Annotated in this window: 48 protein-coding genes; 30 read left to right on the top strand and 18 right to left on the bottom strand. The window is 44.4% G+C overall.

The genetic code is table 11. The annotated features are described in order from the left end of the window. The first annotated feature begins 75 nt into the window (after positions 1-75). From HKI82_RS09945 to HKI82_RS09920, 6 genes are all read left to right on the top strand, one after another. Positions 76-1,104 carry an amino acid ABC transporter substrate-binding protein gene (locus HKI82_RS09945; RefSeq protein ID WP_102942110.1) on the top strand — a complete coding sequence of 343 codons (1,029 nt, stop codon included), beginning with the start codon at positions 76-78 and terminating at the stop codon, positions 1,102-1,104. A gap of 68 nt (positions 1,105-1,172) precedes the next feature. After that, entirely contained in the window at positions 1,173-2,378 is a 1,206-nt protein-coding gene (locus HKI82_RS09940; RefSeq protein WP_102942109.1) for an amino acid ABC transporter permease, read from the top strand. Between the two features lies 1 nt (position 2,379). Continuing rightward, positions 2,380-3,477 (top strand): amino acid ABC transporter permease, encoded by a 1,098-nt coding sequence (locus HKI82_RS09935; protein ID WP_102942108.1) that lies wholly within the window; start codon positions 2,380-2,382, stop codon positions 3,475-3,477. Between the two features lie 22 nt (positions 3,478-3,499). Beyond that, positions 3,500-4,255 (top strand): amino acid ABC transporter ATP-binding protein, encoded by a 756-nt coding sequence (locus tag HKI82_RS09930; protein WP_102942107.1) that lies wholly within the window; start codon positions 3,500-3,502, stop codon positions 4,253-4,255. Positions 4,256-4,565: 310 nt separating this feature from the next. Further along, positions 4,566-5,234 (top strand): Bax inhibitor-1/YccA family protein, encoded by a 669-nt coding sequence (locus tag HKI82_RS09925; protein WP_102942106.1) that lies wholly within the window; start codon positions 4,566-4,568, stop codon positions 5,232-5,234. Positions 5,235-5,356: 122 nt separating this feature from the next. Continuing rightward, a complete protein-coding gene (locus HKI82_RS09920; protein ID WP_102942105.1) occupies positions 5,357-5,686 on the top strand; it encodes a TusE/DsrC/DsvC family sulfur relay protein in 330 nt (109 codons plus the stop codon). Between the two features lie 58 nt (positions 5,687-5,744). On the opposite strand, the gene yccX is transcribed toward HKI82_RS09920, so the two are convergent. After that, positions 5,745-6,020 carry an acylphosphatase gene (gene yccX / locus HKI82_RS09915; RefSeq protein ID WP_102942104.1) on the bottom strand — a complete coding sequence of 92 codons (276 nt, stop codon included), beginning with the start codon at positions 6,018-6,020 and terminating at the stop codon, positions 5,745-5,747. Positions 6,021-6,242: 222 nt separating this feature from the next. Between yccX and HKI82_RS09910 the strand changes: the two genes are divergently transcribed. Next, positions 6,243-7,436: a class I SAM-dependent methyltransferase gene (locus HKI82_RS09910; protein WP_171137893.1), complete on the top strand. Its 1,194-nt coding sequence runs from the start codon at positions 6,243-6,245 to the stop codon at positions 7,434-7,436. A gap of 61 nt (positions 7,437-7,497) precedes the next feature. Here the strand turns inward: HKI82_RS09910 and HKI82_RS09905 are convergent, their stop codons facing one another. Then, complete coding sequence (locus HKI82_RS09905) at positions 7,498-10,395, bottom strand: ligand-binding sensor domain-containing protein (protein WP_240956692.1); 2,898 nt, start codon at positions 10,393-10,395, stop codon at positions 7,498-7,500. Between the two features lie 688 nt (positions 10,396-11,083). On the opposite strand from HKI82_RS09905, the gene HKI82_RS09900 reads away from it, so the two are divergent. Next, entirely contained in the window at positions 11,084-12,253 is a 1,170-nt protein-coding gene (locus HKI82_RS09900) for a diguanylate cyclase (protein WP_171137892.1), read from the top strand. Between the two features lie 68 nt (positions 12,254-12,321). On the opposite strand, the gene HKI82_RS09895 is transcribed toward HKI82_RS09900, so the two are convergent. Both HKI82_RS09895 and HKI82_RS09890 read right to left on the bottom strand, forming a co-directional pair. After that, entirely contained in the window at positions 12,322-13,161 is an 840-nt protein-coding gene (locus HKI82_RS09895; protein WP_240956691.1) for a DUF5718 family protein, read from the bottom strand. Positions 13,162-13,176: 15 nt separating this feature from the next. Further along, positions 13,177-13,821 (bottom strand): TetR/AcrR family transcriptional regulator, encoded by a 645-nt coding sequence (locus HKI82_RS09890; RefSeq protein WP_171137891.1) that lies wholly within the window; start codon positions 13,819-13,821, stop codon positions 13,177-13,179. 261 nt (positions 13,822-14,082) lie between these two features. Between HKI82_RS09890 and HKI82_RS09885 the strand changes: the two genes are divergently transcribed. From HKI82_RS09885 to nlpI, 13 genes are all read left to right on the top strand, one after another. Further along, the gene (locus tag HKI82_RS09885; RefSeq protein WP_171137890.1) at positions 14,083-15,612 is read left to right on the top strand and encodes an ABC transporter ATP-binding protein; all 1,530 of its coding nucleotides are present in this window, start codon (positions 14,083-14,085) and stop codon (positions 15,610-15,612) included. After that, entirely contained in the window at positions 15,605-16,711 is a 1,107-nt protein-coding gene (locus HKI82_RS09880) for an ABC transporter permease (protein WP_171137889.1), read from the top strand. The genes HKI82_RS09885 and HKI82_RS09880 overlap by 8 nt, the downstream gene beginning before the upstream one ends. Beyond that, a complete protein-coding gene (locus HKI82_RS09875) occupies positions 16,711-17,640 on the top strand; it encodes an ABC transporter permease (protein ID WP_102942098.1) in 930 nt (309 codons plus the stop codon). The genes HKI82_RS09880 and HKI82_RS09875 overlap by 1 nt, the downstream gene beginning before the upstream one ends. Before the next feature lie 415 nt (positions 17,641-18,055). Further along, positions 18,056-19,132 (top strand): BMP family ABC transporter substrate-binding protein, encoded by a 1,077-nt coding sequence (locus HKI82_RS09870; protein WP_171137888.1) that lies wholly within the window; start codon positions 18,056-18,058, stop codon positions 19,130-19,132. Positions 19,133-19,292: 160 nt separating this feature from the next. Next, positions 19,293-20,702, top strand: coding sequence for a xanthine dehydrogenase small subunit (gene xdhA / locus HKI82_RS09865; RefSeq protein ID WP_171137887.1), 1,410 nt, complete (start codon positions 19,293-19,295; stop codon positions 20,700-20,702). After that, on the top strand, positions 20,695-23,079 hold the full coding sequence (xdhB, locus tag HKI82_RS09860) for a xanthine dehydrogenase molybdopterin binding subunit (RefSeq protein ID WP_171137886.1): 2,385 nt from the start codon (positions 20,695-20,697) through the stop codon (positions 23,077-23,079). The genes xdhA and xdhB overlap by 8 nt, the downstream gene beginning before the upstream one ends. Beyond that, positions 23,063-24,004, top strand: coding sequence for a xanthine dehydrogenase accessory protein XdhC (gene xdhC, locus HKI82_RS09855; protein WP_171137885.1), 942 nt, complete (start codon positions 23,063-23,065; stop codon positions 24,002-24,004). Before xdhB ends, xdhC begins: the two co-directional genes overlap by 17 nt. Then, positions 24,001-24,492, top strand: a complete 492-nt coding sequence (uraD, locus tag HKI82_RS09850; protein ID WP_171137884.1) for a 2-oxo-4-hydroxy-4-carboxy-5-ureidoimidazoline decarboxylase — start codon at positions 24,001-24,003, stop codon at positions 24,490-24,492. Before xdhC ends, uraD begins: the two co-directional genes overlap by 4 nt. Then, a complete protein-coding gene (gene uraH / locus HKI82_RS09845; protein WP_042482607.1) occupies positions 24,489-24,812 on the top strand; it encodes a hydroxyisourate hydrolase in 324 nt (107 codons plus the stop codon). Before uraD ends, uraH begins: the two co-directional genes overlap by 4 nt. Position 24,813: 1 nt before the next feature. After that, the gene (guaD, locus tag HKI82_RS09840; RefSeq protein ID WP_171137883.1) at positions 24,814-26,181 is read left to right on the top strand and encodes a guanine deaminase; all 1,368 of its coding nucleotides are present in this window, start codon (positions 24,814-24,816) and stop codon (positions 26,179-26,181) included. Next, a complete protein-coding gene (locus tag HKI82_RS09835) occupies positions 26,127-27,389 on the top strand; it encodes a urate hydroxylase PuuD (protein ID WP_171137882.1) in 1,263 nt (420 codons plus the stop codon). Before guaD ends, HKI82_RS09835 begins: the two co-directional genes overlap by 55 nt. A gap of 187 nt (positions 27,390-27,576) precedes the next feature. Then, the gene (locus HKI82_RS09830; protein WP_240956690.1) at positions 27,577-29,610 is read left to right on the top strand and encodes a methyl-accepting chemotaxis protein; all 2,034 of its coding nucleotides are present in this window, start codon (positions 27,577-27,579) and stop codon (positions 29,608-29,610) included. 398 nt (positions 29,611-30,008) lie between these two features. Further along, entirely contained in the window at positions 30,009-30,944 is a 936-nt protein-coding gene (gene nlpI, locus HKI82_RS09825; RefSeq protein WP_171137881.1) for a lipoprotein NlpI, read from the top strand. Positions 30,945-31,127: 183 nt separating this feature from the next. Here the strand turns inward: nlpI and HKI82_RS09820 are convergent, their stop codons facing one another. Beyond that, on the bottom strand, positions 31,128-31,472 hold the full coding sequence (locus HKI82_RS09820; RefSeq protein ID WP_102942088.1) for a DUF3316 domain-containing protein: 345 nt from the start codon (positions 31,470-31,472) through the stop codon (positions 31,128-31,130). 824 nt (positions 31,473-32,296) lie between these two features. On the opposite strand from HKI82_RS09820, the gene HKI82_RS09815 reads away from it, so the two are divergent. Beyond that, a complete protein-coding gene (locus tag HKI82_RS09815; protein ID WP_171137880.1) occupies positions 32,297-33,229 on the top strand; it encodes an alpha/beta hydrolase in 933 nt (310 codons plus the stop codon). Between the two features lie 180 nt (positions 33,230-33,409). On the opposite strand, the gene HKI82_RS09810 is transcribed toward HKI82_RS09815, so the two are convergent. From HKI82_RS09810 to HKI82_RS09785, 6 genes are all read right to left on the bottom strand, one after another. Then, the gene (locus HKI82_RS09810) at positions 33,410-34,621 is read right to left on the bottom strand and encodes an acetyl-CoA C-acetyltransferase (protein WP_171137879.1); all 1,212 of its coding nucleotides are present in this window, start codon (positions 34,619-34,621) and stop codon (positions 33,410-33,412) included. 16 nt (positions 34,622-34,637) lie between these two features. Continuing rightward, positions 34,638-35,372: a 3-oxoacyl-ACP reductase FabG gene (gene fabG / locus HKI82_RS09805; RefSeq protein WP_171137878.1), complete on the bottom strand. Its 735-nt coding sequence runs from the start codon at positions 35,370-35,372 to the stop codon at positions 34,638-34,640. Positions 35,373-35,435: 63 nt separating this feature from the next. After that, positions 35,436-37,019 (bottom strand): acyl CoA:acetate/3-ketoacid CoA transferase, encoded by a 1,584-nt coding sequence (locus HKI82_RS09800; protein ID WP_171137877.1) that lies wholly within the window; start codon positions 37,017-37,019, stop codon positions 35,436-35,438. 106 nt (positions 37,020-37,125) lie between these two features. Beyond that, a complete protein-coding gene (locus HKI82_RS09795; RefSeq protein WP_171137876.1) occupies positions 37,126-38,070 on the bottom strand; it encodes a LysR family transcriptional regulator in 945 nt (314 codons plus the stop codon). After that, positions 38,070-38,699: a response regulator gene (locus tag HKI82_RS09790; RefSeq protein ID WP_102942082.1), complete on the bottom strand. Its 630-nt coding sequence runs from the start codon at positions 38,697-38,699 to the stop codon at positions 38,070-38,072. The genes HKI82_RS09795 and HKI82_RS09790 overlap by 1 nt, the downstream gene beginning before the upstream one ends. After that, the gene (locus HKI82_RS09785) at positions 38,696-40,081 is read right to left on the bottom strand and encodes a cache domain-containing protein (protein WP_102942081.1); all 1,386 of its coding nucleotides are present in this window, start codon (positions 40,079-40,081) and stop codon (positions 38,696-38,698) included. The genes HKI82_RS09790 and HKI82_RS09785 overlap by 4 nt, the downstream gene beginning before the upstream one ends. Positions 40,082-40,285: 204 nt before the next feature. On the opposite strand from HKI82_RS09785, the gene HKI82_RS09780 reads away from it, so the two are divergent. The 3 genes from HKI82_RS09780 to HKI82_RS09770 all read left to right on the top strand — a co-directional run bounded on the left by HKI82_RS09780 (position 40,286) and on the right by HKI82_RS09770 (position 43,338). Beyond that, positions 40,286-41,356, top strand: a complete 1,071-nt coding sequence (locus tag HKI82_RS09780; protein WP_171137875.1) for a TRAP transporter substrate-binding protein — start codon at positions 40,286-40,288, stop codon at positions 41,354-41,356. A 67-nt stretch (positions 41,357-41,423) separates the two neighbouring features. Then, on the top strand, positions 41,424-41,966 hold the full coding sequence (locus HKI82_RS09775; RefSeq protein ID WP_171137874.1) for a TRAP transporter small permease subunit: 543 nt from the start codon (positions 41,424-41,426) through the stop codon (positions 41,964-41,966). After that, on the top strand, positions 41,953-43,338 hold the full coding sequence (locus HKI82_RS09770; RefSeq protein WP_171137873.1) for a TRAP transporter large permease: 1,386 nt from the start codon (positions 41,953-41,955) through the stop codon (positions 43,336-43,338). The genes HKI82_RS09775 and HKI82_RS09770 overlap by 14 nt, the downstream gene beginning before the upstream one ends. Before the next feature lie 85 nt (positions 43,339-43,423). Here HKI82_RS09770 and HKI82_RS09765 read toward each other — a convergent pair whose 3' ends face one another. After that, positions 43,424-44,422 carry a branched-chain amino acid aminotransferase gene (locus tag HKI82_RS09765; protein ID WP_102942077.1) on the bottom strand — a complete coding sequence of 333 codons (999 nt, stop codon included), beginning with the start codon at positions 44,420-44,422 and terminating at the stop codon, positions 43,424-43,426. Positions 44,423-44,739: 317 nt separating this feature from the next. Between HKI82_RS09765 and sbmA the strand changes: the two genes are divergently transcribed. Beyond that, positions 44,740-46,011, top strand: coding sequence for a peptide antibiotic transporter SbmA (gene sbmA / locus HKI82_RS09760; RefSeq protein ID WP_171137872.1), 1,272 nt, complete (start codon positions 44,740-44,742; stop codon positions 46,009-46,011). Positions 46,012-46,080: 69 nt separating this feature from the next. On the opposite strand, the gene HKI82_RS09755 is transcribed toward sbmA, so the two are convergent. The 5 genes from HKI82_RS09755 to HKI82_RS09735 are packed head-to-tail and all read right to left on the bottom strand — an operon-like array spanning position 46,081 to position 52,352. Continuing rightward, complete coding sequence (locus tag HKI82_RS09755) at positions 46,081-47,322, bottom strand: allantoate amidohydrolase (RefSeq protein WP_171137871.1); 1,242 nt, start codon at positions 47,320-47,322, stop codon at positions 46,081-46,083. A gap of 10 nt (positions 47,323-47,332) precedes the next feature. Then, positions 47,333-48,583 (bottom strand): pyridoxal-phosphate-dependent aminotransferase family protein, encoded by a 1,251-nt coding sequence (locus HKI82_RS09750; protein ID WP_171137870.1) that lies wholly within the window; start codon positions 48,581-48,583, stop codon positions 47,333-47,335. Position 48,584: 1 nt separating this feature from the next. Next, positions 48,585-50,150, bottom strand: a complete 1,566-nt coding sequence (locus HKI82_RS09745; RefSeq protein ID WP_171137869.1) for a gamma-glutamyltransferase family protein — start codon at positions 50,148-50,150, stop codon at positions 48,585-48,587. After that, positions 50,147-51,331: an amidase gene (locus HKI82_RS09740; RefSeq protein ID WP_171137868.1), complete on the bottom strand. Its 1,185-nt coding sequence runs from the start codon at positions 51,329-51,331 to the stop codon at positions 50,147-50,149. Before HKI82_RS09740 ends, HKI82_RS09745 begins: the two co-directional genes overlap by 4 nt. A gap of 25 nt (positions 51,332-51,356) precedes the next feature. After that, complete coding sequence (locus tag HKI82_RS09735) at positions 51,357-52,352, bottom strand: bile acid:sodium symporter family protein (protein WP_171137867.1); 996 nt, start codon at positions 52,350-52,352, stop codon at positions 51,357-51,359. A gap of 299 nt (positions 52,353-52,651) precedes the next feature. Between HKI82_RS09735 and HKI82_RS09730 the strand changes: the two genes are divergently transcribed. Together HKI82_RS09730 and puuE are read left to right on the top strand one after the other, a co-directional pair. Further along, entirely contained in the window at positions 52,652-53,314 is a 663-nt protein-coding gene (locus HKI82_RS09730) for a GntR family transcriptional regulator (RefSeq protein WP_171137866.1), read from the top strand. A gap of 41 nt (positions 53,315-53,355) precedes the next feature. Then, positions 53,356-54,285: an allantoinase PuuE gene (gene puuE / locus HKI82_RS09725; RefSeq protein ID WP_102967968.1), complete on the top strand. Its 930-nt coding sequence runs from the start codon at positions 53,356-53,358 to the stop codon at positions 54,283-54,285. Between the two features lie 80 nt (positions 54,286-54,365). On the opposite strand, the gene HKI82_RS09720 is transcribed toward puuE, so the two are convergent. After that, positions 54,366-54,911 (bottom strand): DUF3299 domain-containing protein, encoded by a 546-nt coding sequence (locus tag HKI82_RS09720; protein WP_171137865.1) that lies wholly within the window; start codon positions 54,909-54,911, stop codon positions 54,366-54,368. A 201-nt stretch (positions 54,912-55,112) separates the two neighbouring features. Here HKI82_RS09720 and HKI82_RS09715 point away from each other — a divergent pair, with 201 nt between their 5' ends. Then, the gene (locus tag HKI82_RS09715; protein ID WP_255209368.1) at positions 55,113-56,603 is read left to right on the top strand and encodes an alkaline phosphatase family protein; all 1,491 of its coding nucleotides are present in this window, start codon (positions 55,113-55,115) and stop codon (positions 56,601-56,603) included. A gap of 361 nt (positions 56,604-56,964) precedes the next feature. Then, on the top strand, positions 56,965-57,671 hold a 707-nt coding region (gene kduD, locus HKI82_RS09710), incomplete at its 3' end, for a 2-dehydro-3-deoxy-D-gluconate 5-dehydrogenase KduD (RefSeq protein ID WP_171137864.1).

The raw sequence follows: 57,671 nt of genomic DNA, 5'->3' as shown, positions 1-57,671 counted from the left end.
CTATAAAACACAACATATATAAAGCTTGTATCAGGTGTCACCTGGTCAAACATGGATCATACAGGAAGGATACAAATGGCGAATAAACTCACACTTCTTGCCACAGTTGTAGCGGCATCTTCTGCCTTTGCAGCGACTTCAGCTTCAGCAGCAGAAAGTACTTTAGATAAAGTTATGGCTGCTGGTGTTTTGTCATGTGGTGTAAGTACAGGTCTACCTGGCTTTTCTAACCCTAACTCAAAAGGCGAATGGGAAGGGATTGACGTAGAATACTGTCAAGCAGTTGCTGCTGCAGTTCTTGGCGACAAAACTAAAGTTAAATACGTACCGCTTACTGCTAAAGAACGTTTCACAGCTCTACAATCTGGTGAAATTGATGTTTTGTCTCGCAACACAACATGGACGTTACAACGTGATACAGCACTTGGTTTGAACTTCGTTGGTGTGAACTACTACGATGGCCAAGGCTTCATGGTTAAGAAAGACCTAGGCATTTCAAGCGCTAAAGAACTTGACGGTGCTTCAGTATGTGTTCAGTCAGGTACAACAACTGAACTAAACCTAGCTGACTACTTCCGTGCAAGCGGCATGAGCTACAAGCCAGTTGTATTCGATACAGCGGCACAAACATCAAAAGGTTTCGACTCTGGTCGTTGTGACGTTCTAACTACTGACCAATCAGGTCTATACGCACTACGTCTGAACTTAACCGATCCAAATTCAGCAGTCGTACTTCCAGAAATCATCTCTAAAGAGCCTCTAGGCCCAGTTGTTCGTCAAGACGACGACAAATGGTTCAACATTGCTAAATGGACTTTAAACGCGATGATCAACGCTGAAGAGTATGGCATCACGTCTAAAAATGCAGACGAAATGCTGAAGTCTGACAACCCAGAAATCAAACGTATTCTTGGTGTTGACGGTCCAAAAGGTTCAGGTCTAGGCATTCGTGATGACTGGAGCTACCAAGTTGTTAAACAAGTTGGTAACTACGGTGAAAGCTTTGAACGTACAGTAGGTAAAGGCTCTCCACTACAAATTGCACGTGGTGTAAACGCATTATGGAATGCGGGTGGCTTTATGTACGCTCCACCTATCCGTTAATAGATATCTCATTGAAATGGGCGGTCTAGGCCGCCCTTTGTCTAAATGGATAAAGAGGTTATCGCTGTATGAAGCCTACAACTAATTCAGTGCAAATGTCAGAGTCAGCTCCGACTAAAAGCACAAATCTTCTTTATAATCCCACTTTCCGCTCTATCGTTTTTCAGTTCGTAGCACTTGCTGCTCTCGCTTTATTCTTTTATACGATAATAAACAACGCACTGAACAACCTTAGCGCCCGCGGTATCGCAACTGGTTTTGATTTTCTTAGCCAACCTGCTGGTTTTGGGATTGGTTTGAGCTTGATTGAGTATAACGAAACCTTTTCGTACGGTCGTACGTTCGTGGTGGGTTTGCTTAACACAGCTCTTGTTTCATTCTTGGGTATTATCTTTGCAACCGTTATCGGTTTCATTTTGGGTATCGCCCGTCTCTCCTCAAACTGGCTAGTGAGTCGTCTAGCGGCCGTTTATATCGAGACTTTCCGAAATATTCCTCTACTTCTACAGATCTTTTTCTGGTACGTAGCAGTGCTTCAAGCACTACCGTCCGCGAGAGATAGTATGAGTCTGGGCGAAGCTATATTTCTGAACGTTCGAGGTCTTTATTTCCCAGCGCCCGTTTTTGAAGCTGGAAGCGGCATTGTTGTTGCCTGCTTCATCATTGGTGTCATTGCGACAATTAGCGTGGGAATTTGGGCTAAAAATAAACAGCGGTTGACGGGTCAACAAACACCTATGTTCCGTATTGGCCTAGGCTTGAGTGTTGGTTTTCCGCTGGTTGTGTATTTCATTATGGGCATGCCGATTTCTGCGGAATACCCAGTATTGAAAGGATTCAACTTCAAAGGTGGTATCAGTATTATTCCTGAACTCGCGGCATTGCTGTTAGCTCTCAGTATCTATACAGCTTCCTTTATTGCTGAAATTGTTCGTTCTGGTATCAATGCAGTTAGCCATGGTCAAACTGAAGCGGCGATGTCTTTGGGACTTCCTCGTTCTAAAACTTTGAAACTGGTGGTTATTCCTCAAGCATTGCGAATCATCATTCCGCCTCTAACCAGCCAATTCTTGAACTTAACCAAAAACTCATCACTTGCAATGGCGATTGGTTATCCAGACTTAGTTTCTGTGTTTGCTGGTACAACGTTGAACCAGACTGGTCAGGCAATCGAAATCATTGCAATGACCATGGGTGTTTACTTAACACTTAGCTTGCTCACATCACTATTTATGAACATTTACAACCACAAAGTAGCATTGGTGGAGAGATAAGATGAAAGTACATCAATTTCAACCAAGTCTCCCGCCGCCAGAAAATACCACTGGTGTCGTTGGCTGGTTTAAAAAGAACCTGTTTAACAGTCCGGCAAACTCCATAGTTACTGTCATTCTGGCCTATTTCGCCTTTATGGGACTTTGGAACGTTCTCGATTGGGCGTTTATTAACGCTGACTGGGTGGGAACCACTCGTGATGCTTGTAGCCGTGAAGGGGCTTGTTGGGTATTTATCAGTGTACGTTGGCAACAATACATGTACGGTTTCTACCCAGAAGCGGAGCTTTGGCGCCCTCGCCTGTTCTTCATTACCTTGGCCATGTTTGTCGCTGCGATTGCTTACGATAAAACACCGAAAAGAACTTGGATCTGGCTGTTTTTCGTCAACATCTATCCATTCCTAATCGCTGGTTTGTTATACGGTGGTGTGTTTGGTTTAGAAGTCGTAGAGACACACAAATGGGGTGGCTTGTTAGTTACGCTGATCATTGCGCTAGTCGGTATTGTTGTATCTCTGCCAATCGGTGTGGTTCTGGCTTTGGGGCGTCGTTCCAACATGCCAATCATCCGCAGCCTATGTACTGTATACATCGAGGTTTGGCGTGGTGTTCCACTCATCACCGTTCTGTTCATGGCTTCGGTAATGTTACCTCTGTTCTTATCTGAAGGTTCAGAAACAGACAAGCTTATCCGAGCGCTTATCGGTGTGGTGATGTTCAGCTCAGCCTACATGGCAGAAGTTATTCGTGGTGGTTTGCAGGCGATTCCTAAAGGTCAGTATGAAGCGGCTGACGCACTAGGTCTTTCGTACTGGAAGAAAATGGGTTTAATCATTCTTCCTCAAGCACTCAAAATCACTATTCCATCGATCGTAAACACATTTATTGGCCTGTTTAAAGATACCAGTCTGGTTCTGATTATCGGTATGTTTGACGTACTTGGTATTGGTCAATCAGCAAACACCGACCCTGAATGGTTAGGTTTTGCTACAGAAAGTTACGTATTTGTCGCGTTAGTGTTCTGGGTGTTCTGTTTCAGCATGTCGAGATATTCGATTTGGCTAGAAAACAAACTCCATACCGGTCACAAACGATAAACAATAATTCAGGGAACGTATTATGACGCAACAAACTGCAGAAGATTTCATGATTCAAATTAAGAACATGAACAAATGGTATGGTGAGTTTCACGTACTAAAAAACATCAACCTGGATGTTAAAAAAGGCGAAAAAATCGTTATTTGTGGCCCTTCAGGCTCGGGCAAATCAACCATGATTCGTTGTATTAACCACTTGGAAGAACACCAGAAAGGTCAGATTCTAGTGGCAGGTACAGAGCTTACTGAAGACTTAAAGAACATCGAAGCGGTGCGCCGCGAAGTCGGTATGTGTTTCCAGCACTTTAACCTCTTCCCTCACCTAACGGTTTTAGAGAACTGTACGCTTGCTCCTATTTGGGTAAAGAAAATGCCTAAAGACGAAGCTGAAGCGATTGCAATGAAGTATTTGAAGCGCGTTAAGATTCCAGACCAAGCAGACAAATACCCAGGTCAGCTTTCTGGTGGTCAACAACAACGTGTAGCTATTGCTCGTTCTCTTTGTATGAACCCACAAGTGATGTTGTTCGATGAACCAACATCAGCACTTGACCCAGAAATGGTTCGCGAAGTACTAGACGTAATGGTTGAACTTGCTGGTGAAGGTATGACCATGCTTTGTGTAACTCACGAAATGGGTTTTGCAAAAGAGGTCGCTGACCGAGTGATCTTCATGGATGCCGGTGAAATCATTGAGGAAAACAATCCGAAAGATTTCTTTGAAAATCCTCAATCTGATCGCACACAGAACTTCTTAGCGCAGATTCTTCATCACTAATGTTGTATCGGTAAACCGTGTGAATCATGCATAATTTGAAGAGGCGATATCATCGCCTCTTTTTCTTTTGTAACTAATGGTTTATTTCAACAATAACTTACAAAAATATGAATGATTTAGTGTTAGTATTGACCCAGATATAAACTTAGATGAACGGAAATATTGTGTTACAACTTGTCACGCTTATTTAAACCGTTTTTGTTTATTATTTTTAATGTCAGTACAAGGCAGAGGCTTGAAAAACGGAACTATTAGCCTCATTAATGTCTATATAAACAAGAAACACCTTTCAATGAGGAAGAGTAAAAGTATGAACACTCCAATGTATTCTCGTTCTGCAAGTGGATTAAGCACACTTGAGATAAACAAAACGCTGAAGAACACTTATTTCCTACTGTCGATGACGCTAGTGACAAGTGCTATCGCAGCTGTAGTGACAATGGCGATGGGTATCTCACCAATCATGGCGCTTGTAATGCAAGTAGCAGCAATCGGTGTTCTATTCTTCGCTCTACCTAAAGCAATCAACTCATCTATGGGTATTGTTTGGACATTCGTGTTCACAACTCTAATGGGTGGTGCTCTGGGCCCGATGCTTAACTACTACGCAGCAATTCCAAACGGTCCATCTATTATTGCTCAAGCTCTTGGTTTGACAGGTATGGTGTTCCTAGGTCTTTCTGCATATACAGTAAGCACTAAAAAAGACTTCTCATTCATGCGCAACTTCCTAGTTGCTGGCCTAATCATTGTTATCGTTGCAGCAATCATCAACATCTTTGTTGGTTCTACAATGGGTCAACTAGCAATTAGCAGCATGTCAGCACTCGTGTTCTCTGGTTTCATTCTGTTCGATACTAGCCGTATTGTGCGCGGTGAAGAGACTAACTACGTTAGCGCAACAATCTCTATGTACCTGAACATTCTGAACCTGTTCACTAGCCTACTAAGCATCCTAGGCATCATGAATGACGACTAATAAGTCTTCAAACTGATTGATTATAAGAGCCCGAGATTTTCTCGGGCTTTTTTCTTCTTGAGCAAAGCCACGCCCTTCGCTACCCTATGCGCAATTAGTTAAGCAACTCACTGTTAAACGCAATGTTTGAATACAACGGAAACACAATCGAAACCGACGCACAAGGCTATCTGCTTAATTCAACGGAATGGGTTGAAGGCATGATGGACATTTTGGCTGAGCAAGAAGGCATTCAACTAACTGATGCACATATTGAAGTGGTACTTTTTGTTCGCAAGTTCTATGAAGAGTTCAACACATCCCCAGCGATTCGCATGCTGGTAAAAGCGATGGAAAAAGAACACGGCCCTGAAAAAGGCAGCAGTAAGTATCTTTTTAAACTGTTCCCTAAAGGTCCGGCAAAACAGGCAACAAAAATAGCAGGTTTACCAAAACCGGCTAAGTGTCTTTAATCTTTCATTGAGTATCTCTTTCTGTAGGTCTCGCTTATCAGACTAAGCATATATAGGCCTACAGAATTTCAAATCCGCGGTAACTTTTCTCAATCGTACAGGTTGTGCGCACGATTTTATCGACTGACGCCGTTCTTGGCCCCTCTTTTAGCCATTCGTAAAATTCATCAACGTGCTCAACTGGGCCACACGCGATTACCTCTACATCCCCATTGTTCAAATTTTTAGCGTAACCCGTTAATCCAAGCTTTAATCCCTGATGAGAAGTGTGATAGCGAAACCCTACCCCTTGAACTACACCGGAAACAATAAATTTGTCGCACTTTGTCGTCATTCGAAATCATCCCTATTTATCGACTTACTTTAAGGATAGCCAATAGTTAGCTCATTGTTTTATCTAGCACTCACTATTGGATAATGATCTTATTTTCGAAACCAAGTTCATTTGAAATTAGACGCCGCTCACTCGATAACGAACATCATCAAGTCGAGTTGCTTTTCAAGCTCAGTTCCACGACAATACCCGACCTTTTCTATCATTCTTCAGAGTAGAGCAATGACTTCTGCAATCTATTTGGTCAAAGGCCGCGATAAATCATTACGTCGTAAACACCCATGGGTTTTCTCCCGTGGCATTCAACGCATCGAAGGTGAACCAAGTTTAGGTGAAACCGTAGATGTCTATTCAAACGACGGTCAGTGGTTAGCTAAAGCCGCCTACTCTCCGCATTCGCAAATTCGTGCTCGTGTTTGGAGCGTCGAGAAAGAAGAGATTGATAGCGCATTTTTCGTCAAACGAATTCAACAAGCGCAAATGCTTCGTGACGATTTCATCGAGCGTGACGGCCTAACTGGCTATCGCTTAATTGCAGCGGAATCAGATGGCCTACCTGGTATCACTATCGACAAATACGATAACTACCTTGTATGCCAGCTTCTGAGCGCAGGAGCCGAGTACCAGAAAGAAACGTTAGTTGAAGCCCTGAACACCTGTTTCCCTGAATGCCATATTTATGAGCGTTCTGACGTTGCTGTGCGTAAAAAAGAAGGCTTGGAAGAACGTGTTGGTATTCTTCATGGTGAATTACCACCGAAGTCTGTTGTGATCGAAGAAAACGGCATCAAAATTAATGTCGATATCGTTAACGGCCATAAGACGGGTTTCTACCTTGACCAACGTGATAGCCGCTTCCAGTCAATGAAATATGTGAAAGACAAAGAAGTTCTTAACTGCTTCTCTTACACCGGTGGATTTGGCTTATACGCACTGAAAGGTGGAGCAAAACGCGTCATCAATGCCGATGTTTCTCAGCCTGCTCTTGATACAGCCAAATTTAATGCAGAGCTAAACGAATTTGATATCTCGAAAAAACGTGCCGTATTCCTAAACGCAGACGTGTTCAAGTTGCTTCGCGAATATCGCGATCAAGGTACTCTGTTTGATGTGGTTATCATGGATCCACCAAAGTTCGCCGAGTCAAAAGCGCAACTGAACGGTGCATGTCGTGGTTACAAAGACATCAACATGCTAGCGATGCAAATTCTAAAGCCGGGCGGTACTCTGCTGACTTACTCATGCTCAGGTTTAATGGATCAAGCCCTGTTCCAAAAGATCATTGCAGATGCCGCTTTGGATGCTGGTCGTGATGTGAAGTTCGTAGAGCGTTTCGAACAAGCCGCAGACCACCCGACAGATACTGCGTATCCAGAAGGTTTCTATCTTAAAGGGTTTGCTTGTAAGGTTTTCTAATAACGCTAAACAAATAAGACTCCATGTAAAACGGTCGCTAATTGTGACCGTTTCTATTTCTTTAAACGCTTATTCTCTCAACTTTGTTTCGACCATTTCGTTTTGCTTTCAGTAACGCATGATCCGCGAGTTTCAGCAGGTCTTCGTAATCTGAAAGATATTCACTACTTGAAACTCCGATACTCACGGTGATTTTTAACTGCGAAGCCACGTTGTCAAAACTGTGCGCTTCGATTGCCGAACGTAAACGTTCTAAATAGTCGTCTGATTGATGAGTATCACTGACAAACAAGAGGGTAAACTCTTCCCCACCCCATCTGGCCAGCAATGTATCTGACTCAATATGACGTTTCAGAACATCAACCACTTCAACAATGGCGTGATCACCCACTAAATGTGAATATTTGTCATTGATATGTTTAAAGTGGTCGATATCCAGTACAGCCAGTTGCAATATATCGCCGCTTTCTCTCGCCTTATCGAACAGTTCTTTAAGCTTTAAGTCAAATGCTCTTCGGTTAGCTAAGCCTGTTAAGTCATCTTCATGGGACAGTTTTTCAAACATGGTCGCCTGAGACCGCAGCTCATGCGTTTGCAGTTCAACCTGCTGCTTCAGACGAAGCTCACTGCGCTTCAAACTCTGAATACGCCAGAATACGCCGGACCCGATCAGCGCCAGTAACGAAAGAATGATAAAAACGATCACTTCTTTTCGCTGCCAGAAAAGAGGCTCAACATCAAACTCATAAAGCGCTCTGGCTTCAGTCCAGTTACCATAAGGATAACGAGCGCTGACCAAAAACTTGTAATGACCGGGACGTAAATTAGTGAACTCTGCGCTACGAGAATTTCTGCGCTCAGACCACGTGTTATCGAAACCTTCTAACTTAGTACGATATTGTATCCGTTCAGACATAACATAACCCAAACCGACATAGTTAATTGACACTCTGCTCGTTCCGGCTGGCACAATAGGTGTCGCTTCTGGGTTGATAAAATTCGAATCAAAACGCACAGACTGCAACACCAACGGCAGCGGATTGCTACTTAAAGTGTGAAGCCTATTGGGATGGATAGAAGCCACACCTTTCGCTGTCGCGATATAGATTGAACCACTGCTGAGTTTTGCAGAAGCAGGGTTTGAACCACCATTGGCCTGGCTACTGGCCATACCGTCAGTTTCATCAAAGTGCTCGAAAACAATGCTTGATTCATTACCGTCGGCTACTTCATGAGCTCTAGCTGCATTGATCTTCCAGATACCTCTATTGCTCGACAGCCAAAAGTAACCATCGTCATCCTTTTGAATCTGAAAAAACTTATCGATTGGCAATCCTTGAGGACGCCCAACAAGCGCTGTAGATTGGTCAGACAAACGATAGCGGACGATACCCCTGTCTGTCGCAACCCACACATATCCGGGTTCAATATAAAAACCAAAGGCATATTGAGCCTGTTCTAGTTGGTCTAACTCCAAATTTTCGAACTTGTCGTTATCCCAATAGCCAACGCCCACTCCGGTACCAACCCAAGTATGCCCCAACTCATCTTCAGCCAGTGCCATGACATAATCGTCACTCAGGCCATTCTGCTGAGTAAAGTGTTGCATTGCACCGTCAGGTTGTTTCTTCACCACGCCAAACGGAGTTCCGATCCAAAGGTTGTGTTTGCTGTCTTCTAAAATTGCTCTAACTTCGTTAGTCGGCAAACCGTCTTTATCAGTCAGAATCGGCTCAATCGCACCGTTATTCCATTTCATCAGACCATTCTGATAAGTACCAACCCAAGCACCACCATCTGACGCGTTGGCCAAACTCAATACCGATAAGGACACATCACCATTTATTGCAGGTGCTGCATAACTTTGCTTGAGAATACTTAAACCATTGCTTGAACCGACTAATAGCGTATCGTCGGCAATAGGTAAAACAGTACGGACATAATTGCCGACTAAACCTTTATCTTGAGTAATCGACATAAAGGGTGCATTACGAAGGCGAATCAAACCTCCGTTTGTCCCAACCCAGATGCTGTTCTCAATATCCTGATACCAAGAGAGCACACGGTTGTTCGGTAAGCCTTTACTGGCATCCAAAAACTCAAGAGTATTATCCGATAAACGCGCTAAGCCTTTATTGATGGTTCCCAACCAGATGTTTCCAGCAGAATCCTGCTCCACAACTGTGACAACCGTCACATCAATTCTCGGATCAATCAGAGAGAGTTCTTTTCCGTCATAGCGCCAAGCACCACGGTTTGTTCCTAGAAGAAGATCACCGTTATGAGCCAACGAAAGGTAATACACTTTATCAAACTGAGTAGTTTCAATTCTCGTAGAGGAATGCTCAGAAAATTGGTACAAGCCTTTCTCAGTACCAGCAAAAACCTCATTCGCACTGTTTTTGATCAGTCTGTAAGCGCTGATATTTTCTAGTATCCAGACACTCTCTCCATAGGAACCGTCTGCATTTTTTTGCCTGCGTACAACGCCCTGACCTTCTATTGCCAGCCATTGATTGCCAGAGTGATCAATCAGTACATGGTTGACCATGCTCGGAGCCGCTGGCTGAGAATGCCAAGTAAAGCCCGTTCTGAAGCTTAAGCTTCCTCTCGCGCCTCCCACCCATAACGAGTTGTTTTGGTCGGAAACTAAGGCTCGAGTGCCAGAATCAAGCATATGTGTAATAGGGCCACGGTCGAAAAGTCTAAACTCCAAACCGTTATATCTTGCAACACCTTCCCATGTAGCAAACCAAAGATATCCATCCTGAGTTTGAGCAATTGCATTAATACTGTTATGAGGTAAACCGTCTGTAGAGGTCCAAGTATCAACGTAGTAATCAGAGAGTGAGTTGGGCGTCATAAGGCTCGCTTTTGCCCAAGCAAAGACAGGCAAAAACATTGGTAAAACAATGTAGATAACAAAGCGGCTGACAGAAAAATATTGGGAAGAGATCATTTAACGTTTTACTTCCTTGTCTAGTAACGTTAATCACATCACAATTAATAATGATTCACTCACTAAATATCACCATGCTTAATAAAAAATGTCTATGAGAAGATACTGATACAGTTGCGAATCTCACGAATGTACTGGTCAGGAATCAGCCATATACGCATCAATACCGCATTTCCCTCTCTCGAACCTTAATAAAGAGGTCAAAAACGATATCGGTATTTCTACCGAATAGGTTGTGTTACCCAAATTACGAACCCTGATACTTATAAGAAGCTAAGGTAAACCACAAATTATTTACGAGTTACTTCACATATATTTGCTCAAACTGTATATTTCATTCACACCAAAAATATTTTTTGGTCAGTAATTGATGCATTTATATAAATAGAACTATAAATATATTTGTAGCCTAAAAGTTATTTTTGCTACTTGGTCGTTTTCGTTCGACGACGTATGCATAAAAGATAAGTTACTCAGCTGTTCAATACTCTGGATACATAACTACGTGTCATATAACAAGAAAACAGATTTCATTTTTGCCTTAATTTCCATTGCTTTTTTTGCAATTGCCACGCCAATTTCAATAGCGATAAAAAACCATTATGTCGGTTTAGAATCAAAAAAAGTGGAAATGGTTGTTGCTAGCAACATATCTCTGGTGCGCTCCAACTTTGAAGCATCCATTTTTATGGATACTTTTCTCGCAGACAGTTTGGCAACCTTAGTCACCATGGATCCGGAAACTGCGTTTAAGAAGTGGCACATTGTCGCCAACCAGCTTTTGAGTAAATCTCAGTACGTGCGAAATGTAACAGCGTCACCAAACAACATTATTACCTATATCTATCCGCTGGAAGGGAACGAGTCTGCATTAGGGGTTGATTTGTCACGCATTCCGGAACAATACAAAGCCATACAAATAGCAAAGCAAAATCAACACGTTTATATCGATGGCCCAGTCAATCTTGTCCAAGGTGGTCAAGGGCTGATAGCCCGCTATCCCATTTATTCGGATTTCCCATACAACAAAGCCTACTGGGGCACAGTAAGTGTGGTGATTGATTACGATAAGTTGATGACATTTAGCGGCTTATACGACCTTGACAACGCTGAAGTTGCAATTAGAAACGTTACCAATACCCCAAAGTTGTTATATGGCAAGATAGAAACCTTTGATAAGCCAGACATTCAACACTTCATCAACTTACCCTACGGGCGCTGGCAGCTAGTAGCCAAATATAAGCTGAGTGACAGTGCTCATCTTACATTCATCGAACGTGCGATCATCTCAATTGAGATTTTCGCTGTAATGCTTATTTACGCACTGTTTTTCTTAATATATAGAAACTATAAAACCATTCAAAAGGCCGCTATGCAGGATGAGTTAACTCATCTTCCAAACCGACGTTACGTGAATAAGTTACTAAAAAAAATGTCTGTTCGAAGGGAGAGCAACCACTTTTTTACCCTGTTAAGCGTCGATGTTAATGACTTTAAATTAGTGAACGACAATTTTGGACATGACGTTGGGGACAGGTTTTTGCAGTTCATCAGCATGCAGTTGAAGGAAAATGTTCGCACTACAGACACTGTAGCTAGAATCGGCGGTGATGAGTTCCTTATCATTTTGGACAACATCTACCTGCCTGAAAAAGTGCACAAGGTCACTCAATCGATTAAAGACAAAATCGAAAATGAACCTTTCATCCACAACAACAAGCAAATTAACCCAAGTTTGAGTATTGGTTACGCGATCTATAACGATAAAAACATCGATATTGATACGCTAATAACCAAAGCTGACCACGCTATGTATCTCAACAAAAACGCCAATGCGTTTACTAAAACAAGCCTTTAACACACATATAAAACCGGCTTATCTTTTCAGATAAGCCGTTACACCAGTCTACTTCCACGAAGACGTTTTTATTGGCACTCTTGCCACAGCACCACGTGATTACGTTTCAACTGCAGCACTTCTCCACGCTCAACAAACGACTGGATCTCTTCAAGATCAATTCGTGTCGAGTCATATAACACCGCGCAAACTTTGTCTTTTGCACCAAGTTGATGGCTTTCACCGAATGGTGTGTAGCGAGAAGAGCCAAGTGATACCAAAATACGTTCGGGATAACCCGCCTGATCTAATAACTCTTGAATAGAATGCAAAGCACCTTCGTTTTTCTGTGCATTGCTCTGACTGACTAGCCACGCGATCAACTGCTCATAACTGTAGCTGTAATCACCCAATGAAACATCATTACAGCACAGGTTCCACTGTTCATTTCTGCCAAGAAAGCTGCAAAAGCGATACTTATCCAAGTCAGCATTTTTACTGAAGTCTGCAAGTGGAATAACTTTACTTGCAATACCTTTAGACGCGGCGCCCCAGTTCTTCTTCTGAGCCAACTTATCTACCACAGCATTGCGGTGAGTTGCATCATTAAACAAAGTCATCCCTTCCGCTTCAAAGCCAAGAACTGAGGTGCCCAAATATTGTACCTTGGCAATAAGCGCAATTTCAGGTTCCATTTGTACTTTCGCTGAGGGATCGCTAGGTAACATCAGAACGTCAAATGAATACGGATTCACGTTCAGATACGCATCACTAGCACCAGCAACATAAAACGGAAATAGCGCCTGCGGGCTTTGTGTATCAACGCTTCCCTGTAAGCCCTTTTCTTCACCTGTTTGTTGCAGATGTCCTGCAAAATTTCCTGCTATTCCAATACCAAAGATAGGTATTTCAAACATTGGCTGACTCAAGTTTCCCTCACTTCCTTATGACGTTGTTACCGCTAAACCGCGGATAATGATGTTGACCAAAAAATTCTCTGCATCTTCAAATTCGCTTTCTGACATAGATGAACCTTTGATCAACTGAATCTCAGTATCAAAATCTGCATAGAATTGGGTTGAACTCCAAATCATAAACAGCAGATACAATGGCTCGACTGGTCGAATCAATCCTTTGTATACCCATGTCTGAATTACTGATGCTTTACCTGCGGCCCACTCCACGACAGGGAACTGGATTTCGTCCCGAATATTCGGCGCTCCTTGAATGATCTCCTGTGCAAAGATCTTCGACTCCTGCGGATGTGTGCGGCTGTAACGCATCTTGCCAACAATATAATTGCGCAAAACCACCTCTGGCGGCATATTGGCAGCGTCTTCTGAAAACCCCTCATTCCATAAATTCAAAATGTCTCGCAGCAACGCCTTATACAGTCCTGTTTTCGACTTAAAGTAATACAGAATGTTCGCTTTGGGTAAGTTGACTCTGTCCGCTATTGCCTGAACCGACGTTCCTTTATATCCGTGTTTTACAAATTCATCTGCTGCCGCTTGCAGGATTAGCGTTTCGTTACGCCTGCGTATTTCCCCAGAAATAGAACGCTTGTGATGCGCAAGTTCAGTATCCAAAAGAACTCCTTTCGATTTAGGCTTATATTTAAAGTAATCAATGGATAGCCCGTTGTTGTCAAGTGTCTATTTTTTGCACCATTTTCAACACTCTGCACCAATATAAAGCGACACAAAGGTGAGCTCTCAATGCTAAGCCTTACGCTTGTTGATGTTGAACACTTGGTCAGGTTTTTGCATTTGGCTTTTATAAATTCAATAGAAGAACAAATAATTAAACAAAAATAGCCGTAAAAATAATTGGAAAGGAATCTGCTCAACATGGACACACCACTACTCGAGCTGTGGAACATCAGTAAGTTCTTCCCCGGCGTCGTGGCGAATGACAAAGTGAATTTGAAACTCCATCAAGGAGAGATCCTTGCTCTGTTAGGGGAAAACGGCGCAGGAAAATCAACGCTGGTAAAAATGATCTATGGCGTTAATAGCCCAAGTGAAGGGGCGATTTTGTGGAATAACCACGAAGTCACTATCGGCTCGCCAAACCAAGCAAGAGCAATGGGTATCGGCATGGTGTTTCAACACTTTTCCGTTTTCGAAACACTCACCGTACTGGAAAACATTCAACTGGGTTTGGACAAGGAATTTCTCGACTCAGTTTCGGATTTACGCAAACTTATCATCGTCAAAAGTGAACAATACAAACTGCATGTAGACCCAGACAGATATGTGCACAGTCTGAGTATCGGAGAGCGGCAGCGTGTTGAAATACTTCGTTGTTTAATTCAGGACGTCAAACTACTGATCCTCGATGAGCCTACTTCAGTGCTTGCTCCTCAAGAAATCGAAGGCTTATTTGAAGTGCTGAACCAACTTTCTAGCGAAGGTTGCGCCATTTTATTCATCAGCCACAAGCTGAAAGAAGTCACCTCTTTATGCCATCGTGCTGTGATTTTGCGTGGCGGAAAAGTTACGGGTGAATGCGACCCGAGCCAAGAGACGCCAAACTCAATTGCACGAATGATGGTGGGTGATGAAACCCAATTATCGGAAATCTACCCAAAAACCGAAACCAGCGATGTCATTTTGCAAACAAACAATCTGACACTCTCTCCTTCTCACCCTTTCGGTTGTGGTCTAGAGAAAGTAAATCTGCAACTTCGCGCTGGCGAAATCTTCGGTCTCGCAGGTGTTGCTGGTAACGGTCAGGAAGATTTGCTTGCGGTACTCAGTGGTGAAGACACGCGTAGCAACGCAGACAGCATTCAGTGGCGGGAGATCAACATTGGTGATTGGGACGCAGGTAAACGACGCGAGCTTGGCCTTGCCTACGTGCCAGCAAACCGACTTGGTCAGGGAGCCGTTCCCGAAATGAGTTTGGAAGAAAACACCCTACTCACTCACTCTCGTGCTCTAAGCTCTCGCGGTGTCATTAACTTTCCTAAGCTCAAACAACTTTCCAAGCAGCTTATCAGCAACAACCAAGTGAAATGCCGCAATGAAAACTCTCAAGCGAAAAGCCTTTCAGGCGGTAATTTACAGAAGTTTATTATGGGACGTGAAGTCGCTCAGCAACCCAAAGTTATTATTTGTGCACATCCAACATGGGGCGTGGACATCGGTGCTGCGAGTGCCATTCACCGTCAGCTTATCGCATTGCGCGATGCTGGCACAGCGGTTCTGGTTGTCTCTGAAGATATCGACGAACTGTTTATTTTGTGTGACCGCCTAGCCGCGATTTATGAAGGCCAAGTCTCAGACGCAGTCAAAACCAGCAATACCTCTATCGATCAAATTGGGGAATGGATAGCCGGTGGTTTCGTTTCTCATGTGGAGGTCGCAAATGCTTAAGGTCCAACCTCGTTTAGAAAGCTCTAAGATGATGTCTTGGCTTTCTCCATTCATCGCTGTAGCACTGACTATGGCGGTATCCAGCCTGATGTTTGTCTGGTTGGATGTTGATCCAATCAAAGCCTTCCAAGTATTTGTTCTGATGCCATTTTCAGACAGCTACAACTTAGGCGAACTACTGGTGAAGTCCGCACCACTGATGTTGTGTGCGATCGGTTTGGCACTATGTTACAGAGCGAACATGTGGAACATTGGTGCTGAAGGCCAACTCTTAATCGGTGCAGTAGCCAGTAGTGCCGTAGCGGTAACTGCTACTGACGATTCCGGCTTTGGTACTTTCCTGCTGACCGTTGGTGCGGGTGTTATCGCAGGTGCATTATGGGCAGGTATTCCCACTTGGCTAAACCGCCGTTTTCATACCAATATCATTCTTACCACCATCATGCTTAACTACATTGGCTTGTATATCCTTCTTTGGGCGGTACATGGCCCTCTGCGTGATCCTTCTGGCTTTGGTTTCCCAGAATCAGTCGTTTTTGTTGATGCGGTAATCATGTCACCATTGATGGAATCTGGGCGCGCAACAATGTCGATTGTGATTGCTGTCATTGTGGCAATAGCTTCAGGCTGGATGCTGTTCAAAACACTGCCAGGTTTTAAACTTCGCGTAATGGGTTCAGAGCGTGCCGCTGCAAAATACGCGGGCTTTTCCGAAAACAAATTGGTCTGGGGCGTAATGTTGTTCGCGGGTGCAATGGCAGGATTTGCTGGCGCTGCTGAAGTGATGGGACCAATTGGTCAGCTTGTTCCTTCGGTGTCACCCGGTTATGGCTATGCTGCGATTATTGTTGCTTATCTTGGTCGCTTGAATCCAATAGGCGTAATTATCGCTGCCCTGTTTATGGGTGCCCTTTACATGGGAAGCGACCTAGCACAGATTGAACTGAATTTGCCTACTGCCGTCACTGGTTTGTTCCAAGGCACTTTGCTCTTCTTCTTATTAGCGTGTGATTTTTTAATCTACTACCGATTCGTGCCGAATCGTGCTTTAAGCAAGAAAACCGCTAGTTCACTGGTTAATGAGAAAGGAGCCGCATAATGGATGCAATGCTAATTCAGTCGCTGTTTATCGCGGCACTAAAAACAGGTACCCCTTTGCTTATCATCGCTTTGGGCGAGTTAATTTGTGAGAAGACTGGGGTACTTAACCTTGGTCAGGAAGGCATGATGCTGATGGGCGCAATGGCCGGTTTTGCTGGCGCTATGGTTTCGGGCAGCTTGCTGGTTGGCGTCTTGGTTGCCATGTTCGCAGGCATGATGATGGCTTGGTTATTTGGTGTATTAACGCTCACACTTAGCTCAAATCAGGTGGCTACAGGTTTAGCACTGACCATCTTTGGCACAGGGCTTAGTGCGTTCTTAGGCGGAAGCTTAGTCGGCAGCACCATTCAAGGGTTTAAGCCTATCGCGATTCCCTTACTCAGTGATATTCCATTCTTTGGTCCGTTGCTGTTTAACCATGACATCTTGGTGTACGCGAGTTTTATTCTTGTCGGCACAGCTTGGTGGACACTGCACAAAACACGTATTGGTCTTGTTATTCGCGCCGTAGGTGAAAACCCGCACTCAGCGAACGCATTAGGTATTAAAGTGATTAAAGTTCGTTACATGGTCACATTGCTTGGCGGAGCCTTAGCAGGTCTTGCAGGAGCTTACATGTCGTTATCGTATACACCGATGTGGATGGAAAACATGACCGCGGGGCGCGGATGGATCGCGTTAGCACTGGTTGTGTTTGCTTCCTGGCGCATTGGTTATCTGGTGTTGGGTGCATACTTATTCGGTTTTACTTCCATCATGCATTTGATGATGCAGGGAGCAGGAATCGACATCTCTCCTAACCTGCTCGCGATGACCCCATATGTAGCAACGGTCGTTGTCATGGTTTTACTGAGCTCGAATGAGTTGCGCCAGAAACTGGCAACACCAATGAGTTTAGGCAAACCGTTCGACCCTAAACGTCAATAACAACAGATACAATTAAGCCCGCTTTTGCGGGCTTTTTGTTTGCTATATCTCTGCATTTGTCAGAAAAGGCTTCTCTATTTAGCTGTATTTCCCCAAGCTTTTCAGTCCACGCTTGCGCATCAAAATGGTGCATTTTGTATACATGTAAGCACCATTGTAAAACATCCACTTAAAGTTAATTTCCCATCAGTGTCTATACTGACTGTATACAATATATCTAACCCCTTTGTGCACAATGCTTACAAGCCCATTCGAAAATAATTATTCAAAACACGACCAGTTGGTCAACTTTTTGCTAACAATCTCGTATCACGATTTTTTTGCAAGCAACTCCCTATCAACACACTTTTGCGAGCAAAAATGGACAACCAAATAGCTATCTTAAAATAGCGATATCTTTGAAATGGAGAATTTCATGAAAATAAATCAGTGGATGACGGTTGCAGCACTTTCAGTGTCTGCAGTGTTTTCAACTTCTACCCTTGCGGAAGATCCGATGAAAGTCGGTTTTGTATACGTGGGTCCTGTGGGCGATCACGGTTGGAGCTATGAGCACGACCAAGGCCGTCTGGAAATGGAAAAACACTTCAACGGCAAAGTGCAAACTACATTCGTGGAAAACGTACCGGAAGGTGCGGATGCAGAGCGCGTTATCACTCAGCTCGCTAAGTCAGGCAATGAAGTTATCTTCACAACGTCATTCGGCTTTATGAACCCAACAGCGAAAGCAGCTAAACGCTTCCCTAAAGTAACGTTTGAACACGCGACGGGTTACAAAATGGATAAAAACCTAGGTACTTACGTACTTCGTACTTACGAAGGTCGTTATGTATCTGGCGTTGCAGCGGGTATGGCTACAAAATCAAACACGCTTGGCTACATTGCAACTTTCCCAATCCCTGAAGTTATTCGTGATATCAACGCGGTTTATCTTGGCGCGAAAAGCGTAAACCCAGATATCAAACTAAAAATCGTTTGGGTGAACACTTGGTACGATCCAGGTAAAGAATCGGATGCTGCAAACGCGCTTATGGATCAAGGCGCAGACATTATTCTTCAACACACTGACAGCCCAGCTCCACTTATCGCAGCAGAAAAACGCGGCATGATGGGTATCGGTCAAGCATCTGATATGAGCCACTTTGCTCCTAAAGCACACATGTTCTCTGTACGTGACCACTGGGCACCACACTACATCAAGAGCGTGCAAGCAGTTATGGATGGCACTTGGAAATCTGAAGATTACTGGGGTGGTCTAAAGGATGAGTTGCTACAAATTGTTGCTATCAACCCTAGCCTTCCTGAAGAGATTAAGACTGCGATTTCTGACACAGAAGCGAAGATCATTTCAGGCGAAATCGTTCCATTTACTGGGCCTATGAAAGACAACCAAGGCAAGGAAGTTATACCAGCAGGCCACTCTCTAACTGACCAAGAGTTGGCATCAGTAATGTGGTACGTTGAAGGTATCGACGCAAAAATTCCTAACTAATAAAGCCCGACTCGCGTATCCGCTCAAGATACGCGAGTCTTTTTTTACCCAAATAGTTGACCAGTTGGACAAGTTTAATAACAAAAACCCGTACTCATTGAAGCAAGGAAGCGCAGATAGACAAGGCTGCAGCTACAATTAGAAAGGGAGAGAGGAAGTTATGTTAGAGCTAATGATTAATAGCGAAGTGGTCAAAGTGGAGTCTGCCAAAGCCGATACCATGCTATTGAACTACCTACGCGAACAGAAACAAATGACAGGCTCTAAAGAGGGATGCGCAAGCGGAGACTGCGGAGCTTGTACTGTCGTTTTAGTCAGCTTAGATGGTGATAACGTCAATTATCGCCAAATAAACGCCTGTATCACGCCAATCCACTCACTGCATGGCAAGCAGGTCGTTACGGTAGAACACCTGAAACAGGGCAACCAACTCCACCCTGTTCAACAAATAGTGGTAGATAAACACGGCACTCAATGTGGCTTCTGCACACCGGGTTTTGTCATGTCTCTTTATGCTTTATCCAAACAGACCGAAAAACCACAACACCCAGCGGATTTCTTAGCGGGTAACTTATGCCGTTGTACCGGTTATGGTCCGCTGATTGAAGCAGCCAACACCATTGCAACCACTGAAATTGAAGATCCACTTAGCGCTGAAATCGAAAGCGTAAAAGCATGGATGAAATCTGTTCAGCCTCTCGAAAGTGCTCAATATATCAAGCCAACCACTCGTCAAGCTCTGGCAAAAGCACGTGCTGAACATCCGAATGCAAAACTGATTGCTGGCGGTACCGATTTATCGCTGGAAGTCACGCAACAACTGAAATCCATTCCAGAACTGATTGATATTTCTAGCGTGGATGACCTGCTTGGTATCACGGAAACCACATCAGGTTGGCGTGTTGGCGCAGCAGTGCCAATGAACATTGTTCATGAATTTATGAAGAAACACTTCCCAACCACGGATGAAGTGATTGAACGTTTGGGCAGTTTGACCATTCGCCACCGAGCAACACTTGGCGGAAGCCTTGGTCACGCCTCGCCTATTGGTGATATTGCACCACTGCTGATGAGCCTTCAGGGCAAAATTGAACTGGATGATGGCGTAAACAAAACCCTTTATGCACCAGAAGATTACATTACTGGCTATCGCGAAACCTTAATTAAACCGAACCAGTGGATCAGTGCAATTCACCTACCGCGTTTAGCACCAAACCAGCTTCATGCCATCTACAAAGTCAGTAAGCGTTACGAGGACGACATTGCTACCGTAACTCTGGCTATCAACATGACAATCGGTTCAGACAAACGCGTTAAGAGCTGCATTATTTCAGCAGGCGGTGTGGCCGCTAAATCTGTACGTTTATTTGAACTGGAAAAAGTCTTTGTCGGTCATTCACTCACCCAACCTATCGTCAACAAAGCACGTCAAAAGGTTACTCAGGTGATTCATCCGTTAAGTGACGTTCGCGGCTCTGCGGAGTATCGGGTAAAGCTGGTACAAAACCTGCTGCAACGCTTTTACCTAGAATCACAGCAAGTTGAAACAAGGTTGGTGCAACATGCGTAAATTAACTTCTGTTGATAAACAAACTGCTGTTGATACACAAACACCTGCTCAACAACCTGTCACTGAGGTTGTCGGCAAACCGCACAAACATGAAAGTGCGGATAAACAAGTCAGTGGCGAAGCCCTGTTTGTTGATGATTATGTAACTCCAAGAAACTGCCTTCATGCTGCGGTTGTCATTTCATCCATAGCCAAAGGTAAAATTACTAACTTGGATCTTTCTTCTGTTGAAAGTGCTGACGGTGTGGTGAAAGTCTTTACAGCGGACGCCATTCCCGGCGAGAAAGACATTGGCACCATTTTCAAAGGCGACCCGCTTCTGGCTCTAGATAATGAAATCCGCTATTACGGTCAGCCTATCGCTTTAGTATTGGCAACTACACATGATCAGGCATGGAAAGCTGCTCGTTTAGCGAATATTGAATACCAACAAGATGCGGTTGTACTTAGCCACGAAAACGCCAGTGATTTACTTCCTTCTCACCAGATGGGCAAACATATCGAACAAGCTGTGTTTGCTGGCGCTGATATCGCGATTGACAGCGATATGCACGTCGGCGGTCAGGAGCATTTCTATCTGGAAGGACAAGTGAGCCTTGCAGAAATCACCGAAGATGGCGGAATTTTTGTACGTTCATCAACTCAAAACCCTTCTGAAATTCAAAAACTGATTGCTGAAGTTCTGCATGTAGATTTCAACCGAGTCACCGTTGATATGCGACGCATGGGTGGTGGCTTTGGTGGTAAAGAAAGCCAAGCGGCGCAATGGGCATGTTTAGCCTCATTAGGGGCTTATCACACAAAACGAGCCGTTAAAATGCGTCTGCCTCGCGGTATTGATATGACGGCGACAGGTAAACGTCACCCGTTCTACAACCGCTACCAAATCGCGGCGAACAAACAAGGTGAAATCATCGCAGCGGATATCCAAGTAAACGGTATTTGTGGTCACTCCCCTGACTTGTCTGATGCGATTGTCGATCGCGCGATGTTCCATGCCGATAACGCTTATTTTCTGGGAAATGCCTGTATTGAAGGCAACCGCTTAAAAACAGACATGGTTTCTCATACTGCTTATCGCGGTTTCGGTGGTCCTCAAGGGATGATCGTGATCGAAAAAGCGATGGAAGAGCTGGCGCTAACCGTCAGACAAGACCCACTCGATATTCGCCTCAAAAATCTCTACCGTGCTGGTAAAAATGTAACTCCTTATGGCATGCAGGTGGACCAATACGACGCCATGCTTGAAATCATGAAGCAGCTTGAACAAAGCAGTGATTATCGTGCTCGTCGTGGACATATAAATCAATGGAACAAAACCCATTCTGTATTGAAGAAAGGCTTGTCTCTGACACCGATTAAATTCGGCATTTCATTTACCGCAACACACCTTAACCAAGCGGGTGCGCTTATCCACGTCTACACCGACGGCACTATGCAGGTTTCTCATGGTGGTACCGAAATGGGTCAAGGTCTGCATACCAAGATTGCACAAATCGTGGCACAAACTTTTGGCGTGAGCTTAGACAAAGTGCTCGTCACCTCTACCCGTACCGACAAAGTGCCAAACACCTCTCCTACAGCCGCCTCTTCCGGCGCTGATTTGAATGGTATGGCAGCGCACAAAGCAGCGTTAGAAATTAAACAACGGCTGCTAGAATTTGCACGTAACCACTACAAGGTTGAAGACGTCGATATCGTTAACGGCGAGCTTGTAGGTGTGAATGAAACCGTCACTTGGGCTCAGTTGGTACAAAAAGCTTATATGGGTCGAGTCTCTCTCTCAGCTACCGGTTTTTACCAAACACCGAAGATTGGCTACGACAGAAAGACAGCGACAGGTCATCCATTCTTCTACTTCTCTTTGGGCGCTTCGTGCTCAGAAGTTACTATCGACACATTAACCGGCGAGATGCGCGTTGATCGCGTAGATATTCTGCACGATGTGGGCAACAGCTTAAACCCAGCCATCGACCGAGGTCAGATTGAAGGCGCGTTTGTACAAGGTTTGGGATGGCTGACAACCGAAGAGCTTGTATGGCATGAAGACGGTCGCCTACTAAGCAACAGTCCAATGAACTACAAGATCCCGACGATTGGTGATTATCCAAAACAGATGCACATCGATTTGTATGAGAAAGCCAACCCAGAGCACAGCATTTATCGCTCGAAAGCGGTGGGCGAACCACCTTTTATGCATGCAATCAGCGTTTGGTGTGCAACCTATGATGCAGTGGCTTCTATCAGTGGTCACAGACATGCGCCGCAGTTGCATGCCCCTGCTACCGGCGAAACCATTTTGAGAGCGTGTGAAGAGCAGCTTCAATGGCTTGAACACAATGTTGTGGAGGATACTGAAGATGCCGTCACACCATAATCCTCAAGGTTTTGAGCAGTTCAATGTTGATCAGTTCAATAAGAATGGACTACTCAACAACCCAGGTATGCACTGGCTGAAAGCGTGCCAGATGCTTGAACAACAAGGCGAAGCTTATTGCATCGCAACTGTGGTTGCTTACGTTGGCTCGGTACCGAGATCAAGCGGCGCAAAAATGGTGATTACACCAGCGTGCCAGTTCGACACGCTGGGTGGTGGCAACCTTGAGTTTCAAGTTATTGCTCAGGCTCGTGAAGGATTAGCTTCTCATCAAAGCCAAGTTTCCATTGAACGTTTCTCCCTTTCAGCGGATCTCGGTCAATGTTGCGGCGGCGCAGTACAAGTGATGTTTGAGTATTTCCATACTCAAACACCTCAGGTGGTTATCTTTGGCGCTGGGCACGTATGCCAAGCATTAACCACAGTGTTAAATGAGTTGCCTTGTCAATTGACAGTGGTTGATAGCCGCCACGAATGGCTTGCGCCTCTACAGGACAAAGGTATCAAGGTTGAACTGCTGGAAAATCCAATTGAAGCGTTGGGCCAACTACCTAACAACGCGTATGTCATTGTGATGACTCAAGATCATGGGCTCGACTTTGAAATTACGCGTTTGGCACTGGAAGAAAACCGCTTCGCGTTTGTCGGTCTTATCGGCTCACAAGGTAAAAAGCAGCGCTTTGAATTCCGTTTGAAAGAACAGCTCACTGACGCTGATCTCATTCATAACCTCACCTGTCCTATTGGCCATCCGGATGTGAAAGGCAAATTGCCAATGCAGGTTGCTATTTCAGTAGCGGCTCAATTGATTGGCTTGTTCAGTGAACAAGAAGCAAACACCATTAACCGTGATACCAACAGCGAAGAAGTGCAATGGAAGCACGCAAATGAAGCTCGTAAGGTTTTAAAGGAAGAAAAGCAATGACAGCAGTACGAACGAGCTTGGAACTCGACGATCAAGCACTGAACAAAATCTGCACCAGTCAGAAATGGGTATCGTTGGTGAAAGCACAAATGCCTTTTGGTAGTCCTTCAGAGCTCAAAAACGCGGCAGAGGAAGCGTTTGCAGAACTTGAAGAACAAGATTGGCTGGAGGCGTTCGCTGGTCACCCGATGATTGGTGATATCTCTACACTGCAAAAGAAATACGCGCAGGGAAAATCGTTAAGTGAAAAAGAGCAAGGTGGCGTAAAAGGCGCCTCCGATGAAACCTTGCAGCAACTGCTTTCACTCAACAAAGAATACGCAGAGAAATTCGGTTTTATCTTCATCGTATGCGCTACCAACAAAAGCGCAGATGAAATGCTCAGCATGTTAAAAGCACGCATTAACCGCACTCGAGAACAAGAGTTGCAACAAGCCGCAATAGAACAACAAAAAATCAGTCAGATAAGAATGGAAGCTTATTTATGAACAAACTCAGTTGCCATGTACTGGACACCGCCAACGGTCATCCCGCTGCAAATATCGTTGTAAAACTTTATCGCTTGGGCAGTTTCGATTGCCTTGCTGAGGAAACCACAAACGAAGATGGTCGTGCCGTTTTTGAAGGCATTACGCTTGATAAACATAACTTTACTTTGCGCTTTCTCGTTCAGCCTTACTGTGAAGAACAATTCGGAGCGTCTTTCTTCCCAATGATCGATGTGCATTTCACCGTGAGCGACGACAGAAATTACCACATACCGCTACTTCTTTCGCCTTACTCATATTCCAGCTATCGAGGTAGTTAGTATGACGTTAAAGGTACATAGAGGAAGCTTGCTCCACTTCCCAAAAGTGACATCGTCACCGTCTGAGAACTATCAGTATTGGAATGACGGCGTGCTCGTGGTGGAAAAAGGGCGTATTACCCATGTAGGAGATGCCAAAGAGTTCTTTTCAATCTCAGCGAATAAAGCGTTGTTGATTCAAGGACATGTAACTCAGCATCACGGGCTGCTTATTCCGGGTATGATTGATGCCCATGTGCATTTCCCTCAAATAGAGATGATTGCCAGCTATGGTAAGCAACTGTTGGATTGGTTAAACACATATACTTTTCCGACAGAGCTAATGTTCGCTAATCAAGACTACTGCAATGCTCAGGCAGAGTTCTTCATTAAGCAACTTTTTGCTCATGGCACAACCACAGCCAGCGTGTTTGCCACCGTGCATCCGCAGTCGGTTAACGCGTTTTTTACCGCAGCGCAACGACATGATGCGCGGATGATTTGCGGCAAAATCATGATGGATCGTTTCTGTCCTGACGAGCTGCAAGATACGCCGGAATCCGGCTATCGAGACAGCAAAGAGCTGATTGAACGCTGGCACAAACATGGGCGTGCACTGTACGCGATTACCCCTCGCTTTGCGCCAACCAGCACACCAGAGCAACTAGCTAAAACCGGACAACTTGCCAAAGAACATCCGGACACTTTCATTCAGACCCATTTGAGTGAAAACCACGGTGAAATAGCGTGGGTAAAAGATCTTTTCCCTGAAGACGACGATTACCTAGCTGTGTATGAGCGCTACAACCTTGTGCGCGACCGCGCCCTGTTTGGACATGCTCTGCATCTCAATGACCGTGAGTTCAAGTCTTTAGCTGCAAACGGCGCTTCTATTGCGTTCTGCCCTTCATCGAATCTGTTTTTAGGTAGTGGTCTGTTTGACTATCAAAAAGCAAAAGAGGCAGGAATTCCAATCGCTATCGCCAGTGATGTCGGTGCTGGCACCAGTTTGAGTCTGCTGCGTAACCAAAGTGATGCTTATAAAGTATGTCAGTTACAAGGAGTGAGCTTAGATGCGTTTGAATCTCTCTATCTCTGCACTCAGGGAGCTGCGGCAGCCATGGGGCTCGACCACCTCATCGGCAATTTTAATATCGGCACTGAAGCCGATTTCGTAGAACTCGATCTCACAGCATTTCCGATGCTCAAACAGCGCATTTTGCGTTGTCAGGAATTGTCAGAGCAACTTTTCGCTTTGGTCACACTGGGTGACGAGCGAGTGATCGAGAAAACCTATGTTCATGGAAATTTAGTTTATCAAAAGGATGTTATGTTATGTGGCCACAACTCTACGAATGGATTGCGTTATTTATCAAATGGTTCCATGTAATCTGCGGTGTTGCATGGATTGGCGCAAGTTTCTATTTCACTTGGTTAGATAACTCTTTAGAAACGCCGCCAAAGTGGAAGCAGGACAAAGGAATCAAAGGCGATCTTTGGGCGATCCACGGTGGTGGCTTCTATGAAGTCGCCAAATACCAAGTTGGCCCAGAACAAATGCCTGAAAAGCTGCACTGGTTTAAATGGGAAGCCTACTCCACTTGGCTGACAGGTACTGCGTTGTTAATTTGGATGTATTACTTCAACGCGCAAGCTTACCTTATTGACCCTCGTGTTATGGAACTGAGCACGCTTCAAGCTGTGAGTTTAGGAATAGGAACTATCTTCCTTGGCGTGGTTGTGTACGAAGGATTAATGCGTTCTCCATTGAACCGTTCAACACCGCTGTTTATTGCCGTGTTAGTGCTATTCGGCGCGCTATTCTTCTATGCTTTCGCCCATCTGTTCAGTGGCCGTGGAGCTTTCATTCACATGGGAGCGTTGATCGGTTCGATAATGGTGAACAACGTTTTCCATAAGATCATCCCAGGTCAACGGAAGATGGTAAAACAAGTGGCCGCCGGTGAACCTGTAGATCCAGCTCCTGGCTTAGAAGGCAAACGCCGTTCTATCCACAACAACTACTTCACGCTGCCTATCATCTTTTTGATGATCAGTAACCACTATCCTATGATTTACCAGCATGCTCAAAGCTGGCTAATTGGGCTTTTAATTATGCTTATCAGTGCTTACATTCGCCATTACTTCAACCTCAAGCACTCTGGTCAGTCAAAACCGAGTGTGATGTATGTTGGTGCTGGCGCTATGTTTGCTCTGGCAGTTGCCATTAGTTGGCAAGCAACATCACAGCTACACGCACCAAAAGTGGTTGCGGCGCAAGGTTCTGAGTCTGCATTGACAGAATCAGTGGCAACCGCTTCCGTAGAAGCTGAGCCTCAACTCACAGAACAGCAGCACTCAGCGTTAGGCATTATTGAAGCTCGCTGCGGCCAGTGCCACAGTTCAACACCTACAGATGATGTGTTTAAAGTGGCACCAAGTGGCGCAGTATTCGATACATGGCAAGATGTGGAACGTTGGAAATCCCGCATTATCGCCCGCGCTGTCGTCAGTGGCGATATGCCCTTCCTCAATAAAACTGAAATGACCGACGCTGAACGCCAAGAGCTGAATAAAATACTCAGCGCCAGCGAGTAACCGAAAGACCACCAGCACAATGCTGGTGGTCTTTTATTACTTCTGAAAATGTAGAAATCACCGCAACACCTATTCCCGTTTTCACAAAGCTGATCAAATTTGCGCATATGCAACGGTGAACTACACTAAATCTTAACGAAAAGTGCCACTTTAGTGTGGTCAACATTTATTTCTTTAAGAGGTTAGTATGAGACTTCATTCGATTCGATTAAAAATGATGTTGCCCATTATTTTGCTCACTGTGCTAGTGATTTCAATTTTTGTCTTTATGCAAGTCATCATCAAGATAGAAGATCGGGCGATGGAGAAACAAACCAAGTCCTACTTCGAAGCCATAGCAGTCGTGCTCAATGCTGATCGGGATATCTATCAAGCGCGTTTAGCTCAGGCAGAAATGCTCTCTGACTACGGAGACAAACAACAGCAACAAAAAGACTTCGATGATAATGCGCAACAAGTCTATGATCGCTTTCAAAATTTCCGCAAGTATCTGGTCGATGAACCAGAACTAGTAGAACCTTTTAATAACTTTGACGCCCTCTACAATGACTGGCTCCAAAGCAGCAAGAGTGTTTCTTCTATCTATGTTGCAAGTCAGTTCGTGAATGATCGTTTGGCTGATATCGATAAAGACTTCTTTACCATGCGTAATATGCTCGATGAGGCTGAGGCGAAGCTTCGCACCCATGCGTCAGACTGGAGTAAAGATAATACCGACCGCCAAATACTCAAACGCTATCTCGATGCGCTGGCAGAAGTGCTCAATGCTGACCGCGATTTATATCAAGCACGTTTAGCTCAGCAAAAGTTTGTAACTGGTATTGGTGATGCAGAGAAAAACCTCAACGATTTCCAGGAAAACGCTCTCCAAGCAAACAACCGTTTTCAATCTTACAAAACCTTGATGTCTCCCGAACCCGAGTTTGTTACTCCCTATGAACAATTTGACGGCCTTTTCTCGGGCTGGTTTAAAGAGAGTTCCGATCTCATGGATTCTGATGAAATAAAAATCGCTGGCAGTCAGAAAGACATTTTATCCGCTACCGACGAGAAGTTTGAGCGCATTAGAGACGTGCTCGATAAAGCCGGAGAAGCGGTAAAGAATCAAGGGCGGATAAAAGAACAGGAGACGGCTCAGGAGATTCAACGTTATCAACAAATCACCATTGGTATAGTCGTCATTGGTTTTCTGATTGCGTTCTTGATCAGCTACTACATACCGAAAAACATTACGCAAAATGTAAACAATATCTCGCAGCGAATTCGTGAAATCTCAGAAGGTGATGGTGATTTGACAGCGCGAATCAACTCTAGCGCAAAAGATGAGTTGGGAGATTTGGCGCAAGAGTTCGATACCTTCGTTGGAAATCTGCAAACGATAATGAAGACTATCCAATCAAAAAGTTCAGCATTGGGTGACTCGACTCATCGATTGGAGGCTGTGGCTAACTCAGTCAGCAATATCACGCAAAAATTAGTGGAATCGAGCGATTCCATTGTTAGTGCTGCCAGCGAAATGTCGATGGCGAATGCGCAGATGGCGGATGTCGCAGCCAATACGTCTGATGAATCCACATCCGCAGCCGAGCACATTGACCGTGGCCGAGATGTAGTGACGTCTTCTCACGCCAGTATTGATTCACTTGTCGACAATATTGATGTGACGATGACCAAAGCCGAAGAGCTAGAGAAAAACTCAGAGGCTATATCGTCCGTGCTCGAAGTCATTCGTGGTATTGCAGAGCAGACTAACCTACTCGCCTTGAATGCTGCAATTGAAGCTGCACGTGCAGGTGAATTTGGACGAGGCTTTGCAGTTGTTGCCGATGAAGTTCGCAAACTTGCAACTCAGACAGGTGAAAGTACCAACCAGATTGAGAAGATGATTAGTCAATTGACCGACAGCGTTTCTGACGCGTTTACCGCAATTAAGCTCAGTAAAGACAACGCCAACAGCGCAGTGAGTAATTTTGACAGCGTTATTCAGGTATTCGATGCACTGAACAACTCTCTCGGTTCAGTACGAGATTTGTCCGAACAGACCGCACTGGCTACACAGGAACAATCCAGCGTCTCAAATGAGATCAATCAAAATCTCATCTCAATGAAAGACCAAACTGACGGAGTTGACCGAGCTTCTAAAGAGATTCGCCAACAGTTTAACGATCTCAATAGTGTATACATTGAACTCAATAACCAAGTGTCGAAGTTTAGAGTTTGAGTACGTTCCATCAAGCAAAACAATCGAAATTTGGCAGATTAACTACTCGGCACATATACACGTCTTTTAATGTCTCATTACTGGTCTCTGTCGCTGCTTAGCAAAAAGTGACCGTCAAGGAACGTTTAGGTGGAAAATAAACCACCTAAACGATTCTTCTAACGACAATGAATTTCCTTTCCGCTTTTTGCAATCCGAACAATATCAAGCCATATCAAACATTTAAAACATTTCCTTTGATTTCATATTGTTAGATACCATTTTAGGTTCAGAAACTCAGGAACTGTGACTGCACTAATGATTAAACACTCAACAGTTGACTAATTGGTCACTTTTTGTGCTATAAAGGTGCCGACGTTACTTCCATCGGGTATGCGGAAGTAAAAAGGAGTAGATTTATGTTTAAACAGTTCGGCTTTTTGTGTGTAAGTATTGTAGCTATTGCTGGGTGTAATCCTGTCAGTTCAGTCGATACACCTGTTAATACAGCAAGCACTGCCCAGCAAGAGAGCTATCCTGCAATGGCAGTCCCTTTACAGCCGAATGCATTGGCAGAAAACAATATCGCAGAGCTAACCCAACTCCTGTCAGGAGACAAAGTTAAGGCTGCAGATAGAGCCCAGATATACCTAGATCGTGGTCGTTCTTACGACAGTATGGGCCTAAGAGACCTAGCCAGAATGGATTATTTTAAATCATTAGAAATTAATCCAAGACAAGCCGATGTATATAACTTACTTGGTATGTACTACACGCAAATCGGTAAGTTTGATACGGCCTATCAAGCTTTCGATTCAACCATCGAACTTGACCCTTCAAATTTAAGCGCCGTATTTAACCGAGCTGTTGCTCAGTACTATGGTAAAAGACCAGATCTCGCGTTAGAAGACATGAGAACTTATTATGAAAGTAATCCAAGTGACCCTTTCAGCGCATTGTGGCTCTATATCATTGAATCTGAGTTGGATAAAAATGCCGCTCTTACCCGACTAAAATCAACTTATGAAAACAAAACAGACCAATGGGAATGGAAGTTAGTAGGCATTATATTAAATGAGGTAAGTGAAGAAGATGTCTCAAATTATATTGTCAACAGCACAGCAAACAATACTGTAATGGCACAAAAATTCACCGAAGCTTACTTTTATTTAGGTAAGAATTATATGGCTAATGGTGATATTAAAAGAGCGCTATGCGTTTATAAACTTGCTTTATCCTTAAATGTATTCAACTTTAGTGAACACAGTTATGCGTTATTAGAATTGGACAGAATTTCTGATAAGTTTAAATCTGCTAGTAAAAATGGCAAGCAAGACAAATTTGTTTACCGTTAAGAGTTTACTGTTAATATAAGCCAATAAAAATATAGACAACAAATACTGAAAAGGTGATTATTAATAATCACCTTTTATTTCAGCATAGCAATCAACTAAGTATGCGTTCACTATAATGAACTTCTCGATATAGATAATGACTATATATTCACTGTATTAAACAGAGCTGAGATTTAAGTTTAATTAATTATCTGAAATTGCTTTGTAGTTGTAATCGACTTCTACAATCGCACGATACTGCATAGTATCTCTGCTTGCCGGGAACTCCTCTATTTTGACTTGTGCACTTTCAACAACCATAGTGCCGCCAATTACTGTATCTCCAGTTGTGTTTAGTTTCCATCGTAAATCGCTGTCGCTGGCGGTTTCTAGAGCCTCATACATGTTGAAGCCAGCATCAATTGCTTCTTGTTTGGAAGCAAACGCATCGGAATACAGAGTTGCATCTCTATGAATAGTTTCACGGGGTCCTGCTGTAGCGGTAAACGCAACTAGCATAGAACATGCTAAGGTGATTAACGCTTTCATAATATTTCCTTACAATGAACTAACCAATGAAAGTATCGTAAGTAGTATTGGTACTTGCTTTACCTTCCCATTACCAAGAAATTTAGCAACTTACAGATTATATAAATAAATTCCTATGGCAAATGTAAGCCAAGGTATTGTTGGTCATACACCTATACTTTAGTAGTAAAATGATTTAGATCAAGTTTAACAAATGTAATTTTTCGTAAAACGAAGTAAATTGATAATTGATTTATTCATATATCATATTACCTATTATTATAATGAAAAATAAAACAATTGATAAACATGAAGTTATATATAAAAATATATAAACACGCCATTAGACAAGATGAGAAACATATAACAAACAGACACATACATCCATAAATAAATTTCCTTTTATTATTATATGGTTGCATAAAATCATCAAATTAATATTTATTACATTTCTGAATTAAATAAATATTCTTTAATAATCAACAAGTAATTTATATTCAAAATTCATTCTTAAAGTTCTGTCATTTTCATCGCCACTGTATGTTACTGCTAATAACTGAATAACATATAAGTAGCCGTCGACAAGAACAGCTACTTTTCTACATAGCCGAGGTTAGAAGTTTAACTATAGGCAATTGATTTAAAATTAATTTTTACTATAGGAAGGTTCAGGTAGGCTTGTTCTCACTTCAATCCGCCACTCTGCAAAGGTCTGCCTGTATTGATACTTGTTGATTCCAGCAAGATTCAGTTTGTGAGTTTTATCTTTCGATATTATGACTGTACAAAAACACAGTATCAGTACACTATTGAAGCCTAACATATGAAAAAAGTTGGTGGCTTAGATGACAAATCAATTAGAAGTAGGAATAAGAGAGCTTGTTGAAACGTTTATAGCAGACGGAAGAGCTTACCCCTCTGTATATGACATTGAAAATCGCAGAGCTGGCTACCTTTCCAGTACGATTCTATCGGGTAGCAGCCCTGAGATGTTTGACGAGTTCGTCGATCAACTCAATGGTATCACTTTGAAAGTTTACAAACCGAGCAACGATGAAGGATTGCCTATTACCATCTATTTTCATGGAGGTTGTTTTATCAGTGGAGGATTCAAAACACACGAACAACAACTCAGACAGATAGCCAAGTTGTCAAACAGTATCGTAATTTGTATTCAATATCGTTTAGCGCCTGAAAACGTTTATCCAGCTGCACACGATGATGTTTACAATGCAGTAGTGGCGATAAAAGAGTTAGCAACTCAGTACGGTGGCAATACCAGTAACATCGTCTTTGTTGGTGATAGTGCCGGAGGACAATTAGCATTAACCACGACTTTACGCTTAAAGCAAAATCAAAAATGGCTACCGAAGAAACAAATTTTGCTTTACCCGATGCTTGATCCCTTCGGCAAGTCACAGAGCTATATTCAAAACGGTACTGACTACATCATCACAGCAAATATGCTGCTTTCTGGTTTCTCTATGTACACGGGTGAAATGGATGAAGGTTCAATCTACACCAATCCAGATCTCAATCCTTTAGCGTGCGCCGAGTTAAATGGATTACCGCCAACGTATATCATCACCGCAGAATTCGATCCATTGCGGGATGAAGGTGAACAACTGTATAAGCAGTTGTTGGATTCCGGAGTTGAGGCATATTGTGAAAGATACTTAGGTGTGATTCATGGTTTTCATCAGTTGTCGGGCGTAAGTGAGAGTGCCAAACGTTGCTTACGTCGTATTTCCGAAGACATTAGGGCTACATGCGATTAATACCAAACTCATCATTTCAACGATCTCAGCAGTGTGTACATTGAACGGAACAACAAGAGCGGAACAACCAAGTACAAAAATTTAAGCCCTGAGTGAGCACGTAGATTGGATAAGAAAAATACTGATTCATATAAACACATAAAGCTCCTAACCGGAGCTTTATGTGTAGGCAACTAATGCTTAATGATAACGAGACAACACCAGCGCGGTTCCCATACCGCCACCAATACATAAGGATGCAAGCCCAAACTGAGATTGGGAACGTAGCATTTCATAGATCAAGCTTGTGACGATACGCCCACCGGATGCGCCAATAGGGTGACCCAGTGCAATAGCACCGCCGTTCACATTTACGTGTTCATCAAACCAAGATTGGTCCAGATGGTGCTGCTCTGAAAGGCTCTTCATCACACCAATTGCTTGCGCTGCGAAAGCTTCGTTGAGTTCCACCTTATCAATATCAGAAAGGTTCAATTTGGCGCGAGTTAACGCCTGTTTAATCGCTGGAACTGGACCTAAACCCATGACTTCTGGAGCGACACCACCCTGTCCTGTCGATACCACTTCCACTAACGGTTTCAAGCCATGCTGCTTGACTGCGATCTCACTAGCAATCACAAGTGCAAACGCACCGTCATTGATACCTGAAGCATTACCTGCGGTCACTGTTCCTTCTTTTTCAAATGCGGGACGAAGCTGAGAAAGCGCTTCAAGCGTCGCGCCAAAGCGAGGATGTTCGTCAGTTTCTACCATGACAGAACCTTTACGAGTATTGATTTCTAGCGGGACTATCTCTTGGTTAAAGCGCCCTGCTTTAATTGCAGCTTCCGCTTTATGTTGGCTGGCTAAAGCAAACTTATCCTGATCTTCGCGACTAATAGAAAACTGCTTAGCAATGTTTTCGGCTGTAATGCCCATATGAATGCCGCTGAACGCATCCGTTAATCCATCTTTTAAAATGGTATCGGTGACAGAGAAGTCGCCCATTTTATTACCTGAACGGAGGTTGCCATTCATGACAAACGGCGCATTACTCATGCTCTCCATTCCTGTAGCGACGACAATCTCTGCGTCGCCAGATCGAATAGCGTTCACCGCATTCAAAATGGACTTCATACCGCTGCCACAAATCATGTTGAGTGTGTATGCAGGTGTTTCGGCAGGGATACCTGCGTGCATTGCTGCTTGTCGCCCTACCCCCTGTCCTTGCCCAGCACTAAGCACATTTGCCGCAATTACTTCATCCACAATTTCAGGTTGTATACCCGATTGTTCCAATGCTGCTTTAATTGTGGCACTGCCGAGTTCTACCGCTGATAGTGGCGACAAACTACCCATAAAAGTGCCGATTGCGGTGCGTTTCGCTGCAACGATATAAACTTTATTAGCCATAATTTTATTTCCCCAATTAGAGCACCAATCCACCGTCAATTTTTAGTACTTGTCCGGTAATAAAACTCGACTTATCACTTGCCAAGAACTCTACGCCATTGGCGATATCCTCGGTGGTTCCCATGCGCCCTAACGGTGTTTTCTCTTTCATCATGTTGAGAACTTTTTCAGGAAGATCCGCCGTCATTGGTGTTTCGATAAAGCCCGGAGCAACGCAATTTGATCTCACTTGCGCACCTTTACGTGCAAACTCTTTAGCCCAGCTTTTGCTCATTGCAATCACTCCACCTTTAGTTGCTGCGTAATTGCTTTGACCAATATTGCCATCAGTACCAACAACAGAAGACATAGTGACGATAGAGCCATAGTTGTTTTCCATCATTAAAGGGGCAACCGCTTGGGTAACGTTAAACACACCCTTCAAATTGACATCAATGACTAAATCCCAGTCTGCTTCCGTCATCTTATCGATCAGAGCATCACGCGTGACACCGGCGTTGTTAACAAGTACATCCACTCGTCCGAATTGCGCTTGAATACTGGCGACAAGCTCTGCAATCGCAGCTCTGTCGCAGATATTGATAGTGACAGGTACGACTCGCTCAATATGGGAATAAGCTTCCATCAGCGCCTTATCATTCATGTCCAATGCATAGACCATTTCAGCGCCTTGAGAATAAAAACGCTCAACCACTGCTTTACCGATTCCTTGTGCGGCACCTGTGACAATACATATCTTGTTTTGAAACATATTTGCTGACCTTTTGTTTTATCTTTTTTATTTAACTGTAGGGTTTTAATCCACTTCTGATATCTAGTCAGAGTGCAGATTTATAGAAAATTGGGGTTGGAAAATGGCGCTATCCATTGTTGTTAACTCAGGGCTAATCAAAGGCTTAAACGCCATGTGATGGAGTATGTCGCGGTCAACATCAATACCCGGAGCAACTTCTATCAGCTCTATACCTTGCGCTACCATTCGAAATACCGCCCTTTCAGTGATGTAAAGCACTGGCTTATTCGCTTTTAATGCCTGATGAGCACTGAAGGTGATTTGCTCTACTTTAGAGATGAACTTACTTTGGCTACCTTCAGTAGTGATTTGCAGTTGCCCACCTTCGACCTGAACATCCAAACCTTTGGCGGTGAAAGTGCCACAGAAATACACCTCTTTGGCGTTTTGCGTAATATTGATAAATCCGCCACATCCGGCGATTTTGGTACCGAATCGGGAGACATTGATATCACCTTTGGCATCACATTGAGCAAGCCCCAAAAACGCTTGATCGACACCACCACCATCATAGAAGTCGAACATTTGATCTTGTCCGATAATGGCGTCAGGAAATGCGGAAGCACCAAAATCTAATCCACTGGCTGGAGAACCACCCACGGCGCCCGGTTCCACCGTCAGAGTGAATTTATCCAGAATGCCCGCTTGCTGAGCGACTTTCGCAATATATTCAGGCGCACCAATGCCAAGATTAAGTACTGAGTTCGCTTTGAGTTCCAACGCTGCACGTCGGGCAATAATGGTTTTCGCATCGATGACAGCTTCAACCGTCGGTTCAACATTCGAGGCGTCAATGTTGTTGTGAGATGGTTTGTTGCCACGTCCGATAAACTCAGGATTCATATGGGTCGCGAACGTCTGCATGTGCTCGCTTAAATCTTCACACACCACAACCGCATCAACGAATATGCCCGGAATTTTGACCAGATGTGGGTCTAGCGTACCTGCGGGTACGATTTGCTTAACCTGAACGATCACTTTGCCATTGTTGTTGGTCGCAGCCTGCGCCGCGGCGAGGCTCTCAACAATCAGACACTCATCTTCCATAGTGATATTGCCGTTTTCATCGGCGGTTGTGCCGCGTAAAATCGCCACATCAATTGGAAGCTTTTTGTAAAACAGATACTCTTCACCATCAATTTCCGTCACTCGAACCCAGTCTTGTGACGTAATGGAATTGAGCTTTCCACCTTCAATACGCGGGTCGACGAAAGTGCCTAATCCAACTTTGGTAAACAAACCCGGCTTGCCTGCCGCGCTATCACGCAACAAATGAGAAATTACGCCTTGAGGCAGGTTGTACCCTTCGATCAGATTATCAACCACCAGCTGTTGCAGTTTAGGTACAAGTCCCCAGTGTCCACCAATGGCTCTTTTCACCAGACCTTGTTGTGCCAGATGGTTAATAGCTCGTGATTTACCATCGCCCTGACCAGCAGCGAAAACCAGAGTGAGATCTTTCGGCAAACCTGACTGTTGAAACCGTTCGCCAATGGCACGTTCGATGGCTTCAGGTACTACACTACCAATAAAGCCTCCGAGCATGACTGACTGCCCGTTTTCAATCCATTGCGCTGCTTGCTCTGCTGTAAGTTGTTTAACCACAATTCACCTTCCTTGATTTGATGAATTTCAGGTTAGACGCAGAGAGTCTGTTTGATAATTGCACATATAGAGATTGTGAATTTCGAATTTGCAACAATCATCCGCGCTAAATAATCCCTTCGCTGCGCATAGTACTCACTCGATCTAACAAGTACTGTTTGAAGCGAGCACAACGTTCGGGCATCGGCGAACGAGGACGATATAAAAGGTCAATATCAAAGCTGGCACAACGATAATCGGGCAAGATCTGAATCAAATCGCCACTTTCAATACACTTGTGCACCAGTGAATGAGGTAGATAAGCAATTCCCGCGTGTTCCATCGCGAAATCGAGTAGCATTTCACTGTTATCACATTCTAGTGTGTCCTGAATGGTCACGAATTCTTGCTTGCCATTCAGTTCAAAGCTCCAGCGATTTCCTCCCAATAGAGTTCTCGCGTACAGGCAACGATGCTGTGTTAAAAACTCAGGGGTTTCAGGCACACCATGTTCCTGCAAATAGTGTTTTGAAGCGCAGAGATAAAGTGGTTCCGTAAGAACGCGCTTTCGCACAATCAAAGAATCTGGAGAGATGTCGCCGTCATAATTGGCTGTGGCTCTGAATGCAAAATCGATAGTGAGAGGATCAAAATCTCCCGCCTCAATAAAGATGCGGAAATGCACTTGAGGATGCATTTCCATGTATTCGGCCACGATTTTCGTCAGGTACTGGCGCGCAAACAAAGGCGTTGAAGATATCTTGATTTCGCCTTGCTGCTCCGCCGCAAGGTTCTGAACCTCTTCACACAGATTATTGATGTCCGGCAGCAGCGGAGAGAAGCGTTCGTAAAGAAGCTGCCCTGCCTGAGTCGCCACCAATTGTCGTGTGCTTCTTTTGATAAGTTCAACGGACATTGCCTCTTCGAGCTCTTTCACCCAGCGGCTTCCCGCTGCAGGAGATAGCCCTTGTTGAAGAGCCGCTTCGCGAAATGAGCCCGTTCTCAGTACCGCACAGAAAAAGACAATCTTATCCAAGATTGGCTGGCGGCTGGAGAGCAATTTCCCTGTCATCAGCTTACCAACCCTTTATCTAACGCAAGTTTAACCAGCGCAGCGGTAGAGGTAGCACCAAGCTTTTTCTTTATTCTCAACCGATGTGTTTCAACGGTTCTCACACTGATGTGTAGCGTATCAGCTATCTCTTTGTTCCCTGCTCCATTGACAATAAGTTTGAGAACATCAAACTCGCGCTTGGAGAGTTCATCATCTTTCGGTTCTGGTTTATCGTTGATTTGTTCAAGCAAACGGTCAGATGCTTGAGGACAAAGATAAGAACGCCCCTGAGCTACCTGATTAATCGCCATCACCAACTCTTCAGAACCTACATCTTTCAACACATAGCCCTTTGCTCCCGCTTTTACCGAGCGAACCACGTAGTCTTTACTGTCGTGCATCGACAGCATAATCACTGCGGTTTCTGACTTAGATTGGGAAAGCTTTTCAAGCATCTCAATGCCGTTCATGTTGGGCATATTAATGTCCAGCAAAAGCACATCCGGTTTGAGTGTAAGTGTCGCTTTGAGTGCATCAGCACCCGTACCGACACAAGACAGAATCTCAAGATTGTCTTCCCTCTCTAAACGGGATTTCAAACCGTCCTGCATTAAGCGATGATCATCAGCAAGTACCAACTTAATCATACAAACTCCATATTTAAGCTGACGCGAATTTCCGTACCTTCGCCCGGTATGCTTGATACGGCGAACGTTCCGCCAATGGCGTGAATACGATCCTTCATATTCTGTAACCCCATATGTTCCAAATTTGGTTTATTACGTTTCCCCGGTTTTGCTATGGTCGGTGCGATACCGATTCCGTCATCGCTCACCGTTAAAATCAGTAGTTGCCCTTCTCGCTGCATAATGATGTCAACACCCTGAGCCTGAGCATGTTTTTCGACGTTATGTACTGCTTCCTGAATCACGCGATATAAGGTTGTTTCAACCTCTTGAACCATCTCTACACCATCAATGTCGTGTTCAAACACCAACTCCAATTCGGTACGTTGACGCATGTCGTTAATATAGGCTTCAATACCTGCAACCAATCCCAAGTCATCCAACTGAGGTGGTCTTAAATCTCGGGAGATCCTACGTAGTTCAACAATCGCTTGTTCCATTACACGCTTGCTGGCGTCTAGCTCTCTCACTTGTTGTTCTTGATGCAACTCTTTCCCAACGTTGTCCAAACGATATTTCGCTGCGACTAAAAGCTGATTAACACCGTCATGCAACTCACGGGATACTCGCTGACGTTCATTTTCTTGAGAATCGATGATCTGCTGGTTCAAAACACTGAGTTGCTCATTTGCCAAACGGCGTATGTTTAAGTTCAAGGAAGCCCCTAAAGCGGCAATAACAGAGATGGATATCAACATGACAAAGAACAGTGCGCTGCTAGTTCGACCGACATTTTGGTCGTAGCCGTTTTGCATATGAGAGACTTGACGCTCGATATCATCCAGATAGACGCCGGTTCCTACCATCCACTGCCATTTGTCTAATGAAATTGCGTAACTGAGCTTTGGAAGCGGCTCTTTTGTTGAGGGTTTGTGCCATAAATAATCGACAAAACCGCCGCCCGCCCTGCCTACGCGAATCAACTCTTGCAGCAGCTTTTTGCCTTTTACATCCTCAACTTCCCACCAGTTAACGCCAATACGTTCTGGCTGATAAGGCAGTACTATGGCATCACCTTTCCAGTTATAAACAAAGAAGTAACCATCAACGCCATATGTTAACTGGCTCAATTTTTCGGCAACAATCTGCTTGGCGTGTTCATCACTTAACGACTCATCATGGTAGTAAGGCATGATACTTTTTACTGCCATTTCTACGTACTGCTGCAACTCTTGTTTTTTGGCGGCCAGAATATTGTTTCTAGTGAGCTGAACTTGATCTTCAACTAATTGTTTTGCTTGGCTAAAAAGAATCGCAGCGACAATCGCCACCACAATGATCAAGGGAACAATCGACAGTAAAATGATGTTAACGGTTAGCTTTCTGTTCCTGACAAAGCCCATATTTGCTTCCAATTCTTATACGTAGTTTTACGGATTCTCTGTATCAAAAACTGCCCAAACTACTCACTCAATTTGCGCAATTTCACCAATAGAGCATCCGTTTACCCCTGCTTATACTCAGCTCAAATGTAACATTAAATTAACATCGTTAAATACGAAATGTTCACATTTATTCGCACATAAAAACCAAACAAGGACTATGTTATGAATTTGAAAAAAGCTGCCATTGCAACTGCTATTGCTTTAACGTCAGTTGGACTTTCACTTAGTGCACATGCTGAAGACAAAAAGATCCTCCTGAAAACTCCGATTGCTTTTGGCAGCCACTTACCAGCATTGGGTACGCCAATTCAATGGTACGCAGACCACATCGGTCAAACGTCTGGTGGCACAGTCAAAATGAAAATTTATGAGCCGGGTAAACTGGTTAACCCTGCTGAAATTTTAGATGCGGTTTCTACCGGCAAAGTAAACTCTGGCTATTCAACCGCTGGCTACTGGCAAGGTACACTGCCGGCATCTGCACTGTTTTCTGCGGTTCCTTTCGGCCCTGAAGCTGGTGAATACATGGCTTGGATGTACTTCGGTAACGGTCTGAAGCTGTATCAAGAAATGTATGACCAAGGCGGTTACAACGTAAAAGTTTTGCCTTGTGCGATCATCTCTCCTGAATCTTCAGGCTGGTTTAGAAAACCAATTGAAAAGCCAGAAGATTTGAAAGGTCTGAACATGCGTTTCTTCGGTTTAGGTGCGTCAGTAATGGAAAAACTGGGTGCTGGCACCGTGCAAATTCCGGGGGGCGAAATCTTTGGCGCACTTGAAAAAGGTGCTATTGACGCCTCTGAGTTCTCTCAACCAGCCATCGATGAGCGTTTAGGCTTCCACAAAGTCGCCAAATACAACTACTTCCCAGGTTGGCACCAACAATCCACCATCTTTGAACTGTTGATCAATAAAGATACGTGGAACGAAATGAGCCAAAACCAACATGACGCTATTGAAACAACTTGTATGGCATCAATGACTTATTCGATTGCAGAGGGTGAAGCTATTCAGTTCACGGCAATGGAAAAAGCGAAGCAGAATGGCGTAGAAATTCGCTACTGGAACAAAGAGATGTTGGATTTGTTCAAGAAGACTTGGCTAGAAGTGGTTGAAGAGAAAAAATCTGCCGATCCTTTCTTCGATAAAGTTTGGACTGACCTAAGCACATTCCGTCAGGGATACGCATTGTGGCAAGCGAACGGTTTCCTACCTCGCGCAACGCTAGAGTAATCCTTACATACATCGGAAACATGGGCTGGATTTGATCATCCAGCCCTAATCAGGCAAGGAGAAAGCAATGAGTAAGGTGTTATGCTCAACCCCACCTATCCCCGTTTACTACCACATCGAAAGATTCGTTAAATCGGCAAGCAAGTTTATTGCTTGGACCAACGTCATTCTTATCGGTGTCATCGTTCTTCAAGTCATTCTGCGCAAAGTTTTTTCTAACGGTCAAATTACGTTAGAGGAGTTGCAATGGCATTTGTATGCGACCGCCGTTATGTTCGGCACTGCGTACGCGCAAATAAGCGATATGCATGTACGAGTCGATCTTTTCTATCACAAATTCAGTGAACGTAAAAAAGCGATGATTGACCTTTTAGGCCTGCTACTTTTAGCTGCACCCTTTGTGATTGTGGTGATTATCCATTCCTACGACTTCACCTATGAATCTTGGCGTGCCAATGAAAGCTCTGCTTCCCCTTCTGGTTTGCCTTATCGCTGGCTAATCAAAAGTGTTATCCCAATCAGTTTCTCACTGCTGCTGCTTTCCATGCTGGCAAAAGTGCTGCGCAATTTAGAAATCATTTACAAAGGAAATAGCCATGGAACCAAATGAGTGGATTGTAATTGCGATGTTCGGCTCGTTTATCCTGCTTCTATTTACTGGGATTCCTGTAGCCTATGTTTTAGGTGGTATTGGCGTATTCTTTGCGGGTGTCGGGTACCTCGCGGATATTTATCTCGATACTTTTACCGGATTGAACTTCACCAGCCTTGGCTTAGTGGTAAACCGCATTTACAAAATCATGGATAACTGGATTTTGGTCGCGCTTCCAATGTTCATTTTCATGGGCAATATGCTGGATAAATCGGGAATTGCCGAAAAACTGATGGCATCCATGCAAGCTCTGTTCGGTAAAGTACATGGTGGACTTGCGGTCACGGTAATGGCGATAGGGATTATTCTCGCAGCGTCAACGGGCATCATTGGTGCGTCGGTTGTGCTTCTGGCGGTGATGTCACTGCCTACCATGATGCGCCAAGGCTACCACTTGCCCCTTGCTCTTGGCACAGTGGCATCCGCAGGCACTCTGGGAATCCTTCTTCCACCTTCAATCATGCTGGTGATCATGGCTGACCAACTTGGATTGTCTGTAGGCGATCTGTTTATGGGCGCTGTAATACCAGGCTTGTTGTTAGGTCTGTTTTACATTCTCTACATTTTGTTGGTTGGCAAAATGAATCCAGTTAAGGCTCCGATTCCAGAAGACATTGAACCTGTTGAATGGCATCTGATTCTGCAAGTATTCAAAGACATTACACCAACCGTGTTGCTGATCTTCGTTGTGCTTGGCTCTATTTTTGCGGGTATAGCCACTCCAACCGAAGCCTCTGGTATTGGTGCACTTGGTGCAACCTTGCTTGCAGTCTACAACAAGAAACTCAATCTCAAAGTCGTTAAAGAGGTGGTATTGGCATCCTACGGAACAACGGCTTACATCTTTATGATTTTCTTAGGTGCTTCTTGTTTTGCGTTAGTACTGCGCGAATTGGGAGGCGACGAACTGATTGAGAGTTTCCTAAGTGGGTTACCGTTTGGTCCGTACGGCATTATTGCGTTTATATTGATGATCGTTTTCTTCCTAGGTTTTTTCCTAGACTGGATTGAGATCGCTCTAATCGCCCTGCCATTACTTGCACCTGTGGTGAGAAGTTTAGGTATCGAACTGGATGGACACGGCGTGGTTGATGACCCGTCATTGGTTTGGTTTGTGATGTTAGTGGCTATGGCGCTTCAAACCAGCTTCCTAACACCACCAGTGGGATTTGCGCTGTTTTATCTCAAAGGTGTTTGCCCAGAAGGCGTAACCTTGAAAGATATCTACCGTGGCGTAGTACCTTTCATTGTGATTCAACTGTTTGCTCTGGTTTGCCTCGTCGCTTGGCCACAACTGGTACTGTGGTTCCCAAGTGTGGCTTATGGGTAATAGCCCCTAATAAATTGAAATCAATAAAGAAAAAGCCAGCGGTAATCGCTGGCTTTCTGTGTTCTCTTCTAACTACATGATTGAATTAAGCAATCTTAGTTAGCCAGTTGTGTGTGTCTGGTGCTTTACCCCACTGAATGTCGTTCAGTGCTTGACGAAGTTTCTGTGCAATAGGGCCAACTTCACCGCTGCCTACTTTCACATCTTCACCGTTGTGAATGAAGGTACCTACAGACGTTAGTACCGCAGCTGTACCTGAAAGCATTGCTTCTACACCCGGTTTTGCAGCACGCTCTAGAAGTTCTTCTACAGACACTTCACGCTCGCTTACTGTCATGCCAAGATCTTTAGCAATCGTCAGGATACTTGAGCGAGTTACACCGTGTAGGAAGCTCGAATCCAATGCTTTAGTAATGATTTCGTTGCCATCAACCAACAGGAAGTTTGCCGCACCTGTTTCTGTAATGTAGCCGTTTGGACAGAACAGAACTTGGTCAGCTTTGTATTTTGCTTTCGCTTCTAGCGTTGGAGAAAGAGCACTTGCGTAGTTACCACCACTCTTAATCATACCCATGTGTGGCGCACAACGTTGACCTGTTTCGTCTAGCAGAAGACGCAGCGCACTTGCACCACCCGCAAAGTAGTCACCCACTGGAGAAAGCAGTACATACATCATAGATGATAGAGATGGAGCCGCTGCTTTACCAACAGCCGCTTCAGTACCAATGTGAGTTGGGCGAATGTACATAGAACCCGGAGGCGCAGGTACTTCTGAAGCGAACTCAGCAACAACATCAACGATCATCTTTGAAAGTTGTTCTTTATTCACTTCTGGTAGAGAAAGCAGTTTGCTGCTTTGTGCGAAACGGTTGACGTTTTGGTCCATTCGAAAGACATGCACGCTACCGTCTTCGTGACGGAAAGCTTTTAAACCTTCAAAACACGTACTTGAATAATGCAAGACGTGAGCACCCGGATGAAGCGAGATGCTGTCAGAAGCTACGATTTCTGCGTCTGACCATTGATTATTTTCGAATGTTGCTAATGCCATCTTAGGCATAAATACAGTACCAAAAGCCGCCATATGTTTTCCTACAAATAAATTACTACTAAAGATAAGTCCGTTAAGTCTGGGCTGGCGATGTGAGATGCATGTCCAATACTTAGTGTTCTGATACTAAAACAAGTTGAACCTGTAAGAAAAGAGGTTTGTTGGATTAAATACTCTTTAACAGCAATTAATAGTTTTTTTACAAACCAAGCCATGTCTAAAATGGTTTTAATTAGGATGGATATAAAACTAATCGTATTTTATGCGGTCAGTAATATACTGAAATTAAAGATACCCTTACTCAATCTCTGAAAGTAGGTGTAGCGTTTTGTCATCAAAAGGAAGATGCCGTGTTTAGTTCTTTTTTTCCAAAACCCAAATTGTTTTTCTTAAGCTTTGTTCTTTGGGCACTCGTTTGTGTAATCGGTTGGTATACCGTGATTGAGGATCTCGGCCCTCACCTCAGTCTGGCTCATATTTTCGGTGTCGATTACCCACCAGCATTAGCTGAAGGTGCGAGTGAGGCAGCTACGGCAGAATTTCAAGCGGCGACACAGTCTGCAATCAATGCTTGGCTGTATCAGTTTATGACGGTGTGTTACGCCCTTTTCATTGGCGGCTGGATGATACTCGGCGGACAGAAATGGGCAAAATGGTCGGTACTTGGCTCTGGCTTAATTGTGTTTATCACTTGGTTCCAAGTAGAAGTCAGTGTAATGCTTAATGAGTGGTATGGTGATTTTTATAACTTGATCCAAAAAGCACTGACAGCACCTAACAGCATTACCCTCGCAGAGTTTTACTCTGAGCTTTCAACGGTGATGGTGCTGCTGATGATCGCCATTATGGTGGCAGTGGGTAACGCCTTCTTCGTCAGCCATTTTGTGTTTCGTTGGCGCACGGCTATGACTGAACATTACACCGCAAGATGGGAACATGTTCGTCACATTGAAGGTGCCGCTCAACGTATTCAAGAAGACACCATGCGTTTTGCCAGCATTATGGAAAGTTTAGGCGTTCGCTTACTTAACTCAGTAATGACCTTGATCGCCTTCCTGCCAATTCTTTGGGGATTATCGGGCTATGTCACAACGCTACCGTTCGTTGGTGAAGTGCCACAAGCCTTAGTGTTCGTTGCTATCATTTGGTCGATTTTTGGTACAGTGCTGCTTGCTTTTGCAGGTATCAAACTACCAGGTCTAGAGTTTAACAACCAGAAAGTTGAAGCGGCGTATCGTAAAGAACTGGTTTACGGTGAAGACTACGAAGACCGCGCACATCCACTCACATTAGAAGAACTGTTTGGAAACGTTCGTCAAAACTACTTCAAACTGTACATGCACTATGTGTACTTCAACGTGGTTCGCTATGGCTACTTACAGTTCGGTGCATTTATCCCGTTCATTGCTCTTGCACCATCGATTGTTGCTGGTGCGTTTACGCTTGGCGTGATGCAACGAATCATGAACGCGTTCAACCAAGTTGAAAACTCATTCCAATACTTAGTCAACTCTTGGACTACGATTGTTGAACTGCTGTCTATCTACAAACGTCTTAAAGCGTTTGAGCATGCCTATGAAGAGAAAACAGCCAACCTTGTTGAAGCAGAAGAGCTGAACTAAAACGATAAAGAACCCCACGATTGTGGGGTTCTTTATTTAATCTTACGAAGTTTCTAAAAGCAGATCTCATCAAGCGTTAAAGCTTCGAATCATCTCAATAAAACACGCCAAACCAATCTCAACATCAGAGGTTAACACCTGCTCTTTAGGGTTGTGGCTGATGCCTTTTTCACAGCGAATAAACAGCATAGCCGTATCAGTCAAGTCAGCCATTACCATAGCGTCATGCCCAGCGCCACTTGGCAGAAAACGGGCAGATGAATTGGTGACTTTTTCAATAGCAGAAGCCCACTTCTGTTGCAGCTTGTTGTTACATTGAACCGCTTTTGCTTTGTAGATGTTCTCATACTCAAAAGAGAGTTTACGTTGCTGCGCAATATGTTTGAGTTGCTCCAGCATCTCATAGGTCGCATTCTCTAGTGCTGATTGAGAAGCGCTACGGATATCAATCGTAAATCTCACTCTGCCAGCAATTACGTTTACCGCGCCGGATACGATTTCACACTTGCCAACGGTTGCAACAACGCCCTCATCTTTCGCCAATTTCTCAATGGACAAAATCATTTCAGCACCGCCAGTCATCGCATCTTGGCGTAAATGCACAGGTACTGTTCCCGCATGCCCTGCCATACCCGTCACTTCACATTGAAAACGCTTGGCTCCAGCGATGCCAGTAACCACACCAACGGCTAAGTTCTCGGCTTCTAACACCGGGCCTTGTTCAATATGCGCTTCTAAGTAAGCCTGAACATCCTGCGCCTGACGTGCATCACTGCCCGCTTTTGCAGGATCAAGACCAAACTCTCGCATCGCCTGTGCCATGGTGACACCGTTCGCATCAGTCACCTCTAACCAATTGGAATCAAAACAGCCAGCAACTGAACTTGAACCAATTAAAGTGGTGTTAAATCGCGTGCCTTCTTCGTCAGCAAAGGCGACAACGTCGATATGAAAAGGAAAGGTTTCCCCACGCAGCGCCGCCAGTGTTTCAATGGCGAGTAACACACCTAAGTTACCGTCATATTTGCCAGCGTTTACCACCGTGTCGCTATGAGATCCTAAAATCAACGTTGGCTTGATCGGGTTGGGTGATACTTTCCTTCCCCACTGATTACCAACGCTGTCTTGCCAAGTTTGTAAACCTGCTTGTTGCATCCAGAGCGAGATCTGATCATGAGCCGCGCGATGTTGTGGTGTTAAATACGCACGCGTTAAGCCCGTTTCACTCTCGCTGAATGAAGCAAGTACATCTGCTTGCTCCATAAGTCGTGCAGCGCGACTTTGTCCTTCCATCTCATTAAGAACAGTCATAACACTCCTACTACTGATAAAATGCCATTGCCGCAGCAACAGCTTGACCCGGATCGATTTTCGCTTTGTGCTTAATCAGCAGCGCTTCTAACGCAGCCAAAGTTGAAAGTACACACTCTTGGCGGGCGTTATACCCCATAGTGCCAATACGCCAAATCTTGCCATGTAACGGGCCGAATGAAGTACCAATTTCGATACCAAAGCGGTTTAGCAGTTCGAGTCGAACCGCATCGCCATTCACGTTTGCAGGGATATAAACACCGACAACGTTGTTCATCTTGTATGTTTGATTACCGAACAGCTCAAGCCCCATTGCACGCAAACCTGCGGCCATCGCATCACCCGCCTGTTTGTGGCGCGCAATCACCTTGTCTGGGCCTTCTTCAAGGAAGAGTCGCGCACATTCACGAGCGGCATAAAGCATACTGGTCGCTTCTGTATGGTGGTTAAGACGTTCTGGGCCCCAGTAATCCATGATCATTGCTAAGTCGAAATAGTTCGACTGAATCATCGCATCTTCACCTTGAGTGTGGTGATCGGCACGAATACCAGCTTCAACGTGTTTGCGTCGGTTAATCAATTCAGCACATCGATCACTTAAGGTAATAGGTGCCGAGCCAGAAGGACCACCGAGACATTTTTGTAAACCCGCCGATACTGCATCCAAATGCCATTCATCAACTTTGAGAGCATTACCCGCAATCGATGCTGTGGCATCACAGTAGAACAGAACACCGTGACGTTGACAAATTTCACCCATCTCTTGCAACGGCTGATTCATGGTCGTAGATGTATCACCCTGAACGGTGGCAAGTAGCTTAGGCTTGAAGGCTTTAATTGCTTGCTCGACTTTCTCCGCGGGGCACACTTCCCCCCATTCAATATCAATTGTTTGAACAACAGCACCTACACGTTGTGCTATTTCACATAGCAGATGACCAAAACGGCCAATCACCGGAACCAACACTTTGTCACCCGGCTGAAGAACCGACACTAATACCGCTTCAATACCAGAGCGCGCAGTGCCATCCACCAACATGGTTTGTTGGTTATTAGTGAAAAACACGCCGCGATACAGCGACTGAACTTGGTTCATATAACCTGTCATTACAGGGTCGTACTGACCAATCAGGGATTGCGAAATCGCTTGATGTACGCGTGGATACGCATTGATTGGCCCAGGCCCCATAAGCAGACGTTGTGGCGGGTTAAGCGTTTCAAATAAGTTGCCAGTTGAATGCAATTCATTATGGGCTGTCATTTTATTCTCCAAGTAAATAAGTTCCATCGCTACGAGGATCACTGGTCGCCGAGGCTTTTCCATGCGTATCAATAATGATTGCGCCAGCGTGTCCCATTAATTCGTTGTTATCCGCCACGTAAGTAACATCGTGGCCTCTTTGTTTCAGTTGTTCGCCATATTGCTGATAGAGAGATTCTTCAAGGCGTAAGTTGTTGGTTGAATCCCCCCAAGTGCGTCCTAACAACCATCTCGGAAGCGCAACTGCTTCATCCAACCCATAGCCCTGATAGTGATATCGGCTAAACAAACATGCCTGTGTTTGTGGTTGGCCTTCGCCTCCCATAGTTCCGTAAACCATACGTCGATCATCACCTAACTCTGCGTAAGCTGGGTTTAATGTGTGGAATGGTTTCTTACCACCCGCCAGCACGTTGTGATGTTTGGCATCCAAAGAGAAGCTTTTCGAACGGATGTTCCACAATATGCCGGTACTTGGCAGCACAAGACCTGAGCCGAACTCCCAGTAAATACTTTGAATGAAGCTCACCATAGTGCCGTACTGATCGGTAGCACCCATCCAGATGGTGTCTCCCGGCTGTGCTTGGTGTGGCCAAGGTAGCGCCTGTTCCATAGACACTTGCTCAGCGCAACGATCAATCACCGATTCATTGAGCCACTCTTGTAAAGGCTGAGTCAGATACTCTTCATCACATACTTCTTTATCGCGAATGATGAAGGCTTGCTTGGTTGCTTCCACTAACAGGTGAATATGATCAACGTCGCTATGTGCTTGTGAAGCGAGACGATCATAAATCGCCAGAATCAACAACGAAGCCACTCCCTGAGTCGGAGCACCAAAGTTGTACAGTTTACCTTTCGAGGTATTGACACTCAGTGGAGCCATTACCTTGGCTTGGTGGTGATGAAAATCTTTTAAAGTAATCGGGCTGCCTGCCTGCTGAAGTTCTTCAGCCGCACTTTTGGCTATTTCGCCACGATAAAAATCATCCAGCCCGTTTTCAGCTAGAGTTCTGAGCGTTTCGGCTAATGCCTGATTAGTGACAATGTCACCTACTGTAAGTGTTTTTCCTTCCTTTAGGAAATGTTCAGCGAACGTTTTGAGCTGAGCTAATCTACCGAAGGTTTTTTCGCTGGCATTAACTAAGCTTTGAGTCACTTCGACGCCTTGCTGAGCAGCTTCAATGGCTGGTTCTAGTAGCGTGTGTAAACTGATATCGCTTGAGTCCAGTTCTAGCGCCTTTTGCCACGCAGCAACAGTGCCTGCCATGGTAATCGCCGCTTCACCACCAAATTCAGGAAGTTCTTCACCTTGACTGCGATAGTGTTCAACATCAACCTCCAACGCAGCAGCACCGCAACCATCAATGGCGACGGGAGTCTGCCCTTTTTTGGCGATCAACCAAAAGCTGTCACCACCGATGCTGTTCATATGTGGATACTGCACAGCGATCATTGCAGCTGCTGCAACCATAGCTTCGCTCGCTGTTCCACCTTGGTCGAGAATCTTCTGACCTACTTGAGCGGCCTTGTAATGCGGAGCTGTGAAAGCGGTTTGATATTTCATTTACTTTCTCCTTGAATCAGCGTTTCGCCCGTAGTAATCAGATCTTCTTCACGATTCGTTAAGCCCATAACGGAAATGCCGCATGGTCCTTCTTGCAATCCTTGCATGGGTAAATGCAATTGAGGTAAGCCACTTAAGCCCGCAATACTGGTTAATCCCATAAGCTGAGTTCGGTAATTGGCTAATGCCTCACCAGACATAGTGAGTGCAGGTGGTCCCGATGGTGTAGTCGGAATCGCCCAAACCAGTGCGTATTCAGTCAGGTGATAAGTAATGAGTTCTTTGAACTTCGCTTGCTTATCCAAGGCTTGTAAGTAATCTTGCTCGGAAATGGTACGTGACCATTTCACTCTCTCTAAAATGGTTGGGTCTAAACTCTCGCCATGCTGCTCAAGCCATAAGCCGTGCTTTTGGATAATCTCAAAACCTTGAATGGTTCTGAACAGCAAGCTTAGGTCAGCCAGTTGCCAGCCATTCTCATGCAACAGGTCGCCACATATCAACTCAATTTGAGCTTGTTTACACCAGTGTTTCAGGCGAGCTAATCGCTCTTCGCTGAGCACGTGAGCGCACTGATTGTCCAAATACAGATGTGTGGCACTGCGACTTTCTGATTTTGACCCAGACAACACACGCCAAACTTTGCGTAGTAATGGTAATTCGCGACTGAAAATGCCTGCGGTATCGAAACTTTTCGACAGTTCAAAACAAGCGTGAAGATCAAGCGAACCGAGTGTTGGACGAAGACCAAACAAACCACAATAACTGGCGGGAACGCGAACCGAACCTCCGGTATCTGTTCCGATTGAGAAGTCACATTCGCCGTTTGCTACTGTGACTGCGCTACCACTAGACGAACCACCCGGAATACAATCGGGAGCGACAGGGTTAACTGGCGTACCGTAATGGATGTTCTGTCCGTTTAGGCTGTATGCCAGTTCGTCTGTCTGCACACGACCGACACATTCAGCACCATTGTTCAGCAACTTTGATATCAATGAAGATGTGGTTGGCGCACAGGGATGAGTCGCCAACCATTGTGGATTTCCTGCGCCTGTTTTAAAGCCTTTAACATCAAACAAGTCTTTAAATACAAACTGTATGCCGCTTAGGCTTCCTCGTTCTTTGGCAGGTAACTGTTCTGGCCCTTGAGAGCAATAGACTCGACTATCCTTAGTCATTTCGCTTCCTTACTTTTTAATTGTTTTAGTTTGTTACTGCTGCACCTTCTGTTTGGCGAGCATAGCGATTCGCTAATATTGCACAGTAGAAAATCTGAATTGGGTGGTAAAGCATGATAGGTAGCAAGATCATGCCAAGTGTAGGATCGGTTCCAAATATCACTTTCGCCATAGGGATACCCGCTGCCAGCGTTTTTTTGGTTCCGCAGAACACCGCCGCCACTTCATCCGGCAGATTCATGTTCACACGACGTGCACCCCATTGAATGAAATGCACCATAAACAAAAGAACCACTAAACAAATAGCAATAGAGCTTGCCAGCAGACCAATAGAGAATTCATGCCAGATGCCGTTCTCTACTGAATCACAGAATGCGTTATAGACGATTGCCAGAATTACATACTTATCAACTTTACCCACCGCACCTTTGTGTTTAGCAATCCAGTCAACAAGGTATGGACGTAGGATTTGTCCAACAATCATTGGCAACAGCAGCAACTTAGCGATTGAAAGAACAGAAACCATCAGATCAAGCTCTACCCCTTCCACGCCCATAAATAGCTGAATAAGGAACGGTGTGATAACGACACCAATAATACTTGAAAGTGAAGCGTTGAAAATCGCGCCCGGAACGTTACCTTTACCGACACTGGTCATCGCAACAGAAGAAGAAATTGTGCTTGGTAGCACCAGCAGATAGCAAAAACCGAAAGCCAAAGCCGCTGGCATATACGCCATAAACGCTTCACCAAAGATGACCCACAATAGTGGATAAACAACAAAGGTCGCTGCTTGAATGTACAAGTGCAGACGCCAGTTGGTCATGCCCGCTTTGATTGCCTGAGGAGAAAGCCCCAAACCGTGTAGAAAGAAGACAATGGCCACACCAATGCCCGTCAGTTGATCTAGGTGAATCCATCCTCCAGATTTACCTACATCTGAACTCACTGTTGCCAATGCAATAGCGACCACCATGCCAACAAGAAACCATTCCTTTTTCAACTTTTCTAATACTTTCATATATCGTGTCTGCTCTTTAATTATTCCCTACATTCCCATGTAAGCTTTTATTCGCATCAATTGTATACAATTATAAATACAAGTAGTGTGCCAAACTCACAAGCTACCATATCACTAGCTTACCGAATATTGTACACACAGTTTTGTGCACCAGAGTCGAACAAATGCTGCATCTTAGTGCAAGAAGTTGGAAGGTTGGCAGCGAGAGATTGACTGGTGCTTACGGAAAACAATAAAAGTCTGTTTGGTATACATATTGCACTACCGCTTTGTATACAAACGTAATTAGAGAGTTCCGCATGTCTAACGACGAAATCATTTATCAAAAAATGCTAAAGGCCATTGTTGAACACCAAATTCCACCGGGTGAACGTCTGCCAGAAGACAAACTGTCTGAAGCTTTTGGCGTTAGCCGCACTGGTATTCGTAAAGTTCTACAAAGGTTAGCGTTGGAACGATTTGTCGTTATTCAGCCAAACAAAGGTGCACAAGTTAACCGCCCGAGTCGCAGAGAAGCTTCTGAAGTCTGGGATAGCCGAATCATGCTAGAGCCTCTGCTCATTCCTTCAATCAGTGAAAACTGGAGCGACAAGCTGTCACAGCAGTTTCGGTCAATGGTAGAGCTGGAAAAGCGAGCCAATAATAACGGCGATATGGCGCAAGCTATTCAGCTTACCGCTAAGTTCCATTATGAGCTTGCACGTGTCGGTCACAACTTGGTTCTCGCTGAGTTTGTCGAGCAGTTGTGTTACCGCTCATCTCTGGTTATTGCCGCTTATGGTACTCGCGAAAGTGTGAATTGCGACTGTGGTGACCATTCGAACTTAATAGATTTACTCGATAGAAATTTGATCAGCGAAGCTCAAAATTGGATGCGCCATCATCTGGAACAGCTTAAGGCCTCTATTTCTTTAACCAGCAAGCAAGAAACGCATGTTGATTTCAGCAAACTCTTCACCTAGCAAATAACATAAAAACGTGGACGATTAGATAAGGAATTCGAATGAAAGATTTTAATCCTCGCGATTATATCGGTTACGGACGCGATAATGTCCCAGACGCCAACTGGCCAAACAAAGCAAAAATAGCCGTTCAGTTTGTTCTTAACTATGAAGAAGGTGGCGAGAACTGCGTGTTGCACGGCGATTCACACTCTGAGATTTTCTTGTCTGAGATAGCAGGCGCAGAGGCTTACCCTACCCGCCACATGAGCATGGAATCACTGTATGAGTATGGCTCTCGTGCAGGGGTTTGGCGCATTCTAAACGAGTTTAAAAAACGCGAACTGCCATTAACCATTTTTGGTGTGGCAACAGCATTAGAGCGTAATCCAGAAGTCACCAAAGCGATCATGGAAGATGGACATGAAATCGCCTGCCACGGACTAAAGTGGATTCACTACCAGAACATGCCCGTTAAGAAAGAACGCAAACACATGAAACAGGCACTGGACATCATCGAGCGCCTGACAGGTAAACGCCCTATTGGCTGGTATACAGGAAGAGATTCACCCAATACGCGCGAGTTAGTCGCAGAACAGGATGGGCTCTTGTATGACTCAGACTACTACGGTGATGACCTGCCTTTCTGGACTCAAGTACCCAATAGCCAGAAACCCGGAGAAACTCGGCCACACCTAGTGATCCCTTACACGTTAGATACCAATGATATGCGTTTTTCCTCGCCCTACGGATTTAGCCACGGTGAAGAGTTTTTTCAGTATCTTAAAGAGAACTTTGATTGCTTATATGAAGAAGGCAAAGATAAGCCAAAAATGATGTCGATTGGCTTACACTGCCGAATCATAGGTAAACCAAGCAGGTTTATGGCACTGAAGAAGTTTCTTGATTATGTGCAATCTCACGAAGGTGTTTGGGTTGCAACCCGCGAACAAATTGCCCGCCATTGGATCGAGCACCATCCGCCTAAGTAACCATTAAATAGTGATATATAGGTTCTATCGCCGCTGAGCATCACCTTATTCTCAGCGGCTTGTTTTTCTTGCTTCCAATACTACGAGCTTGAGTCGTTATAAGCTTCAACAGTTACACCGTTAATCAGATAACCCGCTTGCCCCAAATCAGACTCAACCATCTCCACGTTCAACTTACCCACGATGTAAACCACATCCCAAAGCCCCTGAATAGGCACGCCCTTATCGAATTTTACGTAAAGAATTTGATTCGGTGGCGGAGGCGGAACATGAATACAAGCACCAAAATAAGGAACCAAAAGCAATTCTGTTACCACTTTATCGTCCCCTTCCAACGGAATAACAAAACCCGGAATACGCACTTGTTTTCCATCTAAGTCATCACGAAATCCTCCAGCCATATTCTGAGGTGGAGTATCACTATCGTGATTTAGCGGTGCTTTATTTGGTAACGGCGCAACATTGCGCTCAGCTTCTGGAATCAAGTCGATCCAATCCAAAGTGACGACATCAGAACTTGCGGTGTTGATGTCTTCTTGAGCGTAAGTACCAGAAGCACAACCAAGTGCCAGTAATATTCCTAACGCGCTAATGCGGTCAAAACGTTTTAACAAAGTCAGTTTCATAAGTTGTAATTTCTATTGATATCAAAAAGATACGTTATTCATTGTTACCAACAAAAGTACCCGCAGCATAAGACAGTAATATGACAATAATAAAAACTTCATCCATCAGTAACGCATTATTCATAAAGATGTTGGGTAATTAGACCCCGTTAAGCCTTTGAGCAACATGGAAATTCGAGAAAACAATTGGAGCCTATGCCCGTGAAAAGTAAAAAACTTCTATTAGTCAGTGGTATTTTGACAGCCCTAGCTGGCTGTTCTACACAGAGCCAAACCGCTGGTGTTGACGCGCCACAGAAAGATGACGTGTGGTTCAAACAAGCTCAGGCAGATATCGCAAAAGCAAAAGCGAACATGCCTATCGATAAACCCGCTAAGAACGTGATCTTATTTGTTGGTGACGGTATGAGCGTAGGTACGATTACTGCAGCACGTATTTTTGAAGGCCAGCGTCGCGGTTTAATGGGCGAAGAATACCGCCTGAATATGGAAACTATGCCTAACATGGCTTTGTCAAAAACATACAATACCGATGCACAAACGCCAGATTCAGCAGGTACTGCTTCTGCAATGGTAACGGGTGTGAAAACTAAGCAAGGTGTAATCAGTGTTGATGACAACGTTAAACGTGGCTTCTGTAACACGGTAAAAGGCAACGAAGCGAAAACAGCTTGGGAAATGGCCGCTGAAAAAGGACTGTCTGTTGGTGTTGTGTCTACTGCACGTATCACTCATGCAACACCTGCAACCGCTTATGCTCACTCTGCTGATCGTAACTGGGAAAATGACGCAACCCTTCCAAACATCGCCAAGAATCAAGGTTGTGTTGATATCGCACAGCAGTTGATTAGCTTCAACGAAGGCAAAGGTATGGATGTGGTATTTGGTGGTGGACGCCGCGAATTCCTGCCTGTCGATGTCGTCGACCCTGAAGGTAAAAAAGGCAAACGTAAAGACGGTCAAAACCTCGTTGAAAAATGGCAAACTCAGCACCCAGATGGTCAGTATGTTTACGATCAAAAAGGTTTCGAAAGCATTCCAGCAGATGCAAAGAAAGTGTTTGGTCTGTTTGAGAGCAGCCACATGAAGTATGAAGCGGATCGCCGTGGTGACGAGCCTTCACTTGCTGAGATGACTTCAAAAGCAATCGACCTATTATCGAATAACAAAGATGGCTATTTGTTGTTGGTTGAAGCAGGACGTATTGACCACGCGCACCACGATGGTAATGCAGCTCGCGCACTTTGGGATGCTGTTGCCTATGATGAAGCAGTAAAAGCAGCACTAGATAAAACAAACCCAGAAGATACGTTGATCATTGTAACCGCTGACCATGCGCACACACTGATTTCAAATGGTTACTCAGAGCGCGGCAATCCAATTCTTGGTCTGTCTAAATCAAACGGTAAATTGAGTGTCGATGCTTACGGCAAACACTACACCACATTGAGCTACGGTAATGGTCCTGGCGCGGTTGAAAAAGGCGGTGCAGATCGTCCTAACCCAACTGAAGAAGAAGTGATGAACATTGATTACCGTCAACAATCTCTAATCAAACTTGATTCAGAAACTCACTCAGGTGAAGACGTCGCTATCTTCGCTCGTGGTCCTCAGGCTTACTTGTTCCAAGGTGCAGTTGAGCAAAACTACATCTTCCACGTAATGAATGAAGCCTTAGGGTTAACGAAGTAATACCCCTATTCTTCATCTGAAAAGTTACATCAAGCCACCTTCTTGAAACCAAGAAGGTGGCTTTTTTGTTTTAAAAGATAACTGCGACTAAAACGGGTTCTCCATTTGAATAACCTCACCGTTAACAAAGAGACTCCTTCATAAGCTCAGTAGCCCTCAAAACCACATCAAATTTGAATTTAAAATGTGTTTTTGATTTTTTAACAACAGTCAATTCATAGCAAAAATTAGAGATCAGCTATATTTTTTGAAACACCCTTTCATTTTTATTTGTTGAAGAGTTTTTTTCTTGTTATATTCCTTGTCATGATGTTCAGGGCGTTCCTGTTCATATTTAATTAGGTACGTTGAGGAAAAAGTAATGATTCTTGATTCATTTGATGTGAAGGGTAAAGTTGCAATCGTAACCGGTTGTGATACTGGTCTAGGTCAAGGTATGGCTTTAGGTCTTGCACAAGCAGGTTGTGACATCGTTGGCGTAAACATTGTTGAACCAACTGAAACCATCGAACTTATCAAAGCAACTGGACAAAAGTTCATCGACATTCGCGCGAACCTAATGAAGCTGGACGACATTCCTTCTATCGTTAGCCGCGCTGTTGAAGAGTGTGGTCGCGTTGATATCCTAGTAAACAATGCTGGCATCATCCGTCGTAACGACGCAATCGACTTCTCTGAGCAAGACTGGGATGATGTTATGAACATCAACATCAAGTCTGTATTCTTTATGTCTCAAGCAGTCGCTAAGCAATTCATGGCTCAAGGCAACGGCGGCAAGATCATCAACATCGCTTCTATGCTTTCTTACCAAGGCGGTATCCGTGTTCCTTCATACACGGCTTCTAAGAGCGGCGTAATGGGTATCACTCGCCTGATGGCGAACGAATGGGCTAAGCACAACATCAACGTTAACGCTATCGCACCTGGTTACATGGCTACTAACAACACTGCCGCTCTACGTGCAGACGCAGACCGCAACCAAGCTATCCTTGAGCGCATCCCTGCAGACCGTTGGGGTACGCCAGAAGACCTAGCGGGTCCATGTGTGTTCCTCGCTTCTAAAGCTTC

The sequence above is a fragment of the Vibrio plantisponsor genome, from assembly GCF_013041605.1.
GTDB classification, from domain to species: domain Bacteria; phylum Pseudomonadota; class Gammaproteobacteria; order Enterobacterales; family Vibrionaceae; genus Vibrio; species Vibrio plantisponsor.
This window is presented reverse-complemented; position numbering and strand designations above follow the sequence as displayed.

Bases quoted from the DNA above. Each gene is read 5' to 3' on its own strand.
- HKI82_RS09945 (WP_102942110.1), top strand. From the start codon at position 76: ATGGCGAATAAACTCACACTTCTTGCCACAGTTGTAGCGGCATCTTCT.
- HKI82_RS09940 (WP_102942109.1), top strand. From the start codon at position 1,173: ATGAAGCCTACAACTAATTCAGTGCAAATGTCAGAGTCAGCTCCGACT.
- HKI82_RS09935 (WP_102942108.1), top strand. From the start codon at position 2,380: ATGAAAGTACATCAATTTCAACCAAGTCTCCCGCCGCCAGAAAATACC.
- HKI82_RS09930 (WP_102942107.1), top strand. From the start codon at position 3,500: ATGACGCAACAAACTGCAGAAGATTTCATGATTCAAATTAAGAACATG.
- HKI82_RS09925 (WP_102942106.1), top strand. From the start codon at position 4,566: ATGAACACTCCAATGTATTCTCGTTCTGCAAGTGGATTAAGCACACTT.
- HKI82_RS09920 (WP_102942105.1), top strand. From the start codon at position 5,357: ATGTTTGAATACAACGGAAACACAATCGAAACCGACGCACAAGGCTAT.
- yccX (WP_102942104.1), bottom strand. From the start codon at position 6,020: ATGACGACAAAGTGCGACAAATTTATTGTTTCCGGTGTAGTTCAAGGG.
- HKI82_RS09910 (WP_171137893.1), top strand. From the start codon at position 6,243: ATGACTTCTGCAATCTATTTGGTCAAAGGCCGCGATAAATCATTACGT.
- HKI82_RS09905 (WP_240956692.1), bottom strand. From the start codon at position 10,395: ATGATCTCTTCCCAATATTTTTCTGTCAGCCGCTTTGTTATCTACATT.
- HKI82_RS09900 (WP_171137892.1), top strand. From the start codon at position 11,084: ATGGATACTTTTCTCGCAGACAGTTTGGCAACCTTAGTCACCATGGAT.
- HKI82_RS09885 (WP_171137890.1), top strand. From the start codon at position 14,083: ATGGACACACCACTACTCGAGCTGTGGAACATCAGTAAGTTCTTCCCC.
- HKI82_RS09880 (WP_171137889.1), top strand. From the start codon at position 15,605: ATGCTTAAGGTCCAACCTCGTTTAGAAAGCTCTAAGATGATGTCTTGG.
- HKI82_RS09875 (WP_102942098.1), top strand. From the start codon at position 16,711: ATGGATGCAATGCTAATTCAGTCGCTGTTTATCGCGGCACTAAAAACA.
- HKI82_RS09870 (WP_171137888.1), top strand. From the start codon at position 18,056: ATGAAAATAAATCAGTGGATGACGGTTGCAGCACTTTCAGTGTCTGCA.
- xdhA (WP_171137887.1), top strand. From the start codon at position 19,293: ATGTTAGAGCTAATGATTAATAGCGAAGTGGTCAAAGTGGAGTCTGCC.
- xdhB (WP_171137886.1), top strand. From the start codon at position 20,695: ATGCGTAAATTAACTTCTGTTGATAAACAAACTGCTGTTGATACACAA.
- xdhC (WP_171137885.1), top strand. From the start codon at position 23,063: ATGCCGTCACACCATAATCCTCAAGGTTTTGAGCAGTTCAATGTTGAT.
- uraD (WP_171137884.1), top strand. From the start codon at position 24,001: ATGACAGCAGTACGAACGAGCTTGGAACTCGACGATCAAGCACTGAAC.
- uraH (WP_042482607.1), top strand. From the start codon at position 24,489: ATGAACAAACTCAGTTGCCATGTACTGGACACCGCCAACGGTCATCCC.
- guaD (WP_171137883.1), top strand. From the start codon at position 24,814: ATGACGTTAAAGGTACATAGAGGAAGCTTGCTCCACTTCCCAAAAGTG.
- HKI82_RS09835 (WP_171137882.1), top strand. From the start codon at position 26,127: ATGTGGCCACAACTCTACGAATGGATTGCGTTATTTATCAAATGGTTC.
- HKI82_RS09830 (WP_240956690.1), top strand. From the start codon at position 27,577: ATGAGACTTCATTCGATTCGATTAAAAATGATGTTGCCCATTATTTTG.
- nlpI (WP_171137881.1), top strand. From the start codon at position 30,009: ATGTTTAAACAGTTCGGCTTTTTGTGTGTAAGTATTGTAGCTATTGCT.
- HKI82_RS09820 (WP_102942088.1), bottom strand. From the start codon at position 31,472: ATGAAAGCGTTAATCACCTTAGCATGTTCTATGCTAGTTGCGTTTACC.
- HKI82_RS09815 (WP_171137880.1), top strand. From the start codon at position 32,297: ATGACAAATCAATTAGAAGTAGGAATAAGAGAGCTTGTTGAAACGTTT.
- HKI82_RS09810 (WP_171137879.1), bottom strand. From the start codon at position 34,621: ATGGCTAATAAAGTTTATATCGTTGCAGCGAAACGCACCGCAATCGGC.
- fabG (WP_171137878.1), bottom strand. From the start codon at position 35,372: ATGTTTCAAAACAAGATATGTATTGTCACAGGTGCCGCACAAGGAATC.
- HKI82_RS09795 (WP_171137876.1), bottom strand. From the start codon at position 38,070: ATGACAGGGAAATTGCTCTCCAGCCGCCAGCCAATCTTGGATAAGATT.
- HKI82_RS09790 (WP_102942082.1), bottom strand. From the start codon at position 38,699: ATGATTAAGTTGGTACTTGCTGATGATCATCGCTTAATGCAGGACGGT.
- HKI82_RS09785 (WP_102942081.1), bottom strand. From the start codon at position 40,081: ATGGGCTTTGTCAGGAACAGAAAGCTAACCGTTAACATCATTTTACTG.
- HKI82_RS09780 (WP_171137875.1), top strand. From the start codon at position 40,286: ATGAATTTGAAAAAAGCTGCCATTGCAACTGCTATTGCTTTAACGTCA.
- HKI82_RS09775 (WP_171137874.1), top strand. From the start codon at position 41,424: ATGAGTAAGGTGTTATGCTCAACCCCACCTATCCCCGTTTACTACCAC.
- HKI82_RS09770 (WP_171137873.1), top strand. From the start codon at position 41,953: ATGGAACCAAATGAGTGGATTGTAATTGCGATGTTCGGCTCGTTTATC.
- HKI82_RS09765 (WP_102942077.1), bottom strand. From the start codon at position 44,422: ATGGCGGCTTTTGGTACTGTATTTATGCCTAAGATGGCATTAGCAACA.
- HKI82_RS09755 (WP_171137871.1), bottom strand. From the start codon at position 47,322: ATGACTGTTCTTAATGAGATGGAAGGACAAAGTCGCGCTGCACGACTT.
- HKI82_RS09750 (WP_171137870.1), bottom strand. From the start codon at position 48,583: ATGACAGCCCATAATGAATTGCATTCAACTGGCAACTTATTTGAAACG.
- HKI82_RS09745 (WP_171137869.1), bottom strand. From the start codon at position 50,150: ATGAAATATCAAACCGCTTTCACAGCTCCGCATTACAAGGCCGCTCAA.
- HKI82_RS09740 (WP_171137868.1), bottom strand. From the start codon at position 51,331: ATGACTAAGGATAGTCGAGTCTATTGCTCTCAAGGGCCAGAACAGTTA.
- HKI82_RS09735 (WP_171137867.1), bottom strand. From the start codon at position 52,352: ATGAAAGTATTAGAAAAGTTGAAAAAGGAATGGTTTCTTGTTGGCATG.
- HKI82_RS09730 (WP_171137866.1), top strand. From the start codon at position 52,652: ATGTCTAACGACGAAATCATTTATCAAAAAATGCTAAAGGCCATTGTT.
- puuE (WP_102967968.1), top strand. From the start codon at position 53,356: ATGAAAGATTTTAATCCTCGCGATTATATCGGTTACGGACGCGATAAT.
- HKI82_RS09720 (WP_171137865.1), bottom strand. From the start codon at position 54,911: ATGAAACTGACTTTGTTAAAACGTTTTGACCGCATTAGCGCGTTAGGA.